The sequence below is a fragment of the Pectinatus cerevisiiphilus genome, from assembly GCF_004341685.1.
GTDB classification, from domain to species: Bacteria; Bacillota; Negativicutes; order Selenomonadales; family Selenomonadaceae; genus Pectinatus; species Pectinatus cerevisiiphilus.
The window spans coordinates 1-57,326 of sequence record NZ_SMAA01000011.1; the positions used below are offsets into that span (position 1 = coordinate 1).

Annotated in this window: 61 protein-coding genes, 8 tRNA genes and 1 other RNA gene (1 of these 70 running past the window's edge); 42 read left to right on the forward strand and 28 right to left on the reverse strand. The window is 38.6% G+C overall.

Translation table 11 applies throughout. The features are described 5' to 3' along the window. Positions 1-638: IS256 family transposase (locus EDC37_RS08010; protein WP_207900820.1), on the reverse strand; the 638-nt coding region annotated here is incomplete at its 3' end. Between the two features lie 104 nt (positions 639-742). Between EDC37_RS08010 and EDC37_RS08015 the strand changes: the two genes are divergently transcribed. Beyond that, complete coding sequence (locus tag EDC37_RS08015) at positions 743-1,024, forward strand: transposase (protein WP_132550103.1); 282 nt, start codon at positions 743-745, stop codon at positions 1,022-1,024. Between the two features lie 310 nt (positions 1,025-1,334). Here EDC37_RS08015 and EDC37_RS08020 read toward each other — a convergent pair whose 3' ends face one another. The 6 genes from EDC37_RS08020 to EDC37_RS08045 all read right to left on the reverse strand — a co-directional run bounded on the left by EDC37_RS08020 (position 1,335) and on the right by EDC37_RS08045 (position 6,846). Continuing rightward, positions 1,335-2,183, reverse strand: a complete 849-nt coding sequence (locus EDC37_RS08020) for a class II fructose-bisphosphate aldolase (RefSeq protein WP_132550106.1) — start codon at positions 2,181-2,183, stop codon at positions 1,335-1,337. Positions 2,184-2,201: 18 nt separating this feature from the next. Beyond that, the gene (locus EDC37_RS08025) at positions 2,202-3,287 is read right to left on the reverse strand and encodes a PTS fructose transporter subunit IIC (RefSeq protein ID WP_132550109.1); all 1,086 of its coding nucleotides are present in this window, start codon (positions 3,285-3,287) and stop codon (positions 2,202-2,204) included. Between the two features lie 14 nt (positions 3,288-3,301). After that, complete coding sequence (locus EDC37_RS08030; RefSeq protein ID WP_132550112.1) at positions 3,302-3,616, reverse strand: PTS fructose transporter subunit IIB; 315 nt, start codon at positions 3,614-3,616, stop codon at positions 3,302-3,304. A 14-nt stretch (positions 3,617-3,630) separates the two neighbouring features. Next, complete coding sequence (locus EDC37_RS08035; protein ID WP_132550115.1) at positions 3,631-4,500, reverse strand: ketose-bisphosphate aldolase; 870 nt, start codon at positions 4,498-4,500, stop codon at positions 3,631-3,633. 82 nt (positions 4,501-4,582) lie between these two features. Continuing rightward, positions 4,583-5,056 (reverse strand): PTS sugar transporter subunit IIA, encoded by a 474-nt coding sequence (locus EDC37_RS08040; RefSeq protein WP_165874487.1) that lies wholly within the window; start codon positions 5,054-5,056, stop codon positions 4,583-4,585. Between the two features lie 14 nt (positions 5,057-5,070). After that, positions 5,071-6,846: a BglG family transcription antiterminator gene (locus EDC37_RS08045; RefSeq protein WP_132550118.1), complete on the reverse strand. Its 1,776-nt coding sequence runs from the start codon at positions 6,844-6,846 to the stop codon at positions 5,071-5,073. A gap of 480 nt (positions 6,847-7,326) precedes the next feature. Here EDC37_RS08045 and EDC37_RS12535 point away from each other — a divergent pair, with 480 nt between their 5' ends. Further along, positions 7,327-8,169: a DUF488 family protein, N3 subclade gene (locus tag EDC37_RS12535; protein WP_132550121.1), complete on the forward strand. Its 843-nt coding sequence runs from the start codon at positions 7,327-7,329 to the stop codon at positions 8,167-8,169. A gap of 16 nt (positions 8,170-8,185) precedes the next feature. Here EDC37_RS12535 and EDC37_RS08055 read toward each other — a convergent pair whose 3' ends face one another. After that, positions 8,186-8,716: an NAD(P)H-dependent oxidoreductase gene (locus EDC37_RS08055; protein ID WP_132550123.1), complete on the reverse strand. Its 531-nt coding sequence runs from the start codon at positions 8,714-8,716 to the stop codon at positions 8,186-8,188. 148 nt (positions 8,717-8,864) lie between these two features. On the opposite strand from EDC37_RS08055, the gene EDC37_RS08060 reads away from it, so the two are divergent. Continuing rightward, complete coding sequence (locus EDC37_RS08060) at positions 8,865-9,218, forward strand: winged helix-turn-helix transcriptional regulator (RefSeq protein ID WP_132550126.1); 354 nt, start codon at positions 8,865-8,867, stop codon at positions 9,216-9,218. A 273-nt stretch (positions 9,219-9,491) separates the two neighbouring features. Continuing rightward, positions 9,492-10,367 (forward strand): STM4504/CBY_0614 family protein, encoded by an 876-nt coding sequence (locus EDC37_RS08065; RefSeq protein WP_132550129.1) that lies wholly within the window; start codon positions 9,492-9,494, stop codon positions 10,365-10,367. A gap of 271 nt (positions 10,368-10,638) precedes the next feature. Here the strand turns inward: EDC37_RS08065 and EDC37_RS08070 are convergent, their stop codons facing one another. The 6 genes from EDC37_RS08070 to EDC37_RS08095 all read right to left on the reverse strand — a co-directional run bounded on the left by EDC37_RS08070 (position 10,639) and on the right by EDC37_RS08095 (position 14,542). Then, positions 10,639-11,106: a pyridoxamine 5'-phosphate oxidase family protein gene (locus tag EDC37_RS08070; protein WP_132550132.1), complete on the reverse strand. Its 468-nt coding sequence runs from the start codon at positions 11,104-11,106 to the stop codon at positions 10,639-10,641. Between the two features lie 326 nt (positions 11,107-11,432). After that, entirely contained in the window at positions 11,433-12,623 is a 1,191-nt protein-coding gene (locus EDC37_RS08075; RefSeq protein ID WP_132550135.1) for an MFS transporter, read from the reverse strand. Next, entirely contained in the window at positions 12,623-13,099 is a 477-nt protein-coding gene (locus EDC37_RS08080; RefSeq protein WP_132550138.1) for a MarR family transcriptional regulator, read from the reverse strand. Before EDC37_RS08080 ends, EDC37_RS08075 begins: the two co-directional genes overlap by 1 nt. 111 nt (positions 13,100-13,210) lie before the next feature. Beyond that, positions 13,211-13,804: an ATP-dependent Clp protease proteolytic subunit gene (locus EDC37_RS08085; protein ID WP_132550140.1), complete on the reverse strand. Its 594-nt coding sequence runs from the start codon at positions 13,802-13,804 to the stop codon at positions 13,211-13,213. 32 nt (positions 13,805-13,836) lie between these two features. Next, the gene (locus EDC37_RS08090) at positions 13,837-14,226 is read right to left on the reverse strand and encodes a helix-turn-helix transcriptional regulator (protein ID WP_132550143.1); all 390 of its coding nucleotides are present in this window, start codon (positions 14,224-14,226) and stop codon (positions 13,837-13,839) included. A 115-nt stretch (positions 14,227-14,341) separates the two neighbouring features. After that, the gene (locus EDC37_RS08095) at positions 14,342-14,542 is read right to left on the reverse strand and encodes a hypothetical protein (protein WP_132550146.1); all 201 of its coding nucleotides are present in this window, start codon (positions 14,540-14,542) and stop codon (positions 14,342-14,344) included. Between the two features lie 193 nt (positions 14,543-14,735). Between EDC37_RS08095 and EDC37_RS08100 the strand changes: the two genes are divergently transcribed. Continuing rightward, positions 14,736-15,611, forward strand: a complete 876-nt coding sequence (locus tag EDC37_RS08100) for a LysR family transcriptional regulator (RefSeq protein ID WP_132550149.1) — start codon at positions 14,736-14,738, stop codon at positions 15,609-15,611. A 182-nt stretch (positions 15,612-15,793) separates the two neighbouring features. On the opposite strand, the gene EDC37_RS08105 is transcribed toward EDC37_RS08100, so the two are convergent. Both EDC37_RS08105 and EDC37_RS08110 read right to left on the reverse strand, forming a co-directional pair. Continuing rightward, entirely contained in the window at positions 15,794-16,312 is a 519-nt protein-coding gene (locus EDC37_RS08105) for a nitroreductase family protein (RefSeq protein WP_132550152.1), read from the reverse strand. Positions 16,313-16,324: 12 nt separating this feature from the next. Further along, positions 16,325-16,975: a flavodoxin family protein gene (locus EDC37_RS08110; RefSeq protein ID WP_132550155.1), complete on the reverse strand. Its 651-nt coding sequence runs from the start codon at positions 16,973-16,975 to the stop codon at positions 16,325-16,327. 125 nt (positions 16,976-17,100) lie between these two features. On the opposite strand from EDC37_RS08110, the gene EDC37_RS08115 reads away from it, so the two are divergent. Further along, on the forward strand, positions 17,101-17,430 hold the full coding sequence (locus EDC37_RS08115) for a winged helix-turn-helix transcriptional regulator (protein ID WP_132550158.1): 330 nt from the start codon (positions 17,101-17,103) through the stop codon (positions 17,428-17,430). Between the two features lie 78 nt (positions 17,431-17,508). Here the strand turns inward: EDC37_RS08115 and EDC37_RS08120 are convergent, their stop codons facing one another. Then, positions 17,509-17,853 carry a hypothetical protein gene (locus tag EDC37_RS08120; RefSeq protein WP_231040140.1) on the reverse strand — a complete coding sequence of 115 codons (345 nt, stop codon included), beginning with the start codon at positions 17,851-17,853 and terminating at the stop codon, positions 17,509-17,511. A gap of 205 nt (positions 17,854-18,058) precedes the next feature. On the opposite strand from EDC37_RS08120, the gene ssrS reads away from it, so the two are divergent. Further along, a non-coding RNA gene (gene ssrS, locus EDC37_RS08125) (6S RNA) lies at positions 18,059-18,243 on the forward strand. 71 nt (positions 18,244-18,314) lie between these two features. On the opposite strand, the gene EDC37_RS08130 is transcribed toward ssrS, so the two are convergent. The 4 genes from EDC37_RS08130 to cobU all read right to left on the reverse strand — a co-directional run bounded on the left by EDC37_RS08130 (position 18,315) and on the right by cobU (position 24,230). Beyond that, on the reverse strand, positions 18,315-22,079 hold the full coding sequence (locus EDC37_RS08130) for a PolC-type DNA polymerase III (protein WP_132550161.1): 3,765 nt from the start codon (positions 22,077-22,079) through the stop codon (positions 18,315-18,317). 65 nt (positions 22,080-22,144) lie between these two features. Beyond that, the gene (locus EDC37_RS08135) at positions 22,145-22,765 is read right to left on the reverse strand and encodes a histidine phosphatase family protein (protein ID WP_132550164.1); all 621 of its coding nucleotides are present in this window, start codon (positions 22,763-22,765) and stop codon (positions 22,145-22,147) included. Positions 22,766-22,828: 63 nt separating this feature from the next. After that, a complete protein-coding gene (gene cobS, locus EDC37_RS08140; protein WP_132550167.1) occupies positions 22,829-23,617 on the reverse strand; it encodes an adenosylcobinamide-GDP ribazoletransferase in 789 nt (262 codons plus the stop codon). Between the two features lie 70 nt (positions 23,618-23,687). Beyond that, complete coding sequence (cobU, locus tag EDC37_RS08145) at positions 23,688-24,230, reverse strand: bifunctional adenosylcobinamide kinase/adenosylcobinamide-phosphate guanylyltransferase (protein ID WP_132550170.1); 543 nt, start codon at positions 24,228-24,230, stop codon at positions 23,688-23,690. 95 nt (positions 24,231-24,325) lie between these two features. Here cobU and EDC37_RS08150 point away from each other — a divergent pair, with 95 nt between their 5' ends. Beyond that, positions 24,326-25,249: a bifunctional riboflavin kinase/FAD synthetase gene (locus EDC37_RS08150; protein WP_132550173.1), complete on the forward strand. Its 924-nt coding sequence runs from the start codon at positions 24,326-24,328 to the stop codon at positions 25,247-25,249. 33 nt (positions 25,250-25,282) lie between these two features. On the opposite strand, the gene EDC37_RS08155 is transcribed toward EDC37_RS08150, so the two are convergent. After that, positions 25,283-25,915 carry a hypothetical protein gene (locus EDC37_RS08155; RefSeq protein WP_132550176.1) on the reverse strand — a complete coding sequence of 211 codons (633 nt, stop codon included), beginning with the start codon at positions 25,913-25,915 and terminating at the stop codon, positions 25,283-25,285. A 109-nt stretch (positions 25,916-26,024) separates the two neighbouring features. On the opposite strand from EDC37_RS08155, the gene EDC37_RS08160 reads away from it, so the two are divergent. Beyond that, entirely contained in the window at positions 26,025-27,011 is a 987-nt protein-coding gene (locus tag EDC37_RS08160; protein ID WP_132550179.1) for a glycosyltransferase, read from the forward strand. A 135-nt stretch (positions 27,012-27,146) separates the two neighbouring features. On the opposite strand, the gene dcuC is transcribed toward EDC37_RS08160, so the two are convergent. The 3 genes from dcuC to EDC37_RS08175 form a co-directional block, all read right to left on the reverse strand. After that, complete coding sequence (dcuC, locus tag EDC37_RS08165) at positions 27,147-28,409, reverse strand: C4-dicarboxylate transporter DcuC (RefSeq protein WP_231040141.1); 1,263 nt, start codon at positions 28,407-28,409, stop codon at positions 27,147-27,149. A 287-nt stretch (positions 28,410-28,696) separates the two neighbouring features. Next, positions 28,697-29,956 carry a M20 family metallo-hydrolase gene (locus tag EDC37_RS08170; RefSeq protein ID WP_132550182.1) on the reverse strand — a complete coding sequence of 420 codons (1,260 nt, stop codon included), beginning with the start codon at positions 29,954-29,956 and terminating at the stop codon, positions 28,697-28,699. Between the two features lie 87 nt (positions 29,957-30,043). After that, complete coding sequence (locus EDC37_RS08175) at positions 30,044-31,366, reverse strand: amidohydrolase (RefSeq protein ID WP_132550185.1); 1,323 nt, start codon at positions 31,364-31,366, stop codon at positions 30,044-30,046. A gap of 356 nt (positions 31,367-31,722) precedes the next feature. Here EDC37_RS08175 and EDC37_RS08180 point away from each other — a divergent pair, with 356 nt between their 5' ends. The 11 genes from EDC37_RS08180 (at position 31,723) to lysS (ending at position 41,977) form a co-directional block, all read left to right on the forward strand. Then, positions 31,723-32,145, forward strand: coding sequence for a PTS sugar transporter subunit IIA (locus tag EDC37_RS08180; protein WP_132550188.1), 423 nt, complete (start codon positions 31,723-31,725; stop codon positions 32,143-32,145). 17 nt (positions 32,146-32,162) lie between these two features. After that, a complete protein-coding gene (locus tag EDC37_RS08185; RefSeq protein WP_132550191.1) occupies positions 32,163-32,657 on the forward strand; it encodes a PTS sugar transporter subunit IIB in 495 nt (164 codons plus the stop codon). 162 nt (positions 32,658-32,819) lie between these two features. Next, on the forward strand, positions 32,820-33,665 hold the full coding sequence (locus tag EDC37_RS08190; protein WP_132550194.1) for a PTS mannose/fructose/sorbose/N-acetylgalactosamine transporter subunit IIC: 846 nt from the start codon (positions 32,820-32,822) through the stop codon (positions 33,663-33,665). 2 nt (positions 33,666-33,667) lie between these two features. Continuing rightward, complete coding sequence (locus tag EDC37_RS08195) at positions 33,668-34,480, forward strand: PTS system mannose/fructose/sorbose family transporter subunit IID (protein ID WP_196589957.1); 813 nt, start codon at positions 33,668-33,670, stop codon at positions 34,478-34,480. Positions 34,481-34,691: 211 nt separating this feature from the next. Further along, positions 34,692-35,672: a sugar ABC transporter substrate-binding protein gene (locus EDC37_RS08200; RefSeq protein ID WP_132550201.1), complete on the forward strand. Its 981-nt coding sequence runs from the start codon at positions 34,692-34,694 to the stop codon at positions 35,670-35,672. 5 nt (positions 35,673-35,677) lie between these two features. After that, entirely contained in the window at positions 35,678-37,009 is a 1,332-nt protein-coding gene (locus EDC37_RS08205; protein WP_132550204.1) for a sensor histidine kinase, read from the forward strand. Next, positions 36,984-37,658 (forward strand): response regulator transcription factor, encoded by a 675-nt coding sequence (locus EDC37_RS08210; protein ID WP_132550207.1) that lies wholly within the window; start codon positions 36,984-36,986, stop codon positions 37,656-37,658. Before EDC37_RS08205 ends, EDC37_RS08210 begins: the two co-directional genes overlap by 26 nt. A gap of 10 nt (positions 37,659-37,668) precedes the next feature. Next, a complete protein-coding gene (locus EDC37_RS08215) occupies positions 37,669-38,997 on the forward strand; it encodes an ABC transporter substrate-binding protein (RefSeq protein ID WP_132550210.1) in 1,329 nt (442 codons plus the stop codon). A 25-nt stretch (positions 38,998-39,022) separates the two neighbouring features. Then, complete coding sequence (locus tag EDC37_RS08220) at positions 39,023-39,826, forward strand: Cof-type HAD-IIB family hydrolase (protein ID WP_165874488.1); 804 nt, start codon at positions 39,023-39,025, stop codon at positions 39,824-39,826. A 168-nt stretch (positions 39,827-39,994) separates the two neighbouring features. Beyond that, positions 39,995-40,471, forward strand: a complete 477-nt coding sequence (gene greA, locus EDC37_RS08225) for a transcription elongation factor GreA (protein WP_132550216.1) — start codon at positions 39,995-39,997, stop codon at positions 40,469-40,471. A 15-nt stretch (positions 40,472-40,486) separates the two neighbouring features. Next, a complete protein-coding gene (gene lysS, locus EDC37_RS08230; RefSeq protein WP_132550219.1) occupies positions 40,487-41,977 on the forward strand; it encodes a lysine--tRNA ligase in 1,491 nt (496 codons plus the stop codon). A 70-nt stretch (positions 41,978-42,047) separates the two neighbouring features. Here the strand turns inward: lysS and EDC37_RS08235 are convergent, their stop codons facing one another. After that, complete coding sequence (locus EDC37_RS08235) at positions 42,048-42,647, reverse strand: hypothetical protein (protein WP_132550222.1); 600 nt, start codon at positions 42,645-42,647, stop codon at positions 42,048-42,050. Positions 42,648-42,827: 180 nt separating this feature from the next. Here EDC37_RS08235 and EDC37_RS08240 point away from each other — a divergent pair. The 17 genes from EDC37_RS08240 to EDC37_RS08320 all read left to right on the forward strand — a co-directional run bounded on the left by EDC37_RS08240 (position 42,828) and on the right by EDC37_RS08320 (position 51,520). Further along, positions 42,828-42,902: transfer RNA gene (locus tag EDC37_RS08240), tRNA-Glu, on the forward strand. A gap of 6 nt (positions 42,903-42,908) precedes the next feature. Then, positions 42,909-42,984: transfer RNA gene (locus EDC37_RS08245), tRNA-Val, on the forward strand. Positions 42,985-42,992: 8 nt separating this feature from the next. Next, positions 42,993-43,069 (forward strand) — tRNA-Asp (locus EDC37_RS08250). 49 nt (positions 43,070-43,118) lie between these two features. Beyond that, positions 43,119-43,194: transfer RNA gene (locus EDC37_RS08255), tRNA-Phe, on the forward strand. A gap of 54 nt (positions 43,195-43,248) precedes the next feature. Next, a tRNA-Gly gene (locus EDC37_RS08260) sits at positions 43,249-43,322 on the forward strand. 14 nt (positions 43,323-43,336) lie between these two features. Continuing rightward, positions 43,337-43,425, forward strand: a tRNA-Leu gene (locus EDC37_RS08265). 15 nt (positions 43,426-43,440) lie between these two features. Next, positions 43,441-43,526, forward strand: a tRNA-Leu gene (locus EDC37_RS08270). A gap of 35 nt (positions 43,527-43,561) precedes the next feature. Continuing rightward, positions 43,562-43,647, forward strand: a tRNA-Leu gene (locus EDC37_RS08275). Between the two features lie 139 nt (positions 43,648-43,786). Continuing rightward, positions 43,787-43,948 carry a rubredoxin gene (gene rd, locus EDC37_RS08280; protein WP_132550225.1) on the forward strand — a complete coding sequence of 54 codons (162 nt, stop codon included), beginning with the start codon at positions 43,787-43,789 and terminating at the stop codon, positions 43,946-43,948. A 162-nt stretch (positions 43,949-44,110) separates the two neighbouring features. Beyond that, positions 44,111-44,401 carry a late competence development ComFB family protein gene (locus EDC37_RS08285; protein WP_132550228.1) on the forward strand — a complete coding sequence of 97 codons (291 nt, stop codon included), beginning with the start codon at positions 44,111-44,113 and terminating at the stop codon, positions 44,399-44,401. A 6-nt stretch (positions 44,402-44,407) separates the two neighbouring features. Further along, a complete protein-coding gene (gene nth, locus EDC37_RS08290; RefSeq protein WP_132550231.1) occupies positions 44,408-45,052 on the forward strand; it encodes an endonuclease III in 645 nt (214 codons plus the stop codon). Between the two features lie 34 nt (positions 45,053-45,086). Continuing rightward, entirely contained in the window at positions 45,087-45,545 is a 459-nt protein-coding gene (locus EDC37_RS08295) for an N-acetyltransferase (RefSeq protein ID WP_132550324.1), read from the forward strand. Positions 45,546-45,891: 346 nt separating this feature from the next. After that, on the forward strand, positions 45,892-46,728 hold the full coding sequence (gene licT, locus EDC37_RS08300; protein WP_132550234.1) for a BglG family transcription antiterminator LicT: 837 nt from the start codon (positions 45,892-45,894) through the stop codon (positions 46,726-46,728). Positions 46,729-46,978: 250 nt separating this feature from the next. Then, positions 46,979-48,433, forward strand: coding sequence for a protein kinase domain-containing protein (locus tag EDC37_RS08305; protein ID WP_132550237.1), 1,455 nt, complete (start codon positions 46,979-46,981; stop codon positions 48,431-48,433). Between the two features lie 318 nt (positions 48,434-48,751). Next, positions 48,752-50,035: an ABC transporter ATP-binding protein gene (locus EDC37_RS08310; protein WP_132550240.1), complete on the forward strand. Its 1,284-nt coding sequence runs from the start codon at positions 48,752-48,754 to the stop codon at positions 50,033-50,035. Continuing rightward, positions 50,029-50,844: an energy-coupling factor ABC transporter ATP-binding protein gene (locus EDC37_RS08315; protein WP_132550243.1), complete on the forward strand. Its 816-nt coding sequence runs from the start codon at positions 50,029-50,031 to the stop codon at positions 50,842-50,844. Before EDC37_RS08310 ends, EDC37_RS08315 begins: the two co-directional genes overlap by 7 nt. Beyond that, the gene (locus EDC37_RS08320; RefSeq protein WP_231040142.1) at positions 50,831-51,520 is read left to right on the forward strand and encodes an energy-coupling factor transporter transmembrane component T family protein; all 690 of its coding nucleotides are present in this window, start codon (positions 50,831-50,833) and stop codon (positions 51,518-51,520) included. Before EDC37_RS08315 ends, EDC37_RS08320 begins: the two co-directional genes overlap by 14 nt. Before the next feature lie 8 nt (positions 51,521-51,528). On the opposite strand, the gene EDC37_RS08325 is transcribed toward EDC37_RS08320, so the two are convergent. After that, on the reverse strand, positions 51,529-52,416 hold the full coding sequence (locus tag EDC37_RS08325) for a hypothetical protein (protein WP_132550246.1): 888 nt from the start codon (positions 52,414-52,416) through the stop codon (positions 51,529-51,531). A 30-nt stretch (positions 52,417-52,446) separates the two neighbouring features. Further along, entirely contained in the window at positions 52,447-53,067 is a 621-nt protein-coding gene (locus tag EDC37_RS08330; protein WP_132550249.1) for a Fe-only nitrogenase accessory AnfO family protein, read from the reverse strand. A 675-nt stretch (positions 53,068-53,742) separates the two neighbouring features. On the opposite strand from EDC37_RS08330, the gene nifH reads away from it, so the two are divergent. The 5 genes from nifH to EDC37_RS08355 form a co-directional block, all read left to right on the forward strand. Further along, on the forward strand, positions 53,743-54,564 hold the full coding sequence (gene nifH / locus EDC37_RS08335; RefSeq protein WP_132550252.1) for a nitrogenase iron protein: 822 nt from the start codon (positions 53,743-53,745) through the stop codon (positions 54,562-54,564). Positions 54,565-54,687: 123 nt separating this feature from the next. Next, positions 54,688-55,023, forward strand: a complete 336-nt coding sequence (locus tag EDC37_RS08340) for a P-II family nitrogen regulator (protein ID WP_132550255.1) — start codon at positions 54,688-54,690, stop codon at positions 55,021-55,023. A 12-nt stretch (positions 55,024-55,035) separates the two neighbouring features. Further along, positions 55,036-55,440: a P-II family nitrogen regulator gene (locus EDC37_RS08345; RefSeq protein WP_132550258.1), complete on the forward strand. Its 405-nt coding sequence runs from the start codon at positions 55,036-55,038 to the stop codon at positions 55,438-55,440. Between the two features lies 1 nt (position 55,441). Next, a complete protein-coding gene (locus EDC37_RS08350) occupies positions 55,442-57,043 on the forward strand; it encodes a nitrogenase component I subunit alpha (protein ID WP_132550261.1) in 1,602 nt (533 codons plus the stop codon). Beyond that, positions 57,036-57,326, forward strand: partial view of a nitrogenase component 1 gene (locus EDC37_RS08355; RefSeq protein ID WP_132550264.1) — the start only. It continues 1,074 nt past the right edge of the window; the window shows 291 of its 1,365 coding nt (coding positions 1-291); the start codon lies at positions 57,036-57,038; its stop codon lies beyond the right edge, outside the window. Before EDC37_RS08350 ends, EDC37_RS08355 begins: the two co-directional genes overlap by 8 nt.

Here is a 57,326-nt window from a genome sequence, read left to right on the forward strand (position 1 = left end):
AATACAGCTTTATAGGTATCGGCAGATTCTTCCTGCATCGGTTCAACGGCTAACACATCACGGTGTCCCTTTTTATCCAGGCCAATTACGACAGCCACTGCCATATTTTGCACTCGGTGATCATAACGGATTTTCTCATATAAAGCATCCACCCATAACACTGAATATTCTTTCTGCAATGGTCTGTTTCGGAAGGCCTCTACCTGATCATTTAGCTCTTTGGTAATTTGTGACACTTGACCACGAGAAATTGAATCAATTCCTAAACTTTTTGCCAGTTTTTCAATTTTACGAGTGGAAACGCCATTAATATAGGCCTCTTGAATGACCTGTAAAAGTGCCATTTCTGAGCGTTTTTTCTCTGTGACAAAAAAGGGAATATAGCCACCTTTTCTTAGTTTGGGAACAAATAAGTACATGGTTCCCAGACGAGTATCATAGCGACGTACGCGATAACCAGACCGATAACCTGAACGTTCATCGGTTCTTTCCGACTTGGCAGCATTGATTTTTGCATTCACTTCAGTTTCCATAAGCTTTTCACAAAGCCACTTGAGCATAGCAAGCATTGGATCATCTTCGGTCATGAATTGTAGTAGCATTTTTTCTAAAGGTAGGTTAAAATAAGTATGAGCCATCGGTTTTCAACTCCTTTTAGGTTTGTTTGGTCACTTATCTTTTTCGGAGTTACCGATGGTTTTTCCTATTCCTTTTTGCGAACTTTATTATATTCTATCTGGTTATGGATAGTAAAAATGAAAAACAGTTTTATAAGAGAATATATAAATGGCTTTTTTTAGTAGAAAAATATGGTATAGATAGATTCCTTGCCATGGCAAAAACTGTCAGGCAGTGGCTCCATCCAATAAGAAGAGCCATTTTAACAGGTTATACAAATGGCTACACTGAAGGCTGTAATAATAGGACTAAGGTTTTGAAAAGAATATGTTTCGGTGTCAGGAACTTTAAGAGGTTCCGTAATAGATTGATGTTTATTGCTAATTGTACAAAAGCAGCAGGATAATTTTCCTACTGCTCTTGTACTATCTTGAATTTTTTATAACCCCAACCATTGACAATGAACCATCTTTAATATACTTGCATCTTGTTAAATACCAACAAAGAGGTTTCTGACATTATTACCACTATAAAATAAGTGATGAAGATGTCAGAAACCTCTTATTTTTACTTTTCACAACAAAAGTCTTCCTAAAAACAGATTGTATTGTTATCGTATACATTTTATGACTATTATATTTTGCGAACTACTATTGACAGTAACTATCCTATAGTTACCGTTTCATTATTGCATATAGGTATCTATATCTGAAATATTAATTTTTATTAGCAGAACCAGATAATCTAATGTATTGTTTCACTATATTATTACTTTCTTTTTCAACTGTTTTTATAAAATCAAAAAAATTTATTACTGGATCACTCAATGCTGCTCTAGCAGCATTTATATTAGCCTGCATAAAATCGCAGCCTACATTAATTTTATTAATTCCATGTTTTACACAAGTTAAAATATTCTTTTTCCCTGACCCTGAACCTCCATGCAACACCAACGGAATTTTTACTAATGCTTTTATTTTTTTTAACCGCTCAAAATCAAAATCAGGAATCATTCCGTCTGGATAAGTTCCATGTGATGAACCAATAGATATTGCCAACACATCTATTCCTGTATTTTTTATAAACTCTTCAACCTGATCTGGATTAGTATACATTGAATCACTTGTAAAATTTTCACCATCGACTGCCCCAATACAGCCGATTTCACCTTCAACACATACACCTCTGGGATGGGCATAATTAACAATTTCTCTAGTCATTAATACATTCTCTTCAAAACTATATAAAGAAGCATCCACCATAACAGAAGAAAAACCATCATCAATAGCTTTCTTGAGATCAATAATTTCTTGTCCATGATCAAAATTCAGTGCTACATTTATCTTTGACCTCCCAGCCAAAGTTTTAACCATAGGAGTTACTAATTCACTATCACAATGTTGTAAAAGATGCTCTTGATATAGGTTAATAATAATCGGTGCATTTTCTTGTTCAGCTGCAGTAATTACACTTCTTATTGTTTCTAAGTTAAAACAATTTATTGCCATAACTGCATAATTTTCAACATTCGCTTTTTCTAACATATTTTTCATTGATACATACATTTTATATACTTCTCCAATTTAATTTATCTTGATATCACTCAAATCAATTTCTTTCTCTTCTTCCTCTAATAATTTATTTTCATCAGCATCTTTTTTTAATAATGTAAGTAAAACAGCAGCAATAACTGTACCTGCCGCAAGTGCAATAAGGAAATCTACAGGTTTATTCATTGCTGGCACGATAAACATTCCACCTGACGGAACCGGTGATTCTACCCCAAATAACATAATTAACGCACCCCCTACTGCTGCTCCAACCGAACAAGAAAATATAACCCTTAAAGGATCAATCGCTGCAATAGGAATAACACCTTCAGTAATCATACAAATACCTAAAGGAAATGCGATTTTAATATTATTTGCTTCTCCCTTGCTATATCTTTTTTTGCGTATAAGCCATGATAAAGTTATCCCAAATGGAGGGATCATAGATGCACATATCTTTATAGCTTCTGGTCCATATACCCCTTGCAAAAGTAATCCATCTGCAAATAAAGAAGCGACCTTATTGACTGGGCCTCCAAAATCAAAAGCTGCCATGGCTCCCATAATTGCACCAAACAGCGCAGCTGATCCCCCCTGCATATTTTGCAACATAGTTGTAAGCTCAAAAGACACCGCAGCTATGGGTCTACCAACTATGAAAAACATAATAAAACCAATAATAAGCGATGACAACAACGGTAATATTAACATCGGTAATAAAGCCTGTGCCCAAACTGGTACTTTAACAAAGTTTTTAAGAAGGTTAACACACCAACCAGATAGATAGCCTCCAAGCATTCCACCAAAAAAACCTGCCCCAATAGCATTTGCAATCATTCCCATTAAGAGTCCTGGTGCAATTCCAGGCCTGTCTGCAATAGAATACGAAATAGCAGCAGACATTATTGCCGGAATAAGCTGCATTCCATAAACTCCTAATGTCACAGATGCCTGCCATAAAGAATATGAACTCTTATAATCTGAAATCAATGCTGGATTATTTCCTAAAATATTACCTATTGCAATCAATAATCCTGAAGCCACAACTAATGGTAACATATAGGACACACCTGTCATTGCATGCCGTTTAAGTTCACTCAACTTTAATTCATTTATCATTTTCCTTTCTCCTTTTATGTCAAACCAAGTTCGGTTTGGATTTTATTTATCAACCCTTTCGGTGATTTAATTACAATACTGGTCGGCACCTCTACAATCTTTTTATTAATAAAACGATCCATTCCATTAACTTTAATATCCGCAGCAATTATAACAACATCAGCTGCTGCTATTTTCTCCTTTGTCAATTTATCTTCTATTCCAATTGTACCTTGTGTTTCAATACTAATATTATGGCCTAATGCCACCCCAGCTTTTATTAATTTCTCTTTAGCAATATAAGTATGTGCGATACCAGATGTGCAAGCAGCGATCCCAACAATGTTCATTTTTTTCACGCCTTTCATAATTTAAAACATTTTACTTTATCAACATCATTAAACAATATCATTTTTTCTTCAATAGTATCTCTACACATACGGATACAAGATGGATATATAACATTTGGCTCACGTTCAAATCCATTTTGTTGTAAATATTTTTCTATTCCCTTCATAAAACTGAATTTAATATCACTGGATATGTTTATCTTGCAAATACCTCTTTTGACTGACTCTGCAATTTCATCATTTGCGTTACTCGAACCTCCATGTAATACCAATGGTATATCAACAATATTCCTAATTTCTGACAATAAGTCAAGTTTAAGTTTCGGTATAAATTCTTTTGGATAAATACCATGGGCAGTACCAATAGCTACTGCCAATGAGTCAACACCAGTCTTTACCACAAAGGGTGTTACATCTGCAGGATTGGTGTAAATTATTTTGGTAGTACCTCCTTCTATAGAATTTCCTGTTTGCCCAATAGTCCCCAATTCACCTTCTACCGACACCCCCACAGAATGTGCTGCATCAACAACTTTCTTAGTCAATGTAATATTTTCTCCAAATGGAAGTTGCGATCCATCAATCATAACCGAAGTAAATCCAAGTTGAATAGCATGAATGCATTGTTCATATGTACCACCATGATCAAGATGTATTACAATTGGAATCTTTGTATGATTTGCTTCATAAATTACACTACTTATAAAACTATCCCTTAAAAATTTCAATTCATCTGGATGGATTGCCATAATCACCGGTGCTTGCTTTTCTTGCGCACTTTCCATCATTGCGGTTAATAATTGTCCTGTTCCAGCATTAAAAGCCGGTACTGCAAAATTATTTTTTTGAGCGATTTCTAGCATTTCTTTCATTGTTATCAACATAGTAAAACTCCTTTATAATTATTATTTGTAATTAAAAGATTTTTCAACTAATTAATTTTTTTATAAACTATCCATACATTTATTAACTTTTATTCATTTCCTGTGATAATAACTCTATAATTTCTACTTTACTATTCGTTACCAGCAACTTATCAAGTGTATCGTCATCTGCTAACGCCATTGCTACTTGAGAAAGTAATTTCAAATGAACAGTAGTCTTATCAACATTACGTACTGCAAAAAGTATCACAACATGAACAGGTTTATTATCTGGACTTTCCCATACTAAATCATTTTGTGTTCGCCCAAATGCAATAGATGTAATTTTTACTGCATCACTTTTGCCATGCGGGATGGCGACATGATTTCCTAATCCTGTCTGTCCTTCATTTTCACGAAAATAAACATCCTTTATAAAAATATCTTTATTAATAATGTACCCTTCATGGTAAAGATGTTCTGTTAATACTTCGATAGCTTCCTTTTTATTGATAGCGTTCATATTTAAGTCAATTAAATTCTCATTAAAAATATTTTTAATTTTGATATTATTCATAAACCCTCACCATATCACCTATTTCCCAATATCCAATAGTATATTTTTTTAATAATATCTTCCGATAAATCTTTTTTATCTGGTAGATAAACATTTAAAATTTCTTTTTTTAATGTTGTATTGCTTACGTTTATTTCAACTTTATCCAAGCTATTATTTTCATAAACGATCATTTGCAACAATGGCGTCAATGACAATTTTGCTATGCACTTACTTTGTTCTGCAAATATTTCAAAATTAATATCTTTTTCTTGTATAATTTTTTTATGATCAAGAACATGTTCAGCTTTTGAAAATTGTCTAACGAACAGTTCTCGCAAATTTTGTGCATCATTTTCATTAAAAAGTGCACTAACATAAGCAATAGGAATGTCTGTCATTATACTTAGGCGCACAGTAGATATTATTAAGTTAACCTGTTTATCATTAATAATTTCCCCTACTTGTTTGGCTGAAACTACATCAATTATCTCCCATTCTGGAAAATATTTTTTGATTCTTTTCTCCAAAAGATGTGATGTCCCTATGCCACTTGAGCACACAATAACAATTCTTTTCTTATTTATAAATTCTTCTATCGCATTTTGAAAATATACTGCAAGATAACCTATTTCATCTTCTCTGATAGGTGTTAATGTATACTTAATCTGTATTTTAAGCATAATCAATTTCAAAAGGATCATTGTTTCTGGAAATTCTACTTTTATTTGATCGAGAATAGGATTTTTTATATAAATTTTGTAATTTATTCTATTCAACATCGGCCTCAAATGAAGTAGTAATGCTTTGTAAAGTTTTTTACTAAAAGAAAACTTTAAAGGATATATTTTTAAACTTATTTCAATAATATCCATAGCTATTGTTTGTACACAAACGTTATTATCACTATTGTCAACGATATCATTTATCTTCGAAATACCACCTGCTGATGTAAGATATTGAAAAATATAAAAGGTTTCTGCTTCATTCAATGTAACTTCAAAATTATTTTCGATACATTGTGTCATCAATTCTGCTGCCACATAAAATTTACCATTACTCTTTAATTGATTACCTTCAAATTCTGTATACACGGTCTTATCATGACGTATCCTTTCTATCAATATCAAAACATGTGTAACAAGATTTATATAATATGGTTCCGTAATTTTATAGTCCAAAAATATTTCTGTTTTTTCTATTATTTTCTCAATTGTTTGAATATTCTCTTTAATAAAATGTTGTTCTAGTTCTGATAATGTATCATAATTTATTCTAGAATAATTAGGTCGTATCTGAGTTTCTTTTGTTTGGATAAATTGACTTATTATATCAACTAGAGCTTTCCTTATATCAGTTTCTGCTCCTGTAAGAACAGTACCCTTAACATCTTTATGCAGTTTTAGGTTATACTGAGATATTTGTGTTTCTATCATTGACAAATCATTTACTATAGATGTTTTACTCACAAAATATTTATCTGACAAGCTTTGTATAGATAATCGTACCTGTTTACCTTCTAATAAATCAAACAATATTTTCATACGCCGTTGAGTTGTCGTTATACCATTTTTTTCTTGATTTTTACTTAATATATCATTAATCCGATCTTTTTTTATATCAGCGATCCGTATTCCCTTACCTGAAATTCCCTCTATTGTGATTCCCCTCTCCTTCCAATAAATTAAATCATTGCGAATAGTTTTATCCGAACACGATAAAAGTTGTGCAAAAACCTTAACAGGTTTAAAGTCATTAGCTTCTAACAAATATCTCAAAAGCAATTTTTGCCTATTATATAAATTTTCCATCTAGTTTCATCACCTCCTGTCTTTACTACATTTTTATCATACCATCTTTTTTATACTACAAAAATACCAAATTTTTTCTACAGTATATGTCATAACTTAGTACACTATTTCTTGTTATAATTAAACATTTGGGAAATTATATTTAGTATATGAATAATATTATCAATTAACTTTTATATACTTATCGTTGTATCTATCATCTTACGCACTAAATTCATTCTAAAAATATCCCTATCTTCCATTCTATCGAATCTATCGAAATAGTGCGGCTTTATTTCATCTTAATAGTCCATATTTTTACAAAACTGATTTGAATCAATATTTAACCTCAGATTTAATGAAGGATTTATACTGTTAATACAATAATTTAAATGTAAATATTTAATAAAACATAGTAAAAAGTCTTATGGTAAACTATAATTATTAAATCAGATACTACAAAAACGCCATAATATCACCAAAGCAAAGAAGGGAAAACAAATGCGCAGATCGGATAGAGAAATAACAACATTGGCTGAACTAATTAAAATCATGGATAAATGTGATGTCTGTCGGCTATCACTAAATGATGAATCTGGCTATCCTTACATCATTCCTCTTAATTTTGGTATTAAGCTTCTGGAGGATAAAGTGGTTTTATATTTTCACAGTGCCTGTGAAGGTAGAAAACTGGATATTATCAGACAGGATACCAGAGCATCTTTTGAAATGGATTGTGACCATCTGCTTCAATCCTTCGCAGATAAAGGCTATTGCACTATGAGTTATCAGAGCGTAATAGGGCATGGTAAAATAAGCTTTGTAGAAGACTTATACGAGAAAAAGGAAGCGCTGACTATCCTGACTGATCATTATCACAATGAGCATTTTGAATTCAATCCTGCTGCCATTCCCAGGACAACAGTTTTTAAGCTTGATGTTACCGCAATGACTGGGAAGAAAAAAGTACCAAAAGAGTATGAACTTAAAATAAAGAGAATTTATGACGCGCCTTCTGCACAGGACGGTATAAGAATCCTTGTGGACCGATTATGGCCAAGGGGAATAAAAAAAGAAAACGCGGCATTATCTTTTTGGTGGAAGGAGCTTGCTCCATCGAACGATTTGCGGAAATGGTATGGCCATGTACCGGAAAAGTACACAGCCTTCACAGCGAAATACCAGGCTGAACTAGCCGCTTCAGAATTGGCTATAGAGTGCAGGCATAAGATAAAAGATATGTTACAGCGCAATGTAGTCACACTTATTTACGCAGCGAAAGATACAGCGCACAACAATGCTGTCGTGCTACAGAAATGGCTGCTTGAAACTCTCAAACAGTGATGCATTAAAAAAAAATTTATTTTTGCTTAAATATATAATTGATATAATCCTTAGCACTTTGCTCAATTTCTTTATCGCTCACCTGAAATGAGGAACCAAAAAGGGCAAAGTATGGCAGCATAACCGCGCCAACATGTATCATACTGGCTTTAAAGGGTATAAACACTTCATCTACTGTAAATTTGACTGTGCCGGTGGGCGAATAGTTTTCTTTTTTATCGCCTATAGATATTGCTAAGCCAAATCTTTTCCCCTGCAATTTTTTACCTTTTGAGCCATATGCCCAGCCATGTGTAAAAACATCATCCAGCCATTTTTTTAGCAAAGGTGGATAACTGTACCAATACAAGGGGAATTGCAAAATAATATGGTCGTGTGCTTCCAACAACTGCTGTTCTCTTGCAACATCAATCTTCCAATCAGGATACTCCTTGTAAAGCTCATGGACAGTAATTTCGTTTTGGTATTGGCATAACTCTTGTTTCCATACTTTATTTACTCTTGATTTTTCAATATTGGGATGTGCTAAAATTACGAGGGTTTTCATAATAAATCATCTTTCCTTTTTTATTTATTTGCTTCTATCAAATCAATTATTATACATTATCTAAAATTAGTAAATACACACTTTAAAGTAAGTAAAATACTTACTGCAAGGTATGTATTAATTCTTATTTCATATGAGGGTACAGACAATGAAACAATATAATCTAGGCATTGAAGCAACACTTGAAATACTTGGTGGTAAGTGGAAAGCATTAATCGTATGCTTACTCATGTCGGGAACTAAACGGACAGGAGAATTGCAACGTCTTATTCCCCATATTTCCCAAAAAGTTCTCATCCAGCAACTGCGCGAACTTGAAAAGGATGGTATTGTAGAAAGACATGTATATGATGAAATGCCCCCAAAAGTCGAATATTCTATAACAATTTATGGAAAAACTGCTAACAAAATCATTGACATAATGTGCTCTTGGGGCAGGGCTAATATAAAAATGCGGCAACAACAAGGAGAAGCTATTACTCTGCTGAAACATGAATCCTAACACGCACTATAAAATATAAAGTTGACATCCTGTTAACTTTATGCTATAATTAGTTTACATTAAGAGTACTTTGTTCAGAGCATAGATTATGATGTTATTTATAGAAAAGCCCTTTTTGTTTAAAGGGCTTTTTTTGTGTAAAAATAATTAGTATGCTAGTTTTTAAAGTAGATAATATAAAATAGTGCCAAGTAACATAAGCTTAAGGGCAACTATTTAATGATTTATTTCTCGCAAGAGTAAGAAATAAATCAGAAAATATTGAGGTATATCATGTGCATTTTATTAGATAAATCAAATGATGAATGTTTAGATGAATTGACTAATGTCCAGAATGTTGAACTACCCAAAAAGTTCCGTACAAAAGTTGTAGACATCTTAAAAAATACTATTGGTGACAACATTGCGATATGGGATAATCTTGCAGAACAATCATGTTTTTCAGCTGATAAAACAAGCTGTTCTTCAGATAACTGTGAGAAATGCACACAGGTGCTATTAAAGGCTGATATAAAAGATACATTGCTGGCAATCAATAAAAGTTTCGCAGTAGTAACCCATCTCCCAAACAAAGAAGACGGCACACCGACTTATATTTTAGGACAATCTCCTGACGAAGCAGTCAAAAATTTGAACGTATTATTTGCCGAACACCATATTGGTTATGAATTTATTGCAGGTTATCTGCTAAAAACTGATGCCCAATATGTATTTATAAAACCGGCAATAAAAATATTGGATGACTATGATTTTCATGATGCTTTAATTGAAATGATCAGAGCGCATGAATATTACAGAAACGGTGAATATCAAAAATCAATCACTGAACTGCTGAAAGTCCTTGATAGCACTATGAAATCAATCTGTATATGTAAAAATTGGATTGTCAATTCGAATACTAGTGCCAGACTGATCAATATCATTTGCAACAATAAACTGATTCCTGGTTACTTACAAGTCCAATATACCTCATTAAACAACATCTTAAAAATGGATTTTTCAACAATGAAAACTAAAGCAAAACGACAAATAAACCAATCAGTTGGCATTCCTGAATATTTTACCGCATACGCATTGCAACTAACAGCTGCGAATGTTATTTTTCTGGTAAAAGCATTTGAAGACAGCGAAAGCCATCCTAAAGCATAATTATATTTACTGTCTATTTCCATTAAACTTACTATAAATTAGATGCTATGGCTATCGTCATTATCCCATAGCTGTCATCTTTCCCAATTAATGATAAGAAAAAATCTATAGTTTAATATAATTAGGCCTTCTATGATAAAATACAAATTCATAGAAGGCCTAATTATTGTACCAGGAAACAATAGCTAATAATTGACAATATCAATTTATTAACTTTTAAAGGAATTATGACCTTTTGTTAACCAAATTTCACCGCAAATAGACTAAATTCTTATTCATGCTCTTTACCTGTCATAGAAAGAATTTCTATCCTCAATACCTTTGTTCTCGCAAATGCCTTTTCAATATATTTCATTCCTTCATCGTAAAAATCAGGACTGTATTTTTTCACTAACGCAATAAATCCTTTTCGCTTATCCTCTTCATCACTAACTGTGCTAATCTTACCAAAGACGACAACTGATTTAAATTTAGTGGAAAACTTTTGCGGCATAAGTTGTATATCTATAACAGCAGAAAAACATACATTCGCATTATGCTCTATATTTTCCAATTTATACCCTGCTAACGCACAATGCAGATATATGGCACCATCAGTATAGGCAAAACTAATCGGTATCCCGTACGGATTATTTTCTTTATTCACCATCGATAACGTACCAAACTGTGCTTTCTGCAAAACAACTTTAGTGTCCTGCTCAGACATTTGCCTGTCTTTGCGTCTCATTTCTCTAAACATTTTTTAACTCCCCTTCGTCCTGTACAGTAGCTATTATTTTTATATGCATCTGCTAAGGAATACAATGCATTGTTTACATAACACAGTCTTTAGGCTGCGATGAAAAATAAACCATATCGGCAAAACTATCTAAAAAAGCCTGCCATATTTATATATGTAATGAACCTGTCTTTTCTTTTTCCATTTGCTGTTCTCCATTATTACAGACTTGTAACTTATATTTTATTATAAACCACCAATATTATCAATTTAATAACTTTGTAAGCATTTATCTTGCCAATACTGTGACTGTATATTATTAGCAATATTGTAAGTTTTATCTACAGTCAAGCTGTTTTTACTTTGCTTGCTTTTGCACTAAAAGGTTTCATCAAAATGAAAGAGCATATCGCTGCCAATAAAGCAAAGACTGTCAACAATTCCATTGTAGCGGTCAGTCCATATTTATCGGCAAACATTCCCATCAAAGGAATAAACATGCCTCCTATGCTGAAATAAAGTCCCAAGGTAACACCAGACGCAAACCCTACACTACGTGCCAGATAACTTTGCCCCAAAACGACAATTGAACTGAACGGAGAGAACATCGCAAAACCGATTGGCACCATTAGAATATACCCCAAGACAGCGCTTTCTGTGTGCGATAAGATCAAAACCATCGGTACCAAAAGTACATAACTTATTTGTATGATCTTCAAATAACCAAATTTATCGGCAATCACACCACCAATCATTGTGGTAACAATGCCAAACATAAATAAAATAGTCAGCGCTGAGCTTGCCGCAGCTTCAGAAAGTCCTGTCTGCGCTACCAAATACAGGGGAATAAAACTTCTTAACCCACAAATCACAAGGGAACTGCAAATAATCAACATAGTGAGTCTTAAAAAAGCTCCCCAGTCATTTTTTCTGTCAGGCATCTCTATATCTTTTCCTTGTATTTGCAAATTAACCTTATTTGTCGCAATTTCCCTTTTTATATAAGGGACGATAAAAAGCAGAATAATTGACATAAGCAACGCCAATACACTAAAAGCCAATGTGCCTTTCATACCAAATGCAGTTATGAGCGCAACAACGATTATCGGGCCAAAAGCAAAACCGGCATTTCCGCCCATAGAGAATATACTCAATGCTGTGCCTCTCTTTTTCCCTGAAATTTTATTGACCATACGCGCGGCTTCCGGATGAAATATAGCGCTGCCTATTCCGCTCACAGTCACCACTGCAAAAATAAGCCAATAATTTTGAAAAAGACCTATGGCTCCCATTGCTACACCGGAAAGACATATTCCCAATGACATCATCCAATTCTTAGACATTCTATCTGCCAGCCAGCCAAAAGTAGGTTGGACAACCGAAGATAAAAAGCAGGCACCAAACATCAATCCTGCCACTTCTTCATAATTCATTCCATAATTTGCCATAAAAAATGGCAGCACAGCTGGTAAAATTCCCATCCCTATATCATTGAAAAAATGGCCGGCAGCTAATGCATACACATATTTTTGCGCCATTATACTTCCTCCTTGTCTTTCACTTGTGAAAACACTGCTGACTGCTTGTCATATATCACGTTCATAGCTTGCAAAAATTTCAATATGGCTTTTTCTTCATCTTCCGTATAAGCTGTCAACATATCCAAATAACTCTGTATAGCCCGATCATGATACTTCTTATGTACAAAATAAATTTCTTTTCCTTCTTCTGTCAGATTGAAATACACTTCCTTGTTATTTTCTGGTTTCTGGTAGCTATCAATTAATTTTCGGCATAACAATTTCTTACAAATTTTACTAATTGCACCCCTTGTCATATGCATCTCAGTTGCTATCTTAGTCACATTGGCATCTTCAATGCTGCCTATTTTATCTATGCAGTGAACCTCCGCCAAACGCATTCCTTCAAACAATTTTTTATGATATTCTTCTAAAACATTTGGCCGCTCTCGAATCCTAATAAAGTATTTTATAATTTCTTCAGCAGTATCCATTTTTTATCCTCTCTACATTGTTTCCTTGGAAACAATGAGAGTATAACATATAGCTACTTAAATGTAAATAAAGAAATTTGCTGTTATATTGTAATTGGCTAATATTTTTATTTAATTTCGATACAGTAAAACCTCATCAATAATTCCATATTCCTTAGCCTGCTCTGCAGTCATATAACAATCTCTTTCCATATCTTCTTTAATTTTCGATAATAATTGTCCTGTAAGCCTGCAATATATTTCATTAAGTTTTTCTTTTGTTTTCTCTAACCAATCACTATGGATTTTTATATCCGTAGCCTGTCCTTGCAACCCTCCTGATATTGAAGGTTGATGAATTAAGATTTCACTGTTTTGTAGGGCAAATCGTTTTCCTTTTGCTCCAGCTGCTAAAAGTAAAGATGCCGCACTACCTGATTGGCCTATACTAATAGTAGAAATATCGCATTTAATATAATTCATGGTATCCATAACCGCAAAACTATCTACCAATGATCCACCCGGACTATTAATATAAAAAAAGATGTCCTTATCACAGTCTGCAGATTCAAGAAAAAGCATTTGTGCAATAAGTAAACTCGCCGATTCATTTTTTAATATTCCATTAAGCATAATAATACGATCATTCAATAGTCTTGAAAAAATATCATAAGACCGTTCTCCATGGGATGTCTGTTCAACTACTAATGGAATATAATTATTCATCTCAATAACCTCCAACGCTTTTTATTTACTCTTTATGCCGCCATATTTGTGATTCGTTTAGAACTATGCCTAGCATCATCCAAATTACTAAATGTTTTACTATACATTTTTCTATATTTTCCCGGTGTTAAACCATAAATTCGTAAAAATGCCCTTGAAAAAGATTCTTGAGATGAGTATTGATATTTTAGGGCAATATCAATTATTGCTTGATCACTTTCGACAAGTTCTTCTGCTGCTTTTATCATTCTCCTTTTAGTTATATATTTAGCTAATGACTCTCCTGTTATTTTATGGAAAATTTTATGATAATAATATTTAGAAAGATATATCTTCTTTGAAAGATTACCAATGTCAATTTTGTCATCTAAATTTTGTTCAATAAATTCTAATGAGTTATATACATTAACATAATGTTTCATAATATATTGCTCCTTTTGAAAAGTATATAATATATTATAATATTTTTAGAAAAACAAATCTTGATAATCCTTGCACATTTTTTTCTTTTTTAACATATGAAACTGTTGTACAAAATCAATCGAGATAATCAAAAAACTTAGCATTAAATGAACACAGATCACCATGTTCAAGTTTATGCATAGTTTTATGGCAAACATCATAACGCCGACAACATTCTTTGGCAGACAATGTTTTCCTCTGTCCATACGCATCGAGCTTTGCCAATAAATAATGGAGCAGCTTATTAAAAATAAATGTTTTATTTGTATTTGACATTATATATCTCCCCTTGTCATTCATTCTGCTAAACCTAACATAAATTCTAAAAGCAATATAACATTTTGCCTTTCGTTATTTTTATTATGCGGTATAAACAGCCAAAAAGGAAATACATTAATAGCATAAATATATAGTTAAAAGCTATATAGTATTATATAATATATAAAATTGACCAAAGGAGTTTGGCACTATGAATATAATCCAAATGCAATATTTTTACGAAGTCTGCCGCTGGCAAAATATAACTAAAGCCGCGGAACATTTACATGTATCCCAGCCTACTGTGAGCGTGGCAATGCAATCCTTGGAAACTGAAACAGGCCTTAATCTTTTTAGAAGAAACGGGAAAAAAATTTTTATATCCAAAGACGGAAATATTCTCTTGTCGAGAATCCGTCCTATTTTAGAAGAATTGGCACATCTCAAACATGAAATCAATGACATGGCTCATAAAAGAAACCATATACGCATAGCCCTGCCCCCACAAATAGGCATACGTATTGTTCCGCTGCTGCTGGGAGAATTCAGAGAAAAGCATCCTGAAATAATTATAGAAATCATTGAAACAGGACCAGTAAATTCCCTGCATATGCTCAAAGAAGAAAGCTTGGATTTAGCTGTAATGAACTACACTGAGTGTTCTACAGAAGGTTTTACTTATAAAAAGCTCGGACAAGCGGAATGCTGTTTCTGTACTTACCCAGGAGCGCGCCTGTCTAGCAAATTTTCTGTGCAGATAGAAGAAATAGGAGCAGAACCGCTCGTCTTATTGGACAGTACCTTCAACATCACTCATTTAGTGCATCAGACATTTGCAAATCAAGGTATCAAACCAAATGTGCTGCATTACTCACCATATTTACATACCGTCAGAAATCTCATAGAAGAAAAAATAGCGTCATCTTTTTTAATAAAACACGCAATTTTACCCAAAGACGATATTATCCCCTTATCAATAGACCCACCCCTTTATCTTGCCGCCGGTATAGTAATAAAAAAAGGACGGCAGATTTATGCAGATGAAAAACTGCTTATCAAATTCTTAAAAGATAATTTTATGCAATAAAATATATTTCTAAACCGATTAACAAATAAGCGCATATACTAAACCTATCAAGGGTATATTGAAACAAAATACAAGAAAATCCAACTCTTTCTTCTAAAAATAAAGAACGGAACAATATAAAAATGTTCCGTTTCCAAATGGTAACGTATGCTGTCCACCGTTAGTTAAGTATCTTCATAAATTTAAAAGGAATTATAAAAGGTATTTGCCGAGATATCGATACGTTTCCCATGGCTAAGGCTAGGCACACTCTTCTCATGTGGATAGCCGACTGGCAGGATTAGAACCGGAATAATATTTTCCGGCAAGACAAAGCTTTCCCTGATTTTTTGCGGGTTAAAGCTGCCCACCCATGTACTGCCTAAACCTAAATTTGTTATCTTGAGCATCATATGGGTAGCCACTATACTTGCATCGACTTCCCCCATATCCTTATTATCCTCAGATCTTTTCCAACTGACGGATTTATCATAACAAACTAAGAAAAACAGTGGCGCATTAAAATGATACAACGTGCATTCTTTTATTTTTGCCAGGCTGCTTTTTTCATTCAACACGAGAATGCGCTGCGGCTGGGCATTTGTCGCTGTAGGTGCGGCTTTGCCCGCTTCCAAAATAGCATTTATTTTTTCTTGTTCAACCGCTTGCGCCTTAAATTTTCTCACAGAATATCTTTGTTTAATCAATTTATCAAATTCCATAACAACATTCTCCTATAAATCTATTTTTGTAAATTTTGCACCCAGATCATATGCTTTTTGGCAATCTACGGGAAATTCTTTTTCTCTCACTTTCGCCTTTTTAGCCTCGTCAAAAACTGTTACAACATATTTAGAATAATCGTCAAATTGATACGTATCATTTACCACTAATGATTCACAATAACCAAAGATTCTTTCTAAAAGCATTTCTGAAAATTTTAAACCCTGCATATAGCCCAGATCATCCATCTGCTTTTTTGTCACATTCATGGTATAAATAAACCCAACTGGAATTTTACGTCCAAATATACTTTTATAATTTTCAGTATAGGTACTATATGGGAACATCATTCTTTCCAAAAAAGATCGCATCATTCCTGTAATCGACGCAAAATATATTGGTGATGCGAGAATTATTGCATCCGCAGCCGCTATCTTTGCGAGTACAGGTGTCAAACCATCCTTAAATGCGCATTTGCCATAACTTTTCCCACCTTTTAACTTACAGGCAAAACAACTGATACAGCCTTTGTAATCAAGATCATACAAATTTACCAGCTCAGTTTCTGCCCCATGTGCCTGTGCACCCTCAAGTGCTTTTTTTAGTAAGCTAGCCGTATTTTTGTTTTTTCTAGGACTTCCATTTACTCCAATTATCTTCATGTTATCTTCCCTTCTACTCTCCAACCTTGACTTTATATTGCAGATTATATATGCTAATAAAAAAGTATACAAGTATGCACATTATTGTTATATACTAACCTTATAGTTAGTAAAGGAGTCACAACATGACAGATTTTGAAGATAAATTTGGCAAATGTCCGTTATATTACACTATGTCGGCGGTTGAAGGTAAATGGAAATGGGTCATACTTTGGGAAGTCTATAAAGCAGAAGTAATACGCTATAATAAATTAAAAGCTAAGCTGCACCCTATTGCCCATAAAACCTTAAGTAAACAGCTAAAAGAATTGGAAGCAAGCAGATTAATCCACCGGGAACAATACAACGAGGTTCCTCCCAAAGTTGAATATTCTCTGACTAATGAAGGCAAAACACTTGTTCCTATTCTTGAATTAATGTACGATTGGGGAGAAAAACATATTCCCGCCGAATAAGGTCTGCATTTTCTCCTAAAAATAAAAACGACCCAGCAAAAGCTGAACCGTTTAACATGCTCATATAAATGTCTTGATTTATTTATTTTGGCGCAGTGTATTAATAGCATACTCTACAGGGCGGCTCCAATCGACATAAACATGGGTATTTTCCCATAACCGCGTCAGGGCAAGCTTAAAACTTTCCAAACTTTCTAATGGTTTTATTGTAATCTGCGTAAAATCCTGCATTGTCTTATGCGGTACCTGAAGCGTCAGTTTCTTTGCAAAAAATTCTTTGGCCGCAGCAACTGCCCGTTCTGATTTTAAAAACACATCAGCTCTCTTATCTTCTATGTTATATTCAACATACCCAACATCACTGTATTCGATAAATGTAGAATAACTGACTGCGACCCGAAAATTGTTTCCTATCATTTCCATTAATTATAAATACCTCTTTCTAGTAAAAGAATTAACGGCCATTCCTTTACTTTGTAATTCATCACTTATAGAAATCTATACCAATTTTACCAAAAATATGTGTAGAGTACAACAAATATGTCTCAAGTAACATATGTTATTATTTGTCAAGTCTTGCACCGTATTTTTATTTATGCTATTATTTATTAAGAAATAACGCATGTGTCCATGCCTGCGGTGTACGTAAGCTTTTTAATTATGTCTAACCTTACTCTTTTTCAAATGGAACCTGATTTTGTCATATGGCTGCTGGATCGTCTTTGAACGAATAGCAAAAGTATCGTCTTAAGGTACCGCCCTGCATATATGCAGGTCTAGGCATGTAAGAAGATACGGCATCATGGGCATAAAAAACACCATTCTTTTTTAAGAATGGTGTTTTTTAGTATGTAGAAAAGGCTGCCTACAAGGCATGCCTTTTCTTATACAAACAACGCAATCTGGTCTGTTTCGTTCATCCCATCCAAGCAGCCATGTTCCCGCAATATATCAATAGAAGGCGTAGGAACACCTGCTCTTTTCTTGAGGTCATCAACGGAAGAAAATTCTCCCTGCTTGCGTGCCTCTACAATATTATTTGCAGCTGTTATCCCCACTCCCGGCAAGGCTGAAAGCGGTGGCAGCAATGATTTTTCATGCATAATAAATTTATCGGCCATAGATTCATACAAATCCACTTTTTCCACCGTATAACCACGCAGGTACATTTCCCAAGCCAGTTCCAGCACTACCTGCAATCCCTTTTCCTTAACTGACAATTTCTTTATTTTTTCCTCTTCTGCCAGTTCTTCTAGGCGAGTCTTAACAGCCTGCTGTCCTTGGGCAATAAGGTGTGCATCAAATTCGTCAGCGCGTATAGAAAAATATGCCGCATAAAAAGCCAATGGATAATGTACCTTACAAAAAGCTATCCGGTAAGCCATCATAACATACGCTGTAGCATGGGCCCGCGGAAAAAGATATTTTATTTTCTGGCATGAATCAATAAACCAGTCAGGTATGCCGCCCTCTTTTAGTTTGGCTACTACATCTTCCTTAATACCGCGCCCCTTACGGACATTTTCCATAGTTTTAAAAGCCAGCAATGGTTCTATTCCTTTATGGATTAAATACATCATAATATCGTCACGTGCCGAGATGGCATCAGACAATGAACATACACCATTTTTAATAAGATCCTGCGCATTATTAAGCCAAACATCCGTGCCATGGGAAAAACCACTTATGCGCACAAGGTCACTGAACTTTTCTGGCCTTGTATCATCTATCATCTGTCGTGTAAATGGCGTACGAAATTCTGGTATGCCGAACGTTCCCGAAGTAGCACCTAATTCTTCCGGTGTCACTCCTAATGCTTCAGTAGAAGAAAATAAACTCATTGTCGCCGGATCATCAAAAGGAATGGTTTTCGGATCACGATGCGTTATATTTTCAAGCATCTTTATGACTGTCGGATCATCATGTCCCAGAATATCCAACTTTACTAAACGGCTGCTGATAGAGTGATAGTCAAAATGGGTCGTAATCGTCGCTGTATCCTTGTCATCAGCAGGATGTTGTATTGGTGTAAAATGATGCACGTCCATATTTCTAGGTATAACCATAATACCGCCCGGATGCTGGCCTGTAGTTCTCTTTACGCCCGTGCAGCCAGCCACTAAACTGTTTATATAGGCGTCCCGTTTCTTCAAGCCCTTATCGTTAAAATAACCACGTACATATCCATAAGCCGTTTTATCGGCGACTGTTGCTATTGTCCCGGCACGAAAAACGTTGTCCTTACCAAACAATTCTTCCGTATATTTATGAGCAACAGGCTGATAATCACCCGAGAAATTCAAATCGATATCAGGAACTTTATCGCCATCAAATCCCATAAATACAGCAAACGGTATATCATGTCCATCCTTTATCATTTCCGTGCCGCAATATGGGCAGCGTTTGTTTGGCAAATCAAAACCGCAGCCATAGGAACCATCTGTGATAAATTCACTATTGCAGCATTTAGGGCAGCGCCAATGCGGTGGTAATGGGTTTACTTCGGTAATATCCGTCATCGTAGCGACGAAGGACGAACCGACTGACCCTCTCGATCCAACCAGATAGCCATCATCAAGTGATTTTTTAACAAGTTTATGCGCGATTAAATACAATACGGCAAAACCATGTCCAATTATCGACTGCAATTCCAGTTTTAAGCGTTCTGACACTATCGGCGGCAGGTTTTCACCATAAAGCAGTTTCGCTTTTGCATAACTCATATCATGTATCTGTTCATCAGCGCCCGGAATCATCGGTGAATAGAGATCATCCGGTATAGGCTTTATCACGTCTACCATTTCAGCAACCTTGCGCGGATTTTCGACTACAGCTTTATAAGCCAATTCTTCTCCCAAATAGGTGAATTCGCCAAGCATCTCTTCTGTTGTCCGCAGATATAGCGGTGGCTGCAAATCTGCATCCTTAAAGCCTTTACCAGACATAAGAATTGCCCGATAAATGCTGTCCTGCGGATTGAGAAAATGCACATCGCATGTAGCTATCAGCATTTTCCCTAACCGCTTTGCCAGTTCAGCGACTTTCAGATTTATCTTTCGCAGATCATCATCCGTCTTGATATCAGGAAAAGCTTCACTGCGGATTAAGAATTCATTATTGCCAATCGGCTGTATTTCCAAATAATCATAAAAGGATGCTATCTGCAACAGTTCTTCGTCACTCTGCCCCGCAACGATAGCCCTTACCAGCTCTCCTGCTTCACAGGCCGAGCCTATAATAATCCCCTCACGATATTCTGCCAATATTTTCTTAGGAATACGCGGTCTTTTCTGCAAATATTTCAGATGTGATAATGATACAAGTCTGTATATATTACGCAGTCCAATGGCATTTTTAGCCAGCAGAATAATATGGTTGGCCCTTTTCTGCTGTTCGTCATAGATAAGGTATCCTTCTAGGCCATATATTATTTTTATATTTAAATTTTTATCAGCAATTGTCTTGGCTGCTTCTGGGAAAGCCTGCACAACACCATGATCAGTGATGGCAATAGCAGACCATCCCCACCTTGCGGCCGTGCAAATCAAGTCTTTTGCCGAAACGACAGCATCCATATTGCTCATATGCGTATGGGCATGCAGTTCTACTCGTTTTTCCTGTGCAGTGTCCATCCGTTTTTTCATTTCGCTTTTATAGATGCTATTTGGCATCATGACAAAGTCGTTATTGAAACTATCAAAGCGAATACTGCCCGCCACTTCGATAATCAGTCCATTTGCTAAACTTGCATTGACATGCTCAAATTCATCTTTGTCTTTAAAAAATATTTTACAATCTATCCCATTAGTCTTATCAGCCAGTTCAAAGGTGAGCAAATTATTGCCCGTCTTAAATTGGCGATCGCTGATATTGTTTATCTTGCCAAGCAGTATGGCGGTCTTCATTTCTCCGTCTATACCGTCAATTTCCATAGGCTGTCCCGTTATACGTCTGCCGTATATCCAGCCGGGGTCAGTACTGTTTGGCGGTGGGCCGGATTGTTTTCGCCTATAACCATTACCCGAAAAGCCACCAGTATTTTTAGCGGTAAAGCTATGTTTTTCTGCCGGTCTTTCCGTCACTTGCGGTGGAACATAATCAACCATTACATAATCGCTGCTCTCTTTATCCGCATTTTCATTATTTTCCACGGTATTAAAGACAATACGGCATTCAAGCTCAAGCAGATCACGTATAGCTTCTTGTAAAGCCTTATTCACACTGTGCGCACGTAAGATCTCTCCTGCAAGCTCCCCATGCACATTCAACGTAAGCAAATTGCCATCGATATTATACTGCGCCGTATGCAGCAAAATTTTTATGGTAGGATTGCCATCAGCGGCGGCAGCTATTATCTTTTGCCAATTCTTTTCTATCTGCATGGCAAAATCAATGATATCCTGATAAAATATCACTTTGCTGACACCACAGTTTGCAGCTATATAATCAGCGGCTTGGCCAAGCATATCCTCTGGCAGATATTGATACGTATTAAGCAGTATTTCCCATGTGTTTTGCTTCAAATCTATTTCCACATGCTTTATAGTACTGGCCTTTAAAAGGATCATAAACTCATCGGCAAGCGGCAGCGAATCAATAAGATGACGAAATTTATCGCCTGATTGCGGAACAATACGATATTTACGCATAAAACACCCATGCCTCTTTCAACATACATTCAAATATTTCACATATGATCCCAACAATTAATCAATTACTTTATTATTAAATGGGACGTGTTATTTATCGTCTGAACATAAAACTTCTTATATTCATCATCATAAGACAGTATATTGTACGCGGTATTACTCTGTCCTACTGCCCAAACATATTCAAACGGTATATGTACAGCATAAGCCAAGATAGCCCTATTCACAGCACCATGTGCTATCACGGCTACACTTCCGCCCGCATTTTCCTTAATCACCCTTTTGATAGCCCGCATAGCCCTATCCTGCACCTGTTGGAAGTTTTCTCCTTCTGGTATGGCAACAGACTGGGGATTATCAAAGAATTTCTGCATGGCATTAGGCCATCTTTTGTTGATATCATCAAATAAAACGCCTTCCCATAGGCCAAAGCTCATTTCCCGCAGCTCTTTCACCGGATGCAAAGGCAAATTAAACCTATCAGCTATAGGTTGTGCCGTACAGCGTGTACGTGAAAGGTCACTGCAATAAATCGCATCAATTTTTGGCAAGGGAAAGTTTGCAGCAAGTATCTTTGCCTGTTCCACTCCCTCCGGCATGAGCTCTGTATCTGACTGGCCTTGAAAACGGCCTTCTACATTCCATGCTGTCTGTCCATGACGAATTAGTACGATTTTTGTGAGCATAAAGTTTCTTACCTCTTATGTATAAGTTTTTTTATTTATTGTTTCTATAATGAAAGCACCAATTTAACGCAGTGCGAAAATAAGCAATACTAAAAGTTCGCTGAGCTCTGTAACTGCCCCGTAAACATCTCCTGTCAAACCGCCCAGTTTTGCGGTAACGTGCCGGCAAAAAAGCATAGCAAAAATTATTGCTGCCACAAGAGCAGCAACGGCATGGTAGGAATCTACATAAGCTGCTGATACAAGTACCAGCGCTGTGATAAACACAATGACCAGTGAACTCTTGTCGGCATAATCGGTAAAAGCCTTTCCCAACCCTTCTTTACGGGCATAAGGGAACAATGTAATACCGATCACCATGGATAACCGCGCTATTACCGGCATCAAAAACAAGGCAATGCCAAGTATACAAATACTATTTGTCGGTGCCCCTGTAACGGGGTACAATGCCGCAATAGCCGAATACTTACCCAACAGCAATACGATCAATGACGTAACCCCATGCGCACCGACATGGCTGTCCTTCATTATCTCCAGAACACGGTTTCTTTCACGCCCCGAAAGCAAACCGTCCATCGTGTCAGTATAGCCGTCACAATGAAGCGCCCCTGTCGAGGCTATATTCACAAATAAAAGTAAAAAGGCACCAACAGAAGGCTTTATCGTAATATTAAATAATTGCGGCAGAGCGACACAAAGGCAAAGGACTGCCAATACATTTACCGCTCCCAAAATTGCACCGATCAAGGCAAAATACTTTACGCTTTTGCCGCAGGCCTCTGGTGTCCATTCAGCGTCATACTTTATAGGCAGGCGCGTCAAAAAGAGCAAACCTGTAAAAAACGAATTCAATAGTCGCCGCACCTCTTTTTCTTTATCATATATAGTATATATATTTACTGTTATAATACACAGATGTTTTTCATTTTATTTTTAACGGTATTCCCGAAACGACAAAATACACTGCATCGGCATTTTTAGCCATGTGCTGGTTACAAAATCCAGCAATGTCACGATATTGCCGTGCCAACGCATTTTCTGGTACTATTCCCGAGCCTACTTCGTTTGTCACAAAAACAGAAAAACCCTTATGTTGTTTTGCAGCATATACTAATTTTTCTATTGCGGCCAAAATTTTTTTCTGTCTTTGTGCCGCCGCCAATTTTTCAGTCTGTGGCATACAAAGGAGATTGCTCATATAAACAGTCAGACAGTCAAATAAAATAGCATCATATGCCGCACACTCGTCAATAGCCCGCTCCGCATCGAACGGTGCTTCCAGTGTATGCCAGTTGGCAGTGGAACGCTGTTTTTTATGCAGTGCCACACGCTGCTCCATCTCCTCATCCAGTACCTGTGCCGTCGCTATATAAGCCATATTTTCGCCATATTTTCGCACATAAGTCTCAGCAAAACTACTTTTCCCCGAACGGGCTCCTCCTGTCACCAAAATTATTTTTCCCATAAATACCTCCAATAATTTGACTGTTTACCTTTTATCAAAATTATGATACAGTAAAGACGATTTAATCTGATTCTGCCTTGTTAGGAGTAATAATAATGCTGGTTTATTCTCATATTGTCAATATAGCTGAAAAATATAAAAACAACGTCGTCGTACTTGGTACTTTCGATGGTGTGCACATAGGACACCAAAAAATAATAAAACGAGCCATAGAACTGGCCCAACAAATAGGCGGCAAAAGTATTGTCTTCACCTTTTCCAACCATCCTCTCGAAATCATTGCCCCGGAAAGAGCACCTAAAAGGATAAGCACAAACGTAGGCAAAGAACACGATCTCGAAGCCCTTGGCATTGATATTTTAATGAACATACCCTTCACGCAAAAATTCGCAGACATCTCGCCGTCTAATTTCTTAAAGCTTCTTAAAGACAACCTTTCCCCTAAATATATCGTAGTCGGGCCAAACTGTACTTTCGGTTATAAGGGAGAAGGAACTCCGCAATTTCTTCGTGACATGGCTTCGAAATATGGCTTCATCGCAGAAATTCCCCAAGCAGCCTACATGCATAACAAGATCATCAGCAGTTCCCGTGTCCGCCACGCCATTGCTGACGGTGAACTTGAGCTGGCCAATGAATTGCTCGGCCACCCGTTCACCATCGCTGGAAAAGTCGAACACGGCGAACATCGCGGCCATCAGCTTGGTGTTCCCACCGCCAATGTTTACGTTTCTGACAAATATCTTCTACCGCCTGATGGTGTCTATATAGTAACCGTAACTCTTGCCGGTAAAAGATATGAAGGCGTAGCCAATGTCGGTGACAATCCTACATTTAATATAGTTTCCCGGCGCGTTGAAGTAAACATTCTGGACTTCAACCAAAATATTTATGGTGAAGTTATCCAAATACATTTTTTAAAAAAATTACGTGACGAAAAAAAATTTTATTCAATCGATGAACTTCTTTCTCAAATGAAAAACGATATAAAAAACACTAAAGAATATTTTATACGATAATTTCATTTTAGTAAAACCCACTCTTAAATGATATTACCATGATTTCTTATAGTTAATTCTAATTTTCGCGTTGGCATCATGATTTTTATCAGTTGTGACTGCACTCGTATCAATTTCTCCAGTGTGCAGTTCATCAACTTCTGCTTGATCGTCATCATACATAGCGGCATCTGCATCCTCATCATCAAGTGGCAGGCTGGTCAGGCGTACACCGATCAAAAAATCTTCCATTGGATCGAGCTGCAACAGCAACCGCTGTTTCGGTGCAGTCTGTGAATTATAAATGAAATAATTATTTCCATCCAAATTCATTCTTTCACCTTTTCCATATACTGACTGCATCTTGTAAGGAGTAGCCCCGATCATGACACCTTTTGCCAAGGTGTATTTTCTGTCGTTAAGAACTATATCAACGACCTTTCCTGTCTTTTTCGCTATGCCGATCACAGTTTTATCATGATATACATAATAATCCACTGACCTGCCATAAACCATTCTGTTATCACTATACCACGGTTTACCAAAAGCTTTTTCCATAGTCGCATAATCATCATCCAGTTTTAAACCATTACAGGAAAACTCTATATTAGTAGGTGTGCTTTTCATGCCCATCAGTAACGCGGCAGCAAGTAACAACATTGCGGTCAGTGCAATCCGTATTCGCATTTGCAAATTCCTCCCAGATATTTATTCTTTATATTCGTTCTTTTGAAACAGTATAATTAAAATAAGTTTACCGGTCAATGTCTTAACAGTAAATTAAAGGAGCAGAAAAATGTCCTGTACTGAGACCGAAGATAATTTTCCTTTTAAAATCTCCGTCATCATCGCTATGAAAAACGCAGAAAAATATATCACAAGGGCTATTGATAGTATAATTGTCCAAAGCCTGCCCAACACAGAAATAATTATCGTTGATGACACTTCTACTGATAACAGCACCACGACAGTAAAACAGTATTACGAAAACTTTACGAATGTATCCTTATACCATAACGAAGGGACTCCCGGTCCTGGCATGTGCCGTAATATAGGTTTAAAATATGCCAGAGGAAAATTCATTGCCTTTGTCGACAGCGATGACTTCATAGATGCTAATTTTCTGGAAATCCTTTATAACATGGCGGTACAAAATAATGCCGACATTGCCATCTGCGGCTACGACAAAATAACCGAAACATCGTTTTTGCGCTCATATTCACCGAAAGCAGGTATCCACAACGGTGGCAGTGAAATTGTGGATAAACTCAGTAACATTGAATTCGTAATCTGGAATAAAATCTACAGGCATTCTTTTTTGACAAAAAATAATCTTCATTTCGAGCTGCCTTGTTACGGTGAAGATTGGCTTTTTTGCTTTAAAGCCATGTTTCTTACCAAAAAATACATATGCACAGAAAAATCTCTGTATTACTATTACCAGCATTATGACTCAGTCAGCCATAATCCTGCAAAAGTAGACGCATTCAATTATATTTATGATTTTTTTACTTTTCTAAATGAATTTATGCAAAAACAAAAAGGGCTTACGGATAAAATGTTCTCCCAAATAGAAAACAATTTTTTCTTTGCAGCCATAATCTGTTATATTGCACCAATTTATAATAAGCTGTCTCCCCAAGAGCGCCTTTTATTAAGAGATAAAATCTTCTCCCACCAATTTGGGAAGGGTGCCTTACATGTAAAAATTCTGTTGGACGCTTTCTTCACTCTTTATTCTTATACTGCCCAAAGCTTAAAATACGAGCAAAAACTTGTCTAAATATATCCATCAAAAAAGAACCGCTGCCTTCAAGGCTGACGGTTCTTTTTTTGTAAAATGCTTATCGAAAACAAAATACGAACAGCAACATTTTTGAACTGTATAGATTTCAAACAGGACAAAAAAACTACGATATTAATAAAACAAAATAAACATACCAATAATCAAAGCTCCAAGCATTGGTAAAACATTTCTCTTCGCTATTTCGATTGGGTTAATCCCTGCTATACCAGCTACTATAATAGTGGCACCAGCTATTGGTGACATCGTGCGTCCCAATGTTCCTGCCAAAGTAGCTGCGCTCCCCATCTGTACAGGTGTCATACCGAAATCAGCTGCATGTGGCGTAATAGCTTCATTGAAGGCAAACGTGGCTGCATCGCCAGAACCTACAAGAATAGCCAAAATAAATGGGCCGATAGCTGCACAAACCTTTACAATAGCTGGATTATTAAGCATTTCTGTAATGAAGAATTTGACCAAGCCGATAGAGGTAAGTCCTGCTACAAAAACCCCTGCCGAAATAATAATCCCTATGATAGAACCATAAGCCTTACCCATACCATCAAAGAAAGCTTTTCCTAATGCTGACGGCTTTGTCCTTGTCACCAGCAATGTCAATATTGCTCCGATAATCATAGCCTGTGGTACTCCCATCTTGAAAAGAGGGACTATATGGGTTTCACCCAGTATCAAGATGATAATCGGTATTATAGGCATCGCCGCGAAAAGCGGATTAACTTTGAATGAATCTTCAATAGTCAGGTTTTCTGAAACATATCCTTTATCTTCTTTTAATACATGGGCAATTACTGTGATTATAATAGTAGCGACAACCAGTGAGGCCAAATTTGCCTTATAATGATAGCTGATAACGTCCATAACCCCTACACCAGCTATTTTAGCGACAAAAGGATTATGTGCCAGCCCTGGATTGAGCATACTGCCATAAGTTCCACATTTTACTGCGGCTGCTGCCATGGCAGGATTAACACCACCAGCCATAAGCAAAGGTACAAAAATAGCACCAGCAGCGGCAGCCGTACCTGCTGCACTAGGTAAAGCTATATTTACCAAATACGTACAAATTACAACTCCCGGTATCAAAATCGGTCGAAAATTTTTCAATACCGTTGCCATTGCATTGATCAGATGCTTGTCGCAACCGGTAAAACGCACCGCCATGGCAAACCCCATGACAGAACAAACAGCCTGTATAAGTCCTGCATTTGTCATACTTTTAGCAAATGCATCAAGGGCTGCCATAGGAACGCCGCCTATCCCACTCATCAGAATCCCCGCTCCGATCAATACTATACGGGCATCGTACCCTTTCATGATCAGGTACACAACGGCGATAACAACAATAATGCCAACAATATACATAAATGCCGCCATACAAATCTCTCCTCTTTAATAAAATAACCCGACATGGACACTGAACAGAGTGCTGTACTATTTTGGTACAACAAAAGAGCATATGCATTAACACAGCTAAATATGCGCCATTGCATATGCCCTTAATTGCAGGAGTATTCTCCCCCGCTTAAATTCACCGTACAAAATAGCTTTTACTGCCAAAATAAACTCTTCTCTATTATAAACGACAGCAAATATATTAATAACGATATTATTAATATATCCATATGATAAATAATTATCATTTATTTGTCAACAAGTCTGTGTTAATTATTATTCTGTGTATTTTCATTATTTATATTTGTGCCAGTCAATGTGCAAAGTGTCGTATAGAGGACTTCAACGCCCTGGGCTATATGTGTCATACTCGTCCATTCTGCCGGATTATGACTGATTCCGTCACGACAGGGAAGGAAGATCATACCTGCCGGGGCAAATTCAGCCAGATGCATTGTGTCATGTCCCGCACCACTCGGCAGCAGATGATACGCAATATTATTTGCCTTGCATGCTTTTTCAATGATCTTAATTACAGCAGGAGCCAGCGATACCGGTTTTTCATCCGTTAAAAGCTCAAGTGCCGTCTTTATGCCTCTTCTTTTGCCTGTATCAATTATGAATTTTTTTACACGTTCAACTACGGCCGTTTTTGCTGCGGCATCAATGCTGCGGATATCAATGCCAAGCTCCACCTGCCCGGGGATGACATTCATTACATTAGGGAAAGCCTTCACAATACCTACCGTTCCCACAACAAGTTTCTCAGCAGACGAGGCTGCTTTTTCCACTTCAAGAATGATCTCTGCGGCTGCGCACAGAGCATCACTGCGTAACTGCATTGGGGTTGCCCCTGAATGGTCAGCCTTGCCATCAAGCTGCAAGCGCAACCGTGTTGGTGCGGCAATCCCCGTCACAACGCCTATCGGCTTTTGCATTGCCTCCAGAACCTTTCCCTGCTCTATATGCATTTCCACGCAGGCTTTAAGGTTCTTTAAATTAATAGTTTTTTCCATGTTTTCCGGATTCAACCCACGTGCAAGCAATATTTCGTACAAGGATTTACCTGCCGCATCTTTAAGCTGCTTCATGCGTTTTAGGGAAAGACCGCGACAGGTTGCAAGGCTGCCCAAAGTAGCGACGCCAAACCGACTTGATTCCTCGCACATAAAAACGACGATTTCCAGCGGATTATAATTTTGCCAACCATTTTTGTTCATTAATTTTACAGTTTCGATAGCGCCTAAGACACCCAGCACGCCATCAAAATTACCGCCATGCGGCACACTGTCTATATGTGAACAACACACCACCGTTTTAGCTTTCGGATTCAGCCCTTCCCGCCTGCCGATAATGTTACCGAAACCATCAACGCGTACAACGAGGCCTTCCCTTCTCATCAGACCCATTATAAAATCTCTGGCCTGCCAATCTTCATCAGAAAAGGCTAATCTAGTTATGCCCTCTCCCGGCAGAGAAAACTTCGCCATCTCTGCAAAATTGTGTTCTAAATCAACAGTCGAAATCATTTTCCCGCCCCCATAACTGTAAAGGTAAGGGCAGCAAGCCCCCCTGCCTTTGCACACCTTTTTAACTGATTGCAATACTTCCTGTTATTACTGCTTCTTTTGCAAAAGTCCTGCTGCAAGCGTCGTCAATATCTTCGCAGAATAGCCAAGTGCTTTTTCATCAAAGTCGAAATTTGAGTCATGATGCCCGGCTGCCAAATCTGCGCCTACCATTATATAAGCTGCTTCTCCTCCATTTTTTTGCACGCGTTCCATGAAATACGAAAAATCTTCACTGGCGCCAAAATCGCAAGCGCCGACGACATTATTAAAAATTCCTAGGGATTCAGCCTTATTTTGTATATAACGTGCTAGCTCAGGAGAATTATCAGCTCCGGCTGCTCCGCCCATCTTCTTTATTTTTATACCTACATCGTACATCGTTGCAGCTGCTTTAAGAATGCGCAATGCTTCGTTTTCCATATAATCATTTATGGCACTTGTCCCACCGCGTGTTTCCATTTGCAGTAAGGCTTTATCGCCGATGATATTACGTCCGCTGCCGGCGGTAAGCGTTCCCACATTAATACGTGATACACCAGCTGAATGGCGTGAAATAGCATGCAGGTTCAAAGCTGCGCAAGCGGAGGCCAAAAGGGCATTTTTCCCTTCTTCTGGTGCAGCACCGGCATGAGCCGGTACGCCAGTAAAGCGGGCATCATACTTGCTCGTAGCTAAAAATCCTTTTACATTACAGGCAACACTACCTGTTTTTTTCATTTTAAAACCGAAATGCGCGCCCAAAATATAATTTACATCGTCCACGTCGCCATTTTCTACCATTGCTCTGGCGCCACGGACACCTTCTTCCGCCGGTTGAAATATAAGTTTTATTTTACCATGCAGAGAATCCTTTAACTTCGCTAATATTGCCGCTATAGATAAACCTACCGTCGTGTGCCCATCATGTCCGCAGGCATGCATAGCAGCATCATTTACAGAAGCAAAACCTTCCTTATAAGGACGATGGCTTTCTTCTTTACTTTCCCAAACATCATTGGAGTCCATATCAAAGCGCATGGCTACTGTCGGCCCATCCTGAGAAAAGACCATTGTTCCTATAACACCGGTCATTCCTCCGTCCATCTTTGCCACCCATTCGGCATCAGCCCCTTGGGAGATGGCTCTTTGCATTGCTGCTTTCAATACACTTTCATCTGGTACACCCATCATATAATCTTTATTGACCGTGTCGCTGCCTGTCTGCACATTGTAGCCAAGTGTTTCAAGTCTTTTGGCTACCAAAGAAGCCGTACGGAATTCAGTCCATCCCGGTTCAGGATACCGATGAAAATCCCTGCGCATTTTTACCATGTCATCTTGCATTTCATCAACAATTGTTATAATTTTTTTATCCAGCATATTTTCCATAAACTTTGCCCCTTTTTGTCATGACATGCATCACACTATCATGTTTACTTTTTTAAAAAAATTTTTTCTACCTTAAACCTTAAATATATAGGTAAAAAAACCCTCGTTAAAAATAATCTAAGTATATCACAAAAAATGTAACCCTTACAGACTCAAACTCATTTTTTAACATGAGTATAACAATTTATTTATCGGTCTGTCCATATTAAATTTCAATTAAGAAAAGTGATAAATGTCATTTATTTTTTTGAAAAATCATGACATTATACAGCTGTATTTTTCTTTATATTTTGCTAAATTTATAACTATAAAAGATTTTAAATATTTTCTCAATAATAAAAAAAGGAGGTGTACAGATGCTTTATGTGATCATGGTAAGTCATGGCGAACTGGCCCAAGGGCTGCACTCTGCTGTCAAAATGATCGCCGGTGACCGCCAAGACGTTTTTTCTATCAGTTTGAAAGATGGTATGTCAGGCGATCAATATGCAGAAAATTTCCAAAAGCTTATCGCCGCTATCAGCCCATCTGCTAAAATAATTCTTTTGGCAGATATAATAGGTGGTTCACCGCTGACTACAGCATTGAAAGTTTTAGCCGACAAAAATCTTGTCACCAGCACCAGAGTCTTCGGTGGCATGAACCTTCCGTTGGCACTGGGAGTTATCCTTAGCGGTGAAACAGCTTTTACTGAAACTGCGGAAAAACTTTTAACCGAAGCAAAAGACGCACTACAGGAATTCAACATTAATTTAGAACAAACAGATGAAGATATTTGAGGAGGAACTTATCAATTATGTCAATTACATTTCTCAGAGTCGATGACCGTATGATACACGGCCAGACTTGTACACGCTGGGCACTTGAATATCCATGCGATGGCCTTATCGCCGTAAACGATGCGGCAGCAACCAATCCTGTTTTAAAGGCGGCCTATAAAAGCGCTTCCGGGAAAAAGACCTTTGTTTGGACATTACAAGACTGGCAAAAGAAATGCCAAAAAGTATTAGACAGTGACAGTCGTTATTTTCTTATTACCAAAAATCCTATTGATATGAAAAAAATATTAGTTGACCAGGAATTTAACCCCGGAATAAAAACAGTAATTATTGGTCCATGCAACGACCGTCCAAATTCAGTTCAGCTTGGTAATAACCAATCCATAACGCAGGAAGAAGCTCAGGCACTTGAAGATATCATGAATGCGGGATATGAAGTTGAATTTGCGCTTATAAAAGAAAAAGCCATCGGTAATTGGAAAAAATTTCGCGGGCAGTTTGGTTTCAAATGAATTACTAATTTTACTATATCCCCTAAATTGCATAGACACTATTACCAAAGTTCAAGGTTTATATCTTGCAAGCAAAGCTAATTTATTTCTTCATTATAATTTTATTTGAATTTTCTAATTTAGGACACAATTACATATTTTGTAATAGAAAGAGTGAATAATATGGAAATTAATATTTTTCAGGCCGTGCTCTTGGGAATTTGTGCCTGTTTGTCAAGTATGCCCGGTTTAGGCGGCACTACTTTCGGTAATTATACATTAGGAAGACCTTTAGTAGCAGGTCTTATCGTCGGACTGATCCTCGGTGATGTCAAAACAGGCATTATCATCGGGGCAGCAATCCAGGTCATCTATATAGCCTTGGTAACTCCCGGTGGTACAGTTTCGGCCGATGTACGTGCTATAAGCTATATCGGCATACCACTTGCTATATGTGCTGTAAAAGGAATGGGACTTGACCCCGACACCGCGCAGGCACAATCTATGGCTGCCGCCCTCGGCGCCGCAGTCGGCACACTTGGTACAGTTCTCTTCTATGGTACGGCTACCATGAATCTGATTTGGCAGCATATCGGCTGGAAAGCTGTGGAAAACGGTGATTTTAAAAAACTCTATCTTGTCGATATGGGACTGCCTTGGATTTCCCATTTTGTCTGTTCTTTCCTGCCAACCGTACTCATCACGCTGGCCGGTGCCGGTATGGTCGACATAATGAAAGCCTATCTGCCAATGGACGGCATCGCTATGAAGACCTTATTTACAGTTGGCAGCCTGCTGCCGGCAGTAGGGGTTGCCATATTATTAAAACAGGTAGTCAAAAAAACTGTTGATTTCATAACTTTTTTCTTTGGTTTTACATTAGCCGCAAGTCTGGGCTTAAACTTAATAGCTGCAGCTATTATCGGTTCTTTCTTTGCCGTCATCAACTACAAAATAATTATGCTGCAAAATAAAAAAGCTGCCGCTGGCGGGCCGACAGATGATGATGACGATGAGGAGGATATTTGATCATGAAAAAATTATCAAAAAAGACTTTAAAAAAATCGTTTGTTACTTGGTTTTATGGTAATCTCACCTGCTTTTCACAAGAACATATGCAGACGTTCGGTTACTTGTGCGCCATGCTGCCTATAGTTGAAGAACTTTATGAAAAAGAAGAAGACAAGAAAAAGGCAATGGACACCTACACTGCGTTTTTTAATACTGAACCACAGATAGGTACTCTTGTCGTCGGTATGACAGCCGGTCTTGAAGAAGCAAAAGCCAATGGACAACCCATAGACGGCGAAGCCATTAATGGTATACGTGCCGGACTTATGGGACCGCTGGCCGGCATTGGGGATTCGATGATTGTCGGTACACTAATACCGATTCTATTAGGAATAGGCCTTGGTTTATCCGGTGGCGGTAATCCATTAGGAGCTATTTTCTATATAATTGCCTGGAATTTCTTAATGTGGTTCGGCATGAAATTCGCCTATTTTAAAGGCTACGAACTAGGTGGAAAAGCTGTTGAAATCCTGGTTGGCGAACAAGCCCAAGCCATTCGTGATTCCATCATTATGATCGGTACTATCGTCATAGGTGCCGTGGCAGCCTCCTGGATAAACATCCATACCTCATTGGTACTACCCGGTGGTGGTGAACTGCAAAAAACACTTGATGGCATCTACCCTAAATTCCTTTCCGGCGGAGCTGTAGTATTCTGCTGGTGGCTCATGTCCAAAAAGAACATTTCACCAACGATGGTCATGCTGCTATTGGTAGTAATTGCCTTCGTAGGTGTCCTTATCGGTTTCTTCGATCCGGGATTGTCCTATTGATCATTTTAGCCAAAATTGTCTTCACAGGTAATCTGCTCTGTCTGGGACAAAATATTTTTGTGGTAGGATTCGTTATTATAGCAAAGGCAGCAGATTTTTCTGCTGCCTTTTAACTTTTTCAGTTATAATAATAAAAGATAAGCTAAAAACTTTTCTTCCGTTCTTTATCGACATAAGTATCTACATAAGAAATAATATGAAGGAAAATATTATGAAAAAAAGCTGCCAGCGCTATCTTTTTATAACCTTATGCTGCACCATCTTCCTGTTAGTTCTATATCAGCAGCTCCAAAGTATTATCGCTACAGATTATTCCGCAGCACAGAATGAACAGCGCAAAAAGTTTGGGGCAGTTTATATGACTTTAAATAATCCCTTCTACGAAATAATTGATGATGAAATACGCACCGCTGTGGAGAAAAACGGTGATACCCTCTTGACCCGTGATGCCGCCCTAAGCACAGATAGGCAGACAGAAGAAGTCCAAGAACTTGTTGATGACGGCATTAAAGTCCTTTTTCTCAATGCCGTTGATTGGCAGCAGATCGGTCCCGCGCTCGCGGTCGCTAAAAAGGCAGGAGTACCCGTAATCGCGATTGATACTAACGTCGATGATAAAGACAGCGCTGCGGTCGCTATAACAATCGTCTCCGATAATTATGAAGCAGGTGTAGAATGTGCCGAAAACATGCTTGCCAATTTACCTGGTGGCAATATTGTCCTACTGAAACATTCACAAGCAAAATCAGCCGTCGATAGAATAAACGGTTTTGTCGATACTATCCGTGACCATCCTTCTTTCAAAATAATCGATTCTGCCGAGTGTAAAGGCCAGCTTGAACTAGCCATGCCAGCTATGGAAGCACTCATTAAAAAGCACAATGACATAAATGTTGTCATGGCCTTAAATGATCCTGCGGCCATGGGTGCCATGGCTGCCTTAAAAAATGCCGGACAGCTTGACCAAGTGAGTGTTTACGGTGTAGATGGCGCCCCCGAAACAAAGGAAATGATTCTACGCGGTAATATGACTGCCACAGCAGCCCAATCCCCGCGCAGGATAGGCAGCCTTGCTGCCAGTAAAGCATACGGTCTGCTAAACGGTACAAGCACGGAAAGCATAATCAAACTGCCTACCACTTTGCTGACCACCCAAAACATTACCCAGTATAATATTAACGGATGGGACTGACTATAATGCATATAAAAATATATTCGATCACTGTGATGCATTATTTTCTCTACATTTTTAATGCCATAGTCGTTTTTTTCCTGGCCGGCTTTATGAGCATTACCCAAACCAAAATAAATATTTCTATGTCGGCTCATTCCTTTCTTAGTTCTATCTCAGCGCCCCCTTTTTCTGCCAGTGAAATTATTATATTTAGCAGTTGTTCTTTCTCTATTTTAATTTTCTTGAGTACGTTTTACCGCCGCTGTCTTTTAAATCAGAACAACCAGCGCCGCTATATTCTTCTTGCCCTGGAAATCTGCGCCTGCCTAATTGTCATGCGCAGCATAAACATGGCTTATGACGGTGTCATTTTGTTGGTCGTAGCTGATCTAGTAAGTGGTTACCGTGGTAAGAACCAACGCATCATCCTGACAGTTGCCATGCTTGGTCTTTACCTGATTGCCAGCTATAACCTCATCGACCTGCGCCTTAAAATGATTCCGCTTGATGCTTATATCTCCTATTATGACCAGCCGGCACAAGGAATTTTAAAAGCTGCCTGCAATATTTTCACTTCCTTTAATATGATAATTTTCGTCATATACATGATGCTGCTCGTGCAAAACCAGCATCAGGAAAAAGAACGCATACAGTCGCTAAACGAGCAGCTCAACACCGCCAATGAAAAACTCAGGAATTACGCGATAGAAGCTGAACGAATGGCAGAAACCAGAGAACGTAACCGTCTGGCAAGGGAAATCCACGATACACTTGGCCACGCCCTGACTTCCATCATAGCCGGCCTTGATGCCTGTCTTGCGACGATTGACGCGGCTCCCGCCTTTACTAAAAAGCAATTACAGGTCATCAGTGACACCGCCCGCAACGGCATAAACGATGTCCGACGCTCCGTCAAAAAACTTCGTCCTGACAATCTGGAACGGCTCCCATTAAAAGATGCCCTCTACCAAATGATCAGGGAATTTTCTTCCGCTTCAGGTATGCAGATTGAACTCCAGCATGAGTGCTGGCCGCAAAACCTGCGTGAGGACGAGGAGGAGGTAATCTACCGTATAGTGCAGGAAAGCATTACCAATGCGAACCGCCACGGCAAAGCAGCGCACATCCTCATCACGCTCACTGAGGAAAATAACTGGTTGAAAATAATTATAAAGGACGATGGCACCGGCTGTGAAAACCCAGTTAAAGGGTTCGGCCTGCGCCACATGCAGGAACGATTGATGCTTTTACATGGCGCATTAGCGTACGAAGGACATGGTGGTTTTACAATAAAGGCAGCTATTCCACTGAACCGAGGAGATGTTTACAATGATAAAAATAATGATAGCGGATGATCAGGAGCTTATACGGGAAAGCCTGAAAATCGTTTTAAATATGAACCCTGATATGGATGTCACCGCTACTGCCGAAAATGGCTATGAGGTGATGGAGCTGCTAAAAAAAGACCAGCCTGACCTCATACTCATGGACGTTCGCATGCCCAGACTGGACGGTGTCCAATGTACCAATCTTATCAAGGAACGCTGGCCCAGTATAAAAATCATTATTCTCACTACTTTTGATGATGATGAATACATCTATAACGCATTGAAATTTGGTGCCAGCGGTTATCTTTTAAAAGGTGTTTCTGTCACAGAGCTGACCAATGCGGTACGCACTGTGATAAACGGCGGTGCCATGATCAACCCTAACCTGATAACCAAAGTAGTAAAAATGTTCTCTAAAATAGCACAAAACAATTTTGCCGTCAAAGTTGAAGAAAATGGTACCAAAGACTTGACACGCACAGAGAAAAAGGTCGTCTGCCTCGTTGGCAGAGGTTTATCAAACAGAGAAATTGCCGAAAAGTTAAATTTATCAGAAGGCACTGTCCGCAACAATCTCAGCTTTGTACTCAGCAAGCTCAACCTGCGTGACAGAACGCAGCTGGCAATTTGGGCTGTCCAAACCGGTATGAGCCACCAGCTTGATGCAGAAATATAAGGCGGTAAAAATGGTTTTCAACATACAGCGACATAATTTAAAATGGCTTTTATTCATTATCACTATCTGCATCATCTCCGCGGTCTTTTTTTATAATATACATACACCCAAGCCAGAGGAAACAACTATACGGCTGGGACTATTTGCCGGCAGTAATTGGAACGTCCCGTCCGGTGAATCATATGCTGTAATAGACACAGCAATAAAAAATTTTGAAAACAGCCATCCCGGTGTAAAAATAACATATGTCAGCGGTATAAGGAAGCAGGATTATGCCGAATGGCTTGCCGAAAGAATTCTTAATGGCGACGAACCCGACCTTTTCATGGTACTGGCTGACGACTTCAACCTATATAGCAGCATGGGGATTTTGCAAAATCTTGACAGCATGGCAGAAAATGATTCTTCCTTCGACACTTCTGCCTATTATCAGGCTGCGCTCGATTATGGTAAATACAGACGTAAACAATACGCCCTGCCTTTTGAAAGTATGCCCACATTAATGTTCGTGAATAAGACCTTACTGGCAAAAGAAAATATTCCCATCCCCAAAGACAACTGGACATGGCAGGATTTCCTCGACATTTGCCGCCGTGTCACCAAAGATACTGACGGTGATGGTACGCCAGACCAATTCGGCTATTACGATTATACCTGGCAGCAGGCTGCCGCCAGCAATGGTTTACAATTATTTCGCAACGATGGTAAATTCTCTTATTTTGCCGACAACAAAATGAATGACACCCTGAAATTTATGATCGAGTTAAAAAAGACCAACCTGGGATACACGGTCACAGCTAAGGATTTTGATATGGGAAAAGTAGCTTTCAGGCCATTTACCTTTGCCGAATACCGCACTTATAAACCATATCCTTGGCGCATCAAAAAATATTCTTCTTTCGAATGGGACTGTATTGAGATGCCTTCCGGGCCTTCCGGCAGGAATACTTCGGAGCTGGATACCTTATTGATAGGCATGAGCAGCCGCAGCAAACACAAAAGGATTACATGGGAATTTCTCAAGGAACTTTGCTATAGCAGCGAAACACAAAAACTCCTTCCCAGTCTGTCGCAAGGAGTTCCCGTGATAAAAGCCGCCGTAGAATCGAATGAAGCTAAGCAGGCTCTCCTCCAAGATGCTCCGGGAGAAGAAAAAATGAATCTTTCCATAATAAGTGACGTCATGCAAACAGCCGTCTCACCTCCCAAATTTAAAAAATATTCATTGGCTATGCTCATGGCTGACAGTGAAATAAAAAAAATTATTGATGGAACACTTCCTTTCAACAACGCCTTAAATAAGGTACAGAAACAAATAAATGACCTTTTGCAAAATTGATATACTACACAAAGGAGATGCCATTATGCTGTTCAAAATAGTTTTTTCTGATATTGACGGAACTTTACTGAACTCACAACATGAACTGCTCCCTTCTACGTTAAAAGCCATCCACCGTCTCAGAGAAAAAAACATTCTGTTTGTGCCGATTTCAGCGCGTATGCCCAAGGCCATTGTTCCCATTTTAAAAGAGCTGGCAGTCAAAGCACCAATTATCAGCTACAATGGAGCTTTAATCCTTTCCGCTGAAAATGAACAACTCTTCAGTCAAAAGCCTGCCGAGCAAAACTGCCTGTCTATCCTTAAAGACATTCGTACCCAATGGCCGCAAATAGTTATCAATTATTATTGTGCTGATGACTGGTATGTGGAAGACCTGTCTGACCGTCTTGTCAAAGAAGAAGCAGCCATTACCGGTGTCACACCGCTTGAGGCTTCCTTCCAAGTACTTCTCAACTCAGGGAAGCTGCCGCATAAGCTGCTCTGCATGTGTCCACCGGCAATTTGCCAGCAAATGGAAGATGTCCTCACACCATGTTATCCAGACTTCAATATAATTCGTTCATCACCAACTTTATTGGAAATAATTGACAAATCCGTCTCCAAAGCACATGCCGTCAAAAAATTTATGGAACTTTACAATATCCCTGCCTCCCAAGCGATTGCCTTCGGTGACAATTACAATGACCTTGATATGCTCTCCACCGTCGGTATGGGCATTGCTATGGGAAATGCCCCGCTAAAAGTAAAAACTGCTGCCGCACAGATAACATCGTCGAACGATGCAGATGGAATATATAATGCCCTACGTGCTATTAAACTTTTATAGTCTTGGCATAGTTATCCGGGTAAAGCGTTGAAATTGACAAACATATAAAAACAACATATAATTAGAAGGAGTGTCAAGGCAGCTTGACACTCCTTATCTTATTGCTATTTGATAACATCTCGTAATCCGGAAACCGGATAAGATTTATTCATAAGGGAGAGCATAATTATGGCAGAAAAGCGCAGCATCTTAACTGAAGAAGGTTTAAAAAAGATTGAGCAACAGCTTGAGAATTTAAAAAGCGTTAGGCGTATAGAAGTAGCTCAACGTATCAAACAAGCTATCGATTTTGGCGATATCAGCGAAAACTCTGAATACGACGATGCCAAAAATGAACAGGCCTTTATAGAAGGAGAAATTCTCCGTTTAGAAAAAGTACTCCGTGAAAGCGATGTTATCCATAAAACGCAGGGTGATGGCAGCGGAATTATCCACCTTGGCAATAAAGTGGTCATTTGCGACCTTGAATATGGAGAAAATGAATCCTACACCATTGTAGGGTCCGCTGAAGCAGATGTCATGGAAGGTAAAATTTCTAATGAATCACCTGTCGGTGCAGCTATTCTCGGCCACAAAATAGGGGATATCGTTGATGTTAACGTGCCCGCCGGCGTACTAAAATATAAGATAGTTGAAGTAAAATAAACTGGAGGATATAAATTGGCTAAACAGCATACACCAGAAACTCAGCAGGACCTAAATGAACTCATAAAAGTGCGCCGCGACAAAATGCAGGCGTTCGCCGACAAGGGCATAGAACCCTTCGGCCGCAATTATTCCATTACACATCATGCACAGGATATTCTAGACAATTTTGAAGCACTCTCAGAAAAGAGTGTACGCATTGCCGGCCGTCTTACCGCTATCCGCGGACATGGCAAAGCCAGCTTTGCTGTACTTGCTGATATTACAGGCACAATTCAAATATATTTCAAACTCGACATTATCGGCGAAGAACAATACGCTAATTTCAAGCTGCTCGATATTGGTGACATCATTGGTCTGGAAGGCATTGTCTTCAAAACGCATCGTGGCGAAATTACAGTAAGAGTGACTTCTTTCACTATAGAAGCCAAATCACTCCGTCCACTGCCAGAAAAATTTCACGGTCTAAAAGACATTGAAACACGTTATCGCCAACGTTACCTTGACCTTATCGTAAATCCCGATGTAAAAACCACGTTTATCCGCCGCACAAAAATCATTCAGGCAGTACGTCGCTTTCTCGACAACAGACACTTCCTTGAAGTAGAAACACCTGTTATGAGTCCAATTGCCGGCGGCGCTAACGCCCGCCCTTTCATTACGCACCATAATGCCTTAGATATGGACATGTATCTTCGTATCGCAACCGAATTATATCTGAAACGTCTTGTTGTCGGCGGACTCGAACGAGTCTACGAAATCGGCCGCATATTCAGGAATGAAGGTGTCGATAACCGCCATAACCCTGAATTTACAACCGTTGAAACATATCAGGCTTTTGCTGATTATAATGAAGTAATGGACATGACTGAAGCATTACTGGCGCAGGTTACAAAAGAAGTACTTGGTACAACTACCATTACATATCAAGGCGTCAATATAGACATGGGCAGTATCCGCCGCATCACGATGATTGACGCAGTCAAAGAAGCTACGGGCAAAGATTTTTCAACAGTTACTACTATTGAAGAAGCACGTTCACTCGCTGATGAATTAAAAGTTCCTTACGAACAGCATCATGGTATCGGTGAAATAATGTATCAGATCTTTGACGAAAAAGTTGAAGAAACACTTATGCAGCCTACTTTTGTCATTCAATACCCGACTGCTGTATCACCTCTTTCCAAACGCAATAAAGAAAACCCTGATTTTGTTGACCGCTTTGAATTATTTATCTATGGGCGCGAACTCGCCAATGGATTTTCCGAATTGAACGATCCAATTGACCAAAAACAACGTTTTATTGACCAACAAAAACAGCGCGAACATGGCGATGATGAAGCCCATATGATGGATGAAGACTTCATCACGGCTCTCGAATATGGTCTGCCTCCTACAGGCGGGCTGGGAATTGGCATTGACCGTTTGGTAATGCTGCTCACAGACAGCCCTTCAATCCGTGACGTCATTTTATTCCCGCATATGAAAAATAAACCGACAGAATAAGAAAAAAGCTGTAGCAATGATGAATGCGCTCTCTAACATATTCCCGCGTTATCATCTGCTACAGCTCTTTTTATTGCACATACTGTTTCAAATTTGCTTTATCCAACAACCGATCCATTACTTCTTGTGTCAACGCATTTGCCGTTCCCTGTAATGAATAAGTGTCATTATAAAATCTTTGCCCACTATAACTAGTATATTTGTCAGTCCTACGATCATAAACAAAAAGTTTTAGGCCAACATGGCTCATCAAATAAGGGCCATCATCAAAAAGATATACTACATCTTGTCTCATAAAATCTATCTTAACGCCAATCAAAATATCGGCATCCTCTTCTGCGGCCAACTGTGCCAAACCTTCCTTACTTGTCACGTCAATGCCTGCGTTCATCATCTTTCCCACCGTTGCCGAAGTTTTATCCATATCAATATATTCAATCCGTTGTAAAACACCATTTAATGGTACATGCACCGACTCACCAAGTCTTTTATAAATATAATTGCCACTATCTGGATACCCTTTAAAACTACCAATGATTGGCATGACTGCTAATTTAACGGGAACGTTCGTTTCCTGTGCACTTAAATTCTCTTCTGCCGCTGCCGTTCCTCCCCAAAACATGAATAAAAATAGCATTAGCACACATACATTAGAGATATTTTTCCTCATGGTCTAGTCTGCCTCCTGCCCATAAAAACATCATTGGGCAATTTAATTAAATAACTTTTTTCCAAAAAGGTATTGCAATATCATACTCTATATGGTATTATAATACCCGTTGCTGATGCTGACCTCGTATCCACATAAATCGACTAAAGTTGATTTTCTGAGGCAAGTATACAGTGTAATGGCGCCTTCGTCAAGCGGTTAAGACACCGCCCTTTCACGGCGGGTTCATGGGTCCGAATCCCATAGGCGTCACCATTTTATGGGCGATTAGCTCAGCTGGGAGAGCGCTTGCCTTACAAGCAAGATGTCAGCAGTTCGATCCTGTTATCGCCCACCAAAATAAATGGCCCGGTAGTTTAGTTGGTTAGAATGCCGCCCTGTCACGGCGGAGGTCAGGGGTTCAACTCCCCTTCGGGTCGCCATTTTGTTATCCCCATCAAGCCAAAAGTTTGATGTAGATATATATGTGATGCCTCGGTAGCTCAGTCGGTAGAGCAGGGGACTGAAAATCCCCGTGTCAGTGGTTCGATTCCGCTCTGAGGCACCATCTTTTCTTTTTTATTTTTTTAATTACACAAGGCTTTGGTATCTGTTTTTATATGCGGGTGTAGCTCAATGGTAGAGCGTTAGCCTTCCAAGCTAGTTACGTGGGTTCGATTCCCATCACCCGCTCCATAATAAAGATATTCGCCGGGGTGGCGGAACTGGCAGACGCACGGGACTTAAAATCCCGCGGATAGAAATATCCGTACCGGTTCGATTCCGGTCCTCGGCACCATCTTTTTTTTTACATGCGGCCGTGGCGAAACGGCAGACGCGCTAGCTTCAGGAGCTAGTGGGGGAAACTCCATGGTGGTTCAAATCCACTCGGCCGCACCATTGCCTTATGCCCTTTTTATCTTTACTTTCACAATGCGGTCGTGGCGGAATTGGCAGACGCGCTACTTTGAGGGGGTAGTGATCACAAGTCATATGGGTTCAAGTCCCATCGACCGCACCATACCGAATATAAGCTGAAATCTTTTGATTTCGGTTTTTTTGTATCTATTTATCTTTATATCAACCAATCATTGCAAAATTAATATCAATATAATAAAATATAGGAAGTCAGAGAAATATATTATTGGGGAGGATTTATTATGAAAAAATGGGTTTGTTCTGTTTGTGGCTGGATTTATGATGAAGAAAAGGGAGATCCTGATTACGATTTAGCACCGGGCGTTCCTTTTGCTGATTTACCGGATGATTTTGTCTGCCCAGTATGCGGCGTAGGTAAAGATCAATTTGAAGAAGAACAATAACTGCTAAACAGCACGAAATATTAGTCTTCATACCAGCACCTAAAGTGATCAATTACACTCTAGGTGCTTTTTTAACAAACCACGCCTACAAATCATTTTATTTTTAAAATCTTTGTGCTATAATCAAAATGTGTATTAAAAATCTGTGAGGTGAACGCTGAAATGGCAATACAAGTAAAGAATTGCATGGAGGATTTCGTAATTGATTTGGTCAAACAGGTCATTAAATCTTATCCCGACATCTGCACATGTGATCAATGCATTAACGATATTGTGACTTGGTCCTTGAATCATTTACCAGCTCGCTATGTTAACACTAATATTGGTGACGCGTATACCAGATTAGATATTTACAAACAGGAACATTATACCGATATAATAAAAATAGTAGTGCAAGCAGTAGAAGTCGTCAGTAAAAACCCACATCATACAAAAAAAGATAAGCAGGAATGATATCATATGCGGATTACGCAAAAAATAAAAGCAGAGATGCTGTCCCGTTTGGAAAAAACTTATCACGGTGCAAAATCAGCTTTAAACTTTTCCAATCCTTTCGAATTATTAGTGGCTGTAATCTTATCAGCGCAATGTACCGATGTGCGTGTTAACGTAACCACACAACGCTTATTTAAAAAAGCGGCAACACCTGATAAAATTCTACAGCTCGGTCTTGCCGGACTGGAAGAAGAAATTCGCGATTGCGGACTATTTCGTAATAAAGCAAAAAACATCTACAAGACATGTCATATACTCTGTGAAAAATACAACGGCCAAGTTCCCAATGATTATGATGCCTTACTATCATTGCCTGGTGTTGGCAGAAAAACCGCCAACGTTGTTTCCAGCATAGCATTCGGCAGACCAGCGATTGCTGTTGATACCCATGTATTTCGCGTATCAAACCGGTTAAAGCTGGCTGTAGGCACTACTCCCGATGAAGTGGAAAGTAAGCTGCAAAAAGCTATTCCCAAGGAAAAATGGTCTGAAGCACATCATTGGCTTATATGGCACGGCAGAAAAATCTGTAAGGCACGCCAACCGCTATGCGCAGAATGCCCGCTCAACGATTTATGTCCGTCTGCCTTACTCACGGATGCGTCATAATCCCTTCTGCTTAGACAAGGAAAGAGTGATTCCTATTATTTACCGTAATGCTATATTACCTGACGTTGAATCTATCCACCGCTTAGTTTATGACTATGCACAGGACGGACTTATGCTGGCGCGCTCCCGCAACCAGTTGTACGAAACTATCCGTGATATGATTGTTGCCGAAGAAGACGGTCATATAGTAGGAGTAGGCGGCCTGCATGTCGTCTGGGACGCCATAGCTGAAATAAGGACACTTGCCGTAGCAAAAAGTGCCACGCGAAAACATATAGGTTCTGAAATAGTTTTACGCCTTATCGCGGATGGCAGAAAGCTTGGCATTGAGACCTTTTTCACCTTGACTTATCAGCCTGAGTTCTTTTCTTCACTGGGCTTTAGAGAAGTCACCAAAGATAAGCTGCCGCAAAAGATATGGAAAGAATGTATTGATTGTCCCAAATTCCCAAACTGCGATGAAATCGCTATGATACTTATGAACAAAAAATAATTTACCATTACTTAATAAATAACCTCGTACTCCTAAGCTATATCTATATAACCTGGAATACGAGGTCTTTCGTTTTTATTATTATGGGCATCTATATATTATAATATTATTTATAAATTAGAGAATTTTTTTAATCTTTACACTGCTTACAATATATGTTATCATAACTCTATTAAGCGGGTGGTGACATTTAGTTGGCCAAACCTTCAAAATAATACTTTTGGAGGAATTAAAATGAAGCAACAAATAATCTATAAGGCGAAAAAAGCAAGAAACCCTTCTTGTTTTTATCGCCTTTTTTGTATCTATGTAATTTATAGGAAGTGCGAATAAAGGAGAAAACAAGGTGCTGATTAAAAAAATATTAAATAATAATGTTGTTCTCAGCAACAATGCAGCAGGACAGGAAGTCGTTGTCATGGGATGCGGAATTGCTTTTAAAAAAAGGCCAGGTGAAAATATTGAAAACTCGCGTATAGACAAAATATATACTCTCTCTAATCATGAAATCCTGGAAAAGTTTAAGGTATTATTAGCCGATTTATCAATAGAATATATGGAAATTTCAAATAAGATCATTACCTTAGCAGAAAAAACATTGGGTAAAAAACTTAACGAAAAAATTTATATTTCCCTAACTGACCATATCCATATGGCAGTGCAAAGAGTGCAAAACGGTCATGTCATCCACAATATGATGATTTGGGAAATCGCACGTTTTTATACAAATGAATTTAACATAGGTAAAGACGCCATACAAGAAATAAACAAAAAATTTATGATCAATATGCCAGAAGATGAAGCAGGTTTTATTGCTTTACACATTATAGATGCACAAATGGAAGAAAACCATCCGATGGCCGTTCATATTCTGCAATTAATAGAAGAAATCACAAATATTGTACGTTATAGTTGTCATATTGAGTTCGATACGGAATCCATACAATATTATCGTTTTATAACGCATTTGAAATTCTTCGCTAAAAAAATATTTCAAAAACAAAATAGCATCAATGGTATCGATCAAGAATTAGTAATGTTAATAGAAAAAAAGTATCCTAAAGCTACTGTTTGTGCAAAAAAGATAGCTGAATTCATAGAACAAAAGTATTATTATCCAATAAATTCAGATGAATATTTTTATCTAATAATTCATATTGCAAAAATTGTCTATAAAAAGTAGTTTTAATAATCAATACAGAAATATTATTACCCATAAGTCAATTTATATAGCTCTCATTCTTTTTAATATAATAGTTACGCTATTTCCAAATATCTCTTAAGAAAATTTTTTTATAAACAGGGATTGTCTTAGAAGATGTCAAATTATATAAAATAATGAAGAAAAAATGCACAATAGTGGCGATTGCTTTCTTTATATTTCGGTTTAGCCGAAAATCTTCATAAAAACATAAGAAGCAGGGTTTAATCACATGGAACAGGAACAAATTGGCAATGATATGCCGCAGACTGAAAACAGCCACACACCGACGGGATTTACTGGTGAGCCTATTGAAAGCAACTATAAAATTATTGAAGAACTAAAAAACAATAGCGATGGTAACACATTGTTAGTAGCCTCGAAAGATACGGGCGATTTTTTCATTTTAAAACATGTATACGCTACAGGCCTTCCCTACGAAAAACTAGCTTCTTTTGCGGATCCGGCACTACCACAGGTCATCTACGCAAAAGAAAATACGGCCTTTGGTGTAACCACCGTTATTGAAGAGTATTTGACAGGTATAACTCTCAATGAATGGATAAAGCAGCGGGAACTAGAACCTATCAGCGATGAATTGGCAAAAATGGTCTTTACGCAGCTGTCTGGAGGGCTAAAAACCTTACATGAAAACGGTATTATGCACCGTAATATCAGTCCCCAAAACATAATGTTCATGGCCGGTCAGGTAAAATTTATCGGCTTTGACCACGCGGCTGAAGGGAAAACTTATGATGATGTGCCTTTGTATAAAGGAATGGTCGGCTTTGCACCGCCAGAACAGGCTGTCATGGGCAAGACCGATTTTCGCAGTGATGTCTATTCTCTGGGAATGACTATGCAGAGCCTTCTTGGCGCTGACTACAAAGGCAAGTATGCAAAGGTATTGGAACATTGTCTTTCAAGCGTTCCTGATGAACGTTACCGTGATGGGAAACAACTGCAAAAAGCTGTAAAAAATGCCGGTTCTATCTCCCTTATAAAAATTGCAGCTTTATGTGCAGCATCGTATATTATAATTTTGGGCGGTATATGGCTCACAAATCATTTTTATAATCCATTGCAGCAAATGCTGGCACAACGGGCATTCGAAAATGAACAAAAAGAAGCCGAGGCGGCAGCGGCTGACTTGCAGCTCGAAAAAGGCCTGAATGGTGCCGTTTCAGCAGACGGCGCACAGACCGACAATGGAGCATCAGCCATGGCTAAGGGTAAACTTTCTCTTGCTGTTGCCTTTCCCAATAAACCACAAGAAGAAAATGCAGGCGTTACAATAGTGCACATGGGAAAAGCAGCTGATTTTGCTAGTGCTGGTGCAGCAAGCGGAAAAAACCGACTCTTCTTCCCTGACAATGCCAAGATCGTACTTTCAATAAAAAACAATACTGATAGCGATATCAAAAATCCAGTAATAAAAGTAATTCCATATAATATTGATTTATCAGGGGTAAATGATCCGCCTAATACAATAACTAAACATTTGGCCGCAGCTGTAGAATATCACCGCGATGTAAGTATTCCTGCAGGCGGCGATATGGAATTTACCGTACCTCTTAATAAAGCAGTGTTTCTTTATCCGTCTGGCCAAAATTCTGCTTTAAAAATAGTCCTGCACTCGGATAATTATGCCGATACAGCGGCTAAGGTAGCATTTGATTTTAATTAATAATACTGCCTGCGTCTTCACCTCTCCATCCATTTTATTTACATAAGGAAACAATGTAATATGTAATTTCAGGCAAATACATAAACAAGTCCGTTACAAAGAATATATATAGCGCTTTCAAAAGACCGGCTTCCTGAAATAGGACATAACGTCCTATTTTTATGGCAGTCGGTTTTTCTTATTTTAAATAAAATGTTTGATTTAATAAATTATCATGTTAAAATATATCTTGTTGATAATATAAGAAATCTTACTTTTATAAAAGGCAGCATATTTCTGCCTGAAAAAGTGTCGAATTTTAAATAAAGGGATGGTCAAATGGTAAAAGACAAACACTACAAAGGAAGCGACCTTCGCTGGATAACTATAACTACCCTGCTTTTGGCCATAGGTGTCATCCTGCGTATAATATCACCAAATGTAGGTGGTATATCTCTTAATTGGAACATAGTCATGTATTCAACCGCCATATTATTATGCAGGCCTTCCCTACGCCAGGGATTTGGTATAGGCCTGGTTTCAGGCATTATTGCTACTATGACCTCAAAAGCAGCACTACCTTATGCAAATCTAATAAGTGATCCAGCAGCCGCTTTCGTTTGTGCATTACTAGCGGGCACACATTTTCTTGATATAAAGATTGGACGTGTACGCTTAGAGCCTGTGCTGGTAATATTTATAACAACCTTCATCAGCGGTGGTGTTTTCGTCACACTCACTAAAGTTATATTATCACTGCCTATGCCGCTCTATTTATATGCTATGATGCCGGCCGTTCTGCTGGTGGCAGCGCTTGGCAGTATAGCTGGTCAGCTGTTGTATTTCCCGGCGGCAAAAATATTTAATGATGATAACACTTTAAATAAAAAACCATTTATTCTGCACGACATCAATCTCACTGTACCAAAAGGCAGTTTTTTTATCATTACCGGTGTCAATGGCAGCGGTAAAACGACATTATTGCTGTCCATGGCCGGCGTCAGACCATCTTATTTTGGTGGTTTTGAAAATTCTTCTATACATATTGGTGAGTTTGATGTCCTAAAAGAAAACCCAGCCTTGTTGAACAGAAAAATTGGTGTGGTAATGGCCGATTATGAAGCCCAGCTTGTTACAGAAACTGTTGATGATGAAATAGCTTTCTCGCTCGAAAATACAGGGATGGCACCGCAGGACATAATCAAAAAACGCAACGACGTCCTAAAAAAGACAGGCTTGGAAAATATGGGCAAGCGAAAAGTGGCATCCCTATCCGGTGGCCAAAAACAACGCCTTGTGATCGCGGCTGTCCTGGCAATGGATACACCGGTGCTAGTACTTGATGAACCCGTAGCTGCCGTCGACCCTGAAGGTGCAAAAGAAATATACAGTCTGCTGTATAAACTCAACAAGGAATATGGCAAGACCATCATCGTTGCCGAACATGATTTAAAATATGTACTTGACATGAAAGCGCAAATGGCCGTCATTGATAAAGCTTATCTAAAATTTGCCGGCGAAATGGATGAATGCTTTAAATACATGTACGAAAATAAAGTATATCCGGAAGTGATTCCGCTCCGTTGGAAAATACGCTGGGAAATGGAGAAAAACATATGCTGAATTTAAAAAATATTTCTTTCTCGTATGCAGGCAGAGAAAAGATTTTTGACAATATAGACCTCCAAATAGATACCTCTCTGATAACAGCAATAGCCGGCCGAAATGGCACCGGTAAAACCACCCTAACACGCCTGATTATGGGACTAGTTAAGGCAAAAGCCGGCACTGTCGAGCTTGATGGAAAAATAATCAGTGATATGCCTTCATATACATTGGCAAAATATATAGGTTATGTATTCCAAAATCCCGACCATCAATTATTTGCTTCCACCGTATATGAGGAAACTGCTTATGCGCCATCTAAACTGGGTATGAATGCTGAGCAGATTAAAAAAAATGTCAGCCAGGCATTGGCTGATACAGGCTTAAGCACTAAACAAAATTTCATGCCGCAGACCTTATCACTCGGTGATAAACAACGCTTATCCATAGCTTCCTCACTCGCTGCTGCGCCTAAGCTACTCATTCTTGATGAACCAACCTCAGGGCAGGATTGTAGGGAACGGACTGTTTTACTGCGCCTCATGCGTAAATTAAACAAAGAGGGAATCGGTATTATATTAGTCACACACGATATGGATATTTTAGCGGAACATGCAGATAGAGTAGTTGTCCTGGCTGATAAAAAAATCGCCTTTAATGGAACACCGCGGGGATTGTTCGCTGACACAGAAAAAACCACCGCCTTTGGTTTGGAACTGCCTGAAGCTGCACGTATCAGCAACGAAATAGGTTTAGGGCTTTGCCTGACACCCCGGGAATTGTATAAAAAATTAGCGGAACGGAGGAAGTCTAATGACAGCAAATAACGATATGACAGGGTTTGCCGCTCTGACAAAATTACTCATGGCACTGACGGTATCAGTAGCTTCCCTTTGCACAACTGACCTGTATGCATTAGGCATCCTCATCATCCTGGAACTCATCTGCGCTGTCATAATGGGGGGCGGCAAGACACTTTGGAAAGGTATCGGCGCATTGGTTATATTTGCTGTCATCCTTGCCTTTATCCAGCTCATTTTTTCAACACCTTTATTTTTGTCCCTCGGTTCGGCTTATAAAATGTTTATAATGGCCGTATCACTACTCATTCTTGTTGCCACTACACCCACACAAACAATAACGGCATCGCTTGTAAAGCAATGCCGTCTGCCGTATGACTATGCGTTTATGATAACTGCGGTACTACGCTTTGTGCCTGACTTGCTCAAGGAAAGTAAAGAAGTCCGCCAAGCCCAAGCTTGCAGGGGATTTCACCCATCCAAAAATCCTGTGCGCCGCATTGTAGACTATATGATGATACTCAAGCCAATGGTTTTTAAAGCTATCTCCCGCAGTGAAAATATGGCCATAAGCCTATCTCTACGCGGCTTTGCCGATAAAGGAAAAAGAACCTTTATGTCTTCCACAAAGCTTCACACCAGTGACTATACTGTACTATTACTTAATTTATGCATCTGCGTTGCTGCCGTAAAATACTTTTAAGCGAACTATCATTCTATTGTGAAACTGGTTGCAGCCAAGGGGAAATTATACTTTTCCTGCTCACTACGGGTTATAGTTACTTTTTCCCCCGTAAATTCAAGTTTGAGAGGATGGATAAGCACTGCTTCTTCATTGAGCGGATGCATCGTTTTTAACGGCACTATTTTAAGATCATGTCCCTGCTTATCCACGGCCCCAATAGAAGAAATAGTTTCTAATGAAGACACTGCACCATCCTTCGTAAAAGTAAGCGAACCACTGTCTGCGCTTACATCTACGCTGTCAGGGGAAAAGGCATGTACCATACCGATAGGTGTAGATACATATTGAGCTGCTGCCGGCTCCGTAGAGTATATGCTGCCATCCTCATAAAGGGAAAAACCGCACTTGATTTTCAACTTGCCTACCGGCGTATTTAAAGACACACGCTCGCTGGATTGCAAGGTAAGGCTCTTGAGGTTGCCACTCTCATAGAAATGAAAGCACATCGGCCGGGCAGTAAACTCCCCACCAAAAAAAGTAAATGGCATCTTAGCCAACAGTTTTATTTCGCTTGTTTCAGTCCAATAACCGCTTATTTTCCCGTTCAAGGGAAAAAGACGGCACAAACTACCATTTTGGTAAAAAGTAATCAACTCTGCCGGAAGACTGCCCCACGGCGAATCAATCATTGTTTGTTTTTCCAGATAAATTGATTTTACGCTGCCATCGTCATAAAACTTTATAGAAGGTGACAGCTTACGGCGCTCGTTTTCTCCGTAATAAGGATATAGGATTGTCCCATTTATATTGAGCGGACTTTCCTTCTGGCAAATACATTCAGCGATCTGACCATTTTCATGGTTGGCAATATTATAGCAGTCATAAAGTGTGCCATATTTTGTCGTTATGTCCATATATAATCCTCCTTACGATAAATTCCCATATCATTCAAGGCATTTTTTACCTATAGATACCAGTAGAGATGATCCACTACGCCGTGTTGCTATATCCAATTTTTTATCATATTCAGGCGATTTTAACCATGCCGGAATATGTGAACAAACCAGATCGAGCCTAACAAACGGTTTATTGTCGATAAAAGACCGCAATGCTTTTTTGGAAGAAATATCCGGATGCGCGTTTTGCAGCTTTATGAGGTCTAAATAATAGATGCCGCTAGTTGTTTCCACAGGTGTAGTAACCGTAGGTACATTGTTGTTCATTTCATGAAAGTTATGATGGATGTCTGCAATGATTTTATCGAGCATACTATCATCAAGACTGTCTATTTCAAAAATGGCAAATCTCATCCGATCAAAAACATTATAGATAAGCCCGTTAATAGACATTGAAGCAATTATTTTGCAATCATCAAGTTTCAAAATAAGATTGCGGGTGTAGTCACGAATTTCCTGCGTCGTCTTTACATTAGAAAAATCAAAGGGAAATCTTTTGCGAATTTTCCATTCAGTGTCATCGTGTTCAAAAATAATTATATGAGAGAGTCCGGCAAAATCAGTAAGGTGATTATTTTTGTCACAAGTGACGGCTATTTTTTTGTCCATAGAGAACACTCCTTGTGCCTTTGTTATAACACTAATGTACTGATGACGGCCACAAATGTCAATAGAGCGTATTTTGGCCCTTTAATGATAAAACTATGTATTTAATGTAATTACTTAAAAAAGTGTTTAAAATGTATTTTCTTAAAGAATCTTTTGCAAGAATATTTTTTTCTTCATTAAAAAAAATTTTAATAAAAAAATATAATTATTGCCTTATAATACTGCATACCAGAAAGTTTTCTCAAATGATGCACAAAAAAAATAAAAATTTAAGAGAATTTTTTTCTAAACAGAGAGCAAAAGAAAATGAATAAATTATATGCCGGCTGTTAAAAAATTAACCCAAATGGCTTTGCAATTAAATTAAGTCTGCTCGTGCTTATTAAAAATGGAATTATCTGAAAGTTCTCCGATAATTTATATGATTTATCCCTATTGACAATATAAAAGCAATGATTTATAGTTACAACATCAACAGAAACGCTTAACAAAATTACAAAGATATTATAAGTAGTATATAGATAAGTTTCATTTATATTGCTTATGGATGGACAAAGATGTCCCGCTGAGGTATGAATAAACCTACAGCGGGATTTTGTTTTTCCGAGATAATTACCATGGGTGAGCTTACTGTTGATACTGTGGGATACTTTATTTACATTGGAGGGTTTTATTATGAGACAGGTTGCTATTTATGGTAAAGGCGGAATCGGGAAATCAACTACCACGCAGAATCTCAATGCTGGTTTGGGAGAAATGGGCAAGAAAATTATGATAGTTGGCTGCGATCCTAAGGCAGATTCGACTCGATTGATTTTAAACGGCCTGGCTCAACAGACTGTACTCGATACATTGCGTGAAGAAGGCGACGATGTAGAACTTGATATGGTTTTGAGAAAAGGTTTTGAAGGAATCAAATGTGTTGAATCTGGCGGTCCAGAACCAGGTGTTGGTTGTGCTGGACGTGGCATAATAACTTCAATAAATCTGTTAGAACAGCTCGGTGCCTATGAAGAAGATCTTGATTATGTTTTCTATGATGTATTAGGCGATGTTGTTTGCGGCGGATTTGCGATGCCTATCCGTGAAGGTAAAGCTAAAGAAATATATATTGTATGTTCGGGCGAAATGATGGCACTTTATGCTGCGAACAATATTTCTAAAGGCATAAAGAAATATGCTGAAACAGGCGGTGTACGTCTTGGCGGCTTGATTTGCAACAGCCGTAAAGTTGACGGTGAAGCTGAACTGGTTGAATCCGTAGCTAAAGAACTCGGTACGCAAATGATCTATTTTGTACCGCGTGACAACATGGTACAGCGTGCTGAAATAAATCGCCAGACCGTCATCGAATTTGATCCTAAATGTGGTCAAGCTGAAGAATACCGCAGCCTTGCCCATAAAATAGATGACAATGATATGTTTGTCATTCCTAAACCACTTTCACAGGATCGTCTGGAACAACTGCTCATGGAACATGGCTTAATGGAAGCTTAATTTTAATATATTAATATTTGAATATACACTAAGAATAAATAACATAACAAAATTTTTATTTCAGGGAGAGCTTTAGCCCTTTCTGAAATAAAAGTTTTTTACTACAATACAGGAGTGCTGCAAATGAGCGACTTATTAATGATTCGCGCTATAGTGCGTCCGGAAAAATCGGCTGCTGTACTATCAGAGCTTTTGGACGCTGGTTACGTTGGTGTTACCAAAGAAGAAGTATACGGACGCGGCAGGCAAAAAGGGATCGTCGTTGGCGAAGTCCATTACGACGAATTACCGAAGGAACTGCTGATAATTATTGCTGAAGCCTCTAACAAAGAAGATATTGTAAGAATAATCATGAAAAATGCACGTAGTGGTGAAAACGGCAATTTTGGTGATGGTCGTATTTTTATTACAGCAGTCGAAGAAGCCTATACGATAAGTTCCGGTAAACCCGGTCTTTAAGGAGACTTTTATATGAAAGAAATAATGGCTTTTTTGCGGATGAATAAAATAAATGCTACCAAAGCGGCTCTGGCCGAAGCTGGTTATCCTTCTTTTACCGTCTCTAAAGCAGTAGGCAGAGGTAAAAAACCGCTGGCTACTGAAGCTATAAACGTAATAGTAGAAAATGAAGGGGAAGTGCCGGCTAATGCCCTTGGTACCCATCTTTCTGAAGGTACAAGACTTGTACCGCGCAGATCATTTTCTCTTATTCTTGACGATGAACAGGTAGAACTAGCTGTAAAAACGATAATTGAAGTTAATCAAACAGGGCAACCTGGTGACGGGAAAATCTTTGTTATGCCCGTCAATGGTGGATACAACATCCGCACAGGACAATACCAAGAAGTAGAAATGCAACAATTAGGAGAGGATTAAAATGGATGCACGCGAAGTGATTTTAGATAAATACTCCGGCCGCGTTTTTAAAAATAGAAAAGATCATATCGTTGAGCTGGATGAAGCTGGCGTGCCTAAAGAGATAGCCGCCAACAGCCGTTCTGTACCGGGAATGATGATAAACAGAGGCTGCTGCTACGCAGGTTGTAAAGGCGTTGTGCTCGGACCATTGCGTGATACCGTAGTAATAACCCATGGACCTATTGGCTGCGGTTATTATACATGGGGCACGAGAAGAAATAAAGCGGATTCACCGGATGGACGCAATTTCGTCCAATATTGTTTTTCGACAGATATGCAGGAAACAGATATTGTTTTCGGCGGTATGAAAAAATTACGTCAAGCTATTCGGGAAGCTGTTGAAATATTTCATCCTAAGGCAGTTATGATCTGCTCGACATGTCCTATCGGTCTTATCGGTGATGATATCAACGCTGTGGCTACTGAATCAGAAAAACTATACGGCATAACTTGTGTTGCTTATAGCTGCGAAGGTTATAAGGGCGTCAGCCAGTCTGCGGGCCATCATATAGCTAACAACGGACTTATGCGGCGCGTTATCGGTTCCGCCAAAGATAAAATTCCCGAAAGAGGACTGCGTATTAATATCCTCGGTGAATATAATATCGGTGGTGACGGTTGGGAAGAAGAACGTATCCTCAAAAAAATTGGTTACGAAATAGTTGCCGTATTTACAGGTGACGGCTCTTATGAAGCCTTGACCCATGCCCATACAGCTGATCTTAACCTCGTCCAGTGCCATCGTTCTATCAACTATATCGCCGAAATGATGAAAACCAAATATAACATTGATTGGCTCAAAGTAAACTTTGTCGGCATTGATGAAACAATCCGTACACTGCGCGAAATAGCCGATTATTTTGGCAATGAAGAAATTAAACAGCGTACTGAAGAAGTAATCGCTGAAGAATTGGCAGACATAGCCGAAGATAGAAAGTTCTATCGCCAGAAACTGGAAGGAAAAACTGCTGGCGTATTCGTTGGTGGGTCCCGTTCACATCATTACCAAAATGTCTTAAAAGATTTTGGTATGAAAACCGTTATCGCTGGATATGAATTTGCCCATCGCGACGATTATGAAGGCCGCGAAGTAATACCAAACATAAAGCTTGACGCGGACAGTAAAAACATTGAACAACTGACCGTCCATCCTGATGAACAGTTCTACCATGTAGCACTTGATAAGGAACGTTTTGATGAATTACGCAAAGAAAATGTAGAACTTGAATATTACAAAGGCATGTTCAAGGATATGGGCGATGGCACCATAGTTGTAGATGATTTTAACCATTATGAAACTGAAAAAGTTCTTGATATTTTCAAACCGGATATTTTCTATTCGGGAATAAAAGATAAATATATGATAGAGAAAAAAGGCTTTCCTTCTAATCAGCTGCATTCTTATGATTACAGCGGCCCTTATGCCGGCTTTAAAGGTGCTATAGTCTTTGCCAGAAACACTTATCTGAGCATTTACGCACCGGCATGGAAAATGTTGACACCGCCTTGGCGGACACAGCCAACATTAGAAGGTACGATGGGAGATGAAAACTATGCTTGATATGACACCAAAAGAATTAGTACACAGAAAGGCTTTACGCGTAAACCCAGCGAAGACCTGCCAGCCGGTTGGTGCAATGTATGCAGCACTTGGCGTACACCGTTGTATGCCACACAGCCATGGTTCACAAGGCTGCTGTTCATATCATCGTACTTTTCTTGCCCGTCATTTTAAGGAACCGGCTATAGCCACTACAAGTTCATTTTCTGAAGGCGCCTGCGTATTCGGCGGCGGCAGCAATTTGAAAAAGGCTGTAAAAAATATTTTTGATATATATGATCCT

What these genes read in the sequence shown, in the direction of transcription:
- nth (WP_132550231.1), top strand. Translation starts at nt 44,408, where the DNA reads ATGCGGATTACGCAAAAAATAAAAGCAGAGATGCTGTCCCGTTTGGAA.
- EDC37_RS08195 (WP_196589957.1), top strand. Translation starts at nt 33,668, where the DNA reads ATGAAAAAATTATCAAAAAAGACTTTAAAAAAATCGTTTGTTACTTGG.
- EDC37_RS08210 (WP_132550207.1), top strand. Translation starts at nt 36,984, where the DNA reads ATGATAAAAATAATGATAGCGGATGATCAGGAGCTTATACGGGAAAGC.
- EDC37_RS08020 (WP_132550106.1), bottom strand. Translation starts at nt 2,183, where the DNA reads ATGTATGTATCAATGAAAAATATGTTAGAAAAAGCGAATGTTGAAAAT.
- EDC37_RS08045 (WP_132550118.1), bottom strand. Translation starts at nt 6,846, where the DNA reads ATGGAAAATTTATATAATAGGCAAAAATTGCTTTTGAGATATTTGTTA.
- rd (WP_132550225.1), top strand. Translation starts at nt 43,787, where the DNA reads ATGAAAAAATGGGTTTGTTCTGTTTGTGGCTGGATTTATGATGAAGAA.
- EDC37_RS08025 (WP_132550109.1), bottom strand. Translation starts at nt 3,287, where the DNA reads ATGATAAATGAATTAAAGTTGAGTGAACTTAAACGGCATGCAATGACA.
- EDC37_RS08115 (WP_132550158.1), top strand. Translation starts at nt 17,101, where the DNA reads ATGACAGATTTTGAAGATAAATTTGGCAAATGTCCGTTATATTACACT.
- nifH (WP_132550252.1), top strand. Translation starts at nt 53,743, where the DNA reads ATGAGACAGGTTGCTATTTATGGTAAAGGCGGAATCGGGAAATCAACT.
- EDC37_RS08040 (WP_165874487.1), bottom strand. Translation starts at nt 5,056, where the DNA reads ATGAATAATATCAAAATTAAAAATATTTTTAATGAGAATTTAATTGAC.
- EDC37_RS08340 (WP_132550255.1), top strand. Translation starts at nt 54,688, where the DNA reads ATGAGCGACTTATTAATGATTCGCGCTATAGTGCGTCCGGAAAAATCG.
- EDC37_RS08200 (WP_132550201.1), top strand. Translation starts at nt 34,692, where the DNA reads ATGAAAAAAAGCTGCCAGCGCTATCTTTTTATAACCTTATGCTGCACC.
- EDC37_RS08030 (WP_132550112.1), bottom strand. Translation starts at nt 3,616, where the DNA reads ATGAACATTGTTGGGATCGCTGCTTGCACATCTGGTATCGCACATACT.
- EDC37_RS08075 (WP_132550135.1), bottom strand. Translation starts at nt 12,623, where the DNA reads ATGGCGCAAAAATATGTGTATGCATTAGCTGCCGGCCATTTTTTCAAT.
- EDC37_RS08175 (WP_132550185.1), bottom strand. Translation starts at nt 31,366, where the DNA reads ATGGAAAATATGCTGGATAAAAAAATTATAACAATTGTTGATGAAATG.
- EDC37_RS08055 (WP_132550123.1), bottom strand. Translation starts at nt 8,716, where the DNA reads ATGAAAACCCTCGTAATTTTAGCACATCCCAATATTGAAAAATCAAGA.
- EDC37_RS08060 (WP_132550126.1), top strand. Translation starts at nt 8,865, where the DNA reads ATGAAACAATATAATCTAGGCATTGAAGCAACACTTGAAATACTTGGT.
- EDC37_RS08035 (WP_132550115.1), bottom strand. Translation starts at nt 4,500, where the DNA reads ATGTTGATAACAATGAAAGAAATGCTAGAAATCGCTCAAAAAAATAAT.
- EDC37_RS08080 (WP_132550138.1), bottom strand. Translation starts at nt 13,099, where the DNA reads ATGGATACTGCTGAAGAAATTATAAAATACTTTATTAGGATTCGAGAG.
- dcuC (WP_231040141.1), bottom strand. Translation starts at nt 28,409, where the DNA reads ATGGCGGCATTTATGTATATTGTTGGCATTATTGTTGTTATCGCCGTT.
- EDC37_RS08305 (WP_132550237.1), top strand. Translation starts at nt 46,979, where the DNA reads ATGGAACAGGAACAAATTGGCAATGATATGCCGCAGACTGAAAACAGC.
- EDC37_RS08135 (WP_132550164.1), bottom strand. Translation starts at nt 22,765, where the DNA reads ATGCTCACAAAAATCGTACTAATTCGTCATGGACAGACAGCATGGAAT.
- EDC37_RS08350 (WP_132550261.1), top strand. Translation starts at nt 55,442, where the DNA reads ATGGATGCACGCGAAGTGATTTTAGATAAATACTCCGGCCGCGTTTTT.
- EDC37_RS08110 (WP_132550155.1), bottom strand. Translation starts at nt 16,975, where the DNA reads ATGAAGATAATTGGAGTAAATGGAAGTCCTAGAAAAAACAAAAATACG.
- EDC37_RS08150 (WP_132550173.1), top strand. Translation starts at nt 24,326, where the DNA reads ATGCTGGTTTATTCTCATATTGTCAATATAGCTGAAAAATATAAAAAC.
- EDC37_RS08070 (WP_132550132.1), bottom strand. Translation starts at nt 11,106, where the DNA reads ATGTTTAGAGAAATGAGACGCAAAGACAGGCAAATGTCTGAGCAGGAC.
- EDC37_RS08185 (WP_132550191.1), top strand. Translation starts at nt 32,163, where the DNA reads ATGTCAATTACATTTCTCAGAGTCGATGACCGTATGATACACGGCCAG.
- EDC37_RS08160 (WP_132550179.1), top strand. Translation starts at nt 26,025, where the DNA reads ATGTCCTGTACTGAGACCGAAGATAATTTTCCTTTTAAAATCTCCGTC.
- EDC37_RS08100 (WP_132550149.1), top strand. Translation starts at nt 14,736, where the DNA reads ATGAATATAATCCAAATGCAATATTTTTACGAAGTCTGCCGCTGGCAA.
- EDC37_RS08155 (WP_132550176.1), bottom strand. Translation starts at nt 25,915, where the DNA reads ATGCGAATACGGATTGCACTGACCGCAATGTTGTTACTTGCTGCCGCG.
- EDC37_RS08235 (WP_132550222.1), bottom strand. Translation starts at nt 42,647, where the DNA reads ATGAGGAAAAATATCTCTAATGTATGTGTGCTAATGCTATTTTTATTC.
- EDC37_RS08120 (WP_231040140.1), bottom strand. Translation starts at nt 17,853, where the DNA reads ATGGAAATGATAGGAAACAATTTTCGGGTCGCAGTCAGTTATTCTACA.
- EDC37_RS08330 (WP_132550249.1), bottom strand. Translation starts at nt 53,067, where the DNA reads ATGGACAAAAAAATAGCCGTCACTTGTGACAAAAATAATCACCTTACT.
- EDC37_RS12535 (WP_132550121.1), top strand. Translation starts at nt 7,327, where the DNA reads ATGCGCAGATCGGATAGAGAAATAACAACATTGGCTGAACTAATTAAA.
- EDC37_RS08190 (WP_132550194.1), top strand. Translation starts at nt 32,820, where the DNA reads ATGGAAATTAATATTTTTCAGGCCGTGCTCTTGGGAATTTGTGCCTGT.
- EDC37_RS08325 (WP_132550246.1), bottom strand. Translation starts at nt 52,416, where the DNA reads ATGGACATAACGACAAAATATGGCACACTTTATGACTGCTATAATATT.
- EDC37_RS08320 (WP_231040142.1), top strand. Translation starts at nt 50,831, where the DNA reads ATGACAGCAAATAACGATATGACAGGGTTTGCCGCTCTGACAAAATTA.
- greA (WP_132550216.1), top strand. Translation starts at nt 39,995, where the DNA reads ATGGCAGAAAAGCGCAGCATCTTAACTGAAGAAGGTTTAAAAAAGATT.
- EDC37_RS08085 (WP_132550140.1), bottom strand. Translation starts at nt 13,804, where the DNA reads ATGAATAATTATATTCCATTAGTAGTTGAACAGACATCCCATGGAGAA.
- EDC37_RS08105 (WP_132550152.1), bottom strand. Translation starts at nt 16,312, where the DNA reads ATGGAATTTGATAAATTGATTAAACAAAGATATTCTGTGAGAAAATTT.
- EDC37_RS08095 (WP_132550146.1), bottom strand. Translation starts at nt 14,542, where the DNA reads ATGTCAAATACAAATAAAACATTTATTTTTAATAAGCTGCTCCATTAT.
- EDC37_RS08065 (WP_132550129.1), top strand. Translation starts at nt 9,492, where the DNA reads ATGTGCATTTTATTAGATAAATCAAATGATGAATGTTTAGATGAATTG.
- EDC37_RS08180 (WP_132550188.1), top strand. Translation starts at nt 31,723, where the DNA reads ATGCTTTATGTGATCATGGTAAGTCATGGCGAACTGGCCCAAGGGCTG.
- EDC37_RS08345 (WP_132550258.1), top strand. Translation starts at nt 55,036, where the DNA reads ATGAAAGAAATAATGGCTTTTTTGCGGATGAATAAAATAAATGCTACC.
- EDC37_RS08170 (WP_132550182.1), bottom strand. Translation starts at nt 29,956, where the DNA reads ATGATTTCGACTGTTGATTTAGAACACAATTTTGCAGAGATGGCGAAG.
- cobU (WP_132550170.1), bottom strand. Translation starts at nt 24,230, where the DNA reads ATGGGAAAAATAATTTTGGTGACAGGAGGAGCCCGTTCGGGGAAAAGT.
- EDC37_RS08015 (WP_132550103.1), top strand. Translation starts at nt 743, where the DNA reads ATGGATAGTAAAAATGAAAAACAGTTTTATAAGAGAATATATAAATGG.
- EDC37_RS08090 (WP_132550143.1), bottom strand. Translation starts at nt 14,226, where the DNA reads ATGAAACATTATGTTAATGTATATAACTCATTAGAATTTATTGAACAA.
- EDC37_RS08215 (WP_132550210.1), top strand. Translation starts at nt 37,669, where the DNA reads ATGGTTTTCAACATACAGCGACATAATTTAAAATGGCTTTTATTCATT.
- EDC37_RS08315 (WP_132550243.1), top strand. Translation starts at nt 50,029, where the DNA reads ATGCTGAATTTAAAAAATATTTCTTTCTCGTATGCAGGCAGAGAAAAG.
- EDC37_RS08130 (WP_132550161.1), bottom strand. Translation starts at nt 22,079, where the DNA reads ATGCGTAAATATCGTATTGTTCCGCAATCAGGCGATAAATTTCGTCAT.
- EDC37_RS08220 (WP_165874488.1), top strand. Translation starts at nt 39,023, where the DNA reads ATGCTGTTCAAAATAGTTTTTTCTGATATTGACGGAACTTTACTGAAC.
- EDC37_RS08205 (WP_132550204.1), top strand. Translation starts at nt 35,678, where the DNA reads ATGCATATAAAAATATATTCGATCACTGTGATGCATTATTTTCTCTAC.
- EDC37_RS08310 (WP_132550240.1), top strand. Translation starts at nt 48,752, where the DNA reads ATGGTAAAAGACAAACACTACAAAGGAAGCGACCTTCGCTGGATAACT.
- EDC37_RS08285 (WP_132550228.1), top strand. Translation starts at nt 44,111, where the DNA reads ATGGCAATACAAGTAAAGAATTGCATGGAGGATTTCGTAATTGATTTG.